Annotated in this window: 54 protein-coding genes and 1 pseudogene (1 of these 55 cut by a window edge); 47 read left to right on the forward strand and 8 right to left on the reverse strand. The window is 71.4% G+C overall.

Translation table 11 applies throughout. The features are described 5' to 3' along the window. The first annotated feature begins 138 nt into the window (after positions 1 to 138). Entirely contained in the window at positions 139 to 777 is a 639-nt protein-coding gene (locus tag AC6EH9_RS18310) for a hypothetical protein (RefSeq protein ID WP_498425113.1), read from the forward strand. A gap of 126 nt (positions 778 to 903) precedes the next feature. On the opposite strand, the gene AC6EH9_RS18315 is transcribed toward AC6EH9_RS18310, so the two are convergent. Both AC6EH9_RS18315 and AC6EH9_RS18320 read right to left on the reverse strand, forming a co-directional pair. After that, on the reverse strand, positions 904 to 1,485 hold the full coding sequence (locus AC6EH9_RS18315) for a site-specific integrase (RefSeq protein WP_498425189.1): 582 nt from the start codon (positions 1,483 to 1,485) through the stop codon (positions 904 to 906). A gap of 166 nt (positions 1,486 to 1,651) precedes the next feature. Beyond that, a pseudogene (locus AC6EH9_RS18320) lies at positions 1,652 to 1,873 on the reverse strand (hypothetical protein); the annotation flags it as partial. Positions 1,874 to 2,096: 223 nt separating this feature from the next. On the opposite strand from AC6EH9_RS18320, the gene AC6EH9_RS18325 reads away from it, so the two are divergent. From AC6EH9_RS18325 to AC6EH9_RS18340, 4 genes are all read left to right on the forward strand, one after another. Then, complete coding sequence (locus tag AC6EH9_RS18325; protein ID WP_498425114.1) at positions 2,097 to 2,543, forward strand: alpha/beta fold hydrolase; 447 nt, start codon at positions 2,097 to 2,099, stop codon at positions 2,541 to 2,543. Further along, positions 2,518 to 3,447, forward strand: a complete 930-nt coding sequence (locus tag AC6EH9_RS18330; protein ID WP_498425115.1) for a YihY/virulence factor BrkB family protein — start codon at positions 2,518 to 2,520, stop codon at positions 3,445 to 3,447. Before AC6EH9_RS18325 ends, AC6EH9_RS18330 begins: the two co-directional genes overlap by 26 nt. Before the next feature lie 223 nt (positions 3,448 to 3,670). After that, positions 3,671 to 5,458 (forward strand): alpha/beta hydrolase domain-containing protein, encoded by a 1,788-nt coding sequence (locus tag AC6EH9_RS18335; protein WP_498425116.1) that lies wholly within the window; start codon positions 3,671 to 3,673, stop codon positions 5,456 to 5,458. A 131-nt stretch (positions 5,459 to 5,589) separates the two neighbouring features. Further along, entirely contained in the window at positions 5,590 to 5,943 is a 354-nt protein-coding gene (locus AC6EH9_RS18340; RefSeq protein WP_498425117.1) for a VOC family protein, read from the forward strand. Here the strand turns inward: AC6EH9_RS18340 and AC6EH9_RS18345 are convergent. The 3 genes from AC6EH9_RS18345 to AC6EH9_RS18355 are packed head-to-tail and all read right to left on the reverse strand — an operon-like array spanning position 5,922 to position 9,172. Continuing rightward, entirely contained in the window at positions 5,922 to 6,752 is an 831-nt protein-coding gene (locus AC6EH9_RS18345; protein WP_498425118.1) for an enoyl-CoA hydratase/isomerase family protein, read from the reverse strand. The two genes, AC6EH9_RS18340 and AC6EH9_RS18345, sit on opposite strands and share 22 nt — an antisense overlap. After that, positions 6,749 to 7,897 (reverse strand): acyl-CoA dehydrogenase family protein, encoded by a 1,149-nt coding sequence (locus AC6EH9_RS18350; protein ID WP_498425119.1) that lies wholly within the window; start codon positions 7,895 to 7,897, stop codon positions 6,749 to 6,751. Before AC6EH9_RS18350 ends, AC6EH9_RS18345 begins: the two co-directional genes overlap by 4 nt. A 51-nt stretch (positions 7,898 to 7,948) precedes the next feature. Continuing rightward, positions 7,949 to 9,172, reverse strand: a complete 1,224-nt coding sequence (locus tag AC6EH9_RS18355; RefSeq protein WP_498425120.1) for a CaiB/BaiF CoA transferase family protein — start codon at positions 9,170 to 9,172, stop codon at positions 7,949 to 7,951. 95 nt (positions 9,173 to 9,267) lie between these two features. Between AC6EH9_RS18355 and AC6EH9_RS18360 the strand changes: the two genes are divergently transcribed. Next, complete coding sequence (locus AC6EH9_RS18360; RefSeq protein WP_498425121.1) at positions 9,268 to 10,182, forward strand: LysR substrate-binding domain-containing protein; 915 nt, start codon at positions 9,268 to 9,270, stop codon at positions 10,180 to 10,182. 6 nt (positions 10,183 to 10,188) lie between these two features. Here AC6EH9_RS18360 and AC6EH9_RS18365 read toward each other — a convergent pair whose 3' ends face one another. Continuing rightward, the gene (locus AC6EH9_RS18365; RefSeq protein ID WP_498425122.1) at positions 10,189 to 11,067 is read right to left on the reverse strand and encodes an acyl-CoA thioesterase; all 879 of its coding nucleotides are present in this window, start codon (positions 11,065 to 11,067) and stop codon (positions 10,189 to 10,191) included. A gap of 194 nt (positions 11,068 to 11,261) precedes the next feature. Here AC6EH9_RS18365 and AC6EH9_RS18370 point away from each other — a divergent pair, with 194 nt between their 5' ends. From AC6EH9_RS18370 to AC6EH9_RS18440, 15 genes are all read left to right on the forward strand, one after another. Continuing rightward, positions 11,262 to 12,380, forward strand: a complete 1,119-nt coding sequence (locus AC6EH9_RS18370) for a TAXI family TRAP transporter solute-binding subunit (RefSeq protein WP_498425123.1) — start codon at positions 11,262 to 11,264, stop codon at positions 12,378 to 12,380. Beyond that, a complete protein-coding gene (locus AC6EH9_RS18375) occupies positions 12,380 to 14,422 on the forward strand; it encodes a TRAP transporter permease (protein WP_498425124.1) in 2,043 nt (680 codons plus the stop codon). The genes AC6EH9_RS18370 and AC6EH9_RS18375 overlap by 1 nt, the downstream gene beginning before the upstream one ends. Continuing rightward, positions 14,419 to 15,342, forward strand: a complete 924-nt coding sequence (locus AC6EH9_RS18380; protein ID WP_498425125.1) for a CoA transferase subunit A — start codon at positions 14,419 to 14,421, stop codon at positions 15,340 to 15,342. Before AC6EH9_RS18375 ends, AC6EH9_RS18380 begins: the two co-directional genes overlap by 4 nt. Further along, positions 15,339 to 16,136, forward strand: a complete 798-nt coding sequence (locus tag AC6EH9_RS18385; protein ID WP_498425126.1) for a CoA-transferase subunit beta — start codon at positions 15,339 to 15,341, stop codon at positions 16,134 to 16,136. The genes AC6EH9_RS18380 and AC6EH9_RS18385 overlap by 4 nt, the downstream gene beginning before the upstream one ends. Continuing rightward, complete coding sequence (locus tag AC6EH9_RS18390; RefSeq protein ID WP_498425127.1) at positions 16,133 to 17,503, forward strand: MFS transporter; 1,371 nt, start codon at positions 16,133 to 16,135, stop codon at positions 17,501 to 17,503. Before AC6EH9_RS18385 ends, AC6EH9_RS18390 begins: the two co-directional genes overlap by 4 nt. Before the next feature lie 85 nt (positions 17,504 to 17,588). After that, positions 17,589 to 18,851, forward strand: a complete 1,263-nt coding sequence (locus AC6EH9_RS18395; protein ID WP_498425128.1) for a CoA transferase — start codon at positions 17,589 to 17,591, stop codon at positions 18,849 to 18,851. Next, positions 18,848 to 19,696, forward strand: a complete 849-nt coding sequence (locus tag AC6EH9_RS18400) for an HpcH/HpaI aldolase/citrate lyase family protein (RefSeq protein WP_498425129.1) — start codon at positions 18,848 to 18,850, stop codon at positions 19,694 to 19,696. The genes AC6EH9_RS18395 and AC6EH9_RS18400 overlap by 4 nt, the downstream gene beginning before the upstream one ends. After that, entirely contained in the window at positions 19,693 to 20,865 is a 1,173-nt protein-coding gene (locus AC6EH9_RS18405; protein WP_498425130.1) for an acyl-CoA dehydrogenase family protein, read from the forward strand. The genes AC6EH9_RS18400 and AC6EH9_RS18405 overlap by 4 nt, the downstream gene beginning before the upstream one ends. 2 nt (positions 20,866 to 20,867) lie before the next feature. Further along, the gene (fabG, locus tag AC6EH9_RS18410; protein WP_498425131.1) at positions 20,868 to 21,605 is read left to right on the forward strand and encodes a 3-oxoacyl-ACP reductase FabG; all 738 of its coding nucleotides are present in this window, start codon (positions 20,868 to 20,870) and stop codon (positions 21,603 to 21,605) included. A 2-nt stretch (positions 21,606 to 21,607) separates the two neighbouring features. Then, positions 21,608 to 22,552: an HTD2 family dehydratase gene (locus tag AC6EH9_RS18415; protein ID WP_498425132.1), complete on the forward strand. Its 945-nt coding sequence runs from the start codon at positions 21,608 to 21,610 to the stop codon at positions 22,550 to 22,552. Continuing rightward, positions 22,545 to 23,759, forward strand: a complete 1,215-nt coding sequence (locus AC6EH9_RS18420; RefSeq protein WP_498425133.1) for an acetyl-CoA C-acetyltransferase — start codon at positions 22,545 to 22,547, stop codon at positions 23,757 to 23,759. Before AC6EH9_RS18415 ends, AC6EH9_RS18420 begins: the two co-directional genes overlap by 8 nt. After that, on the forward strand, positions 23,760 to 24,212 hold the full coding sequence (locus tag AC6EH9_RS18425; protein WP_498425134.1) for a MaoC family dehydratase: 453 nt from the start codon (positions 23,760 to 23,762) through the stop codon (positions 24,210 to 24,212). A gap of 135 nt (positions 24,213 to 24,347) precedes the next feature. Continuing rightward, on the forward strand, positions 24,348 to 26,354 hold the full coding sequence (gene thrS / locus AC6EH9_RS18430; protein WP_498425135.1) for a threonine--tRNA ligase: 2,007 nt from the start codon (positions 24,348 to 24,350) through the stop codon (positions 26,352 to 26,354). Positions 26,355 to 26,358: 4 nt separating this feature from the next. Further along, positions 26,359 to 27,318, forward strand: coding sequence for a hypothetical protein (locus AC6EH9_RS18435; RefSeq protein ID WP_498425136.1), 960 nt, complete (start codon positions 26,359 to 26,361; stop codon positions 27,316 to 27,318). Positions 27,319 to 27,341: 23 nt separating this feature from the next. Continuing rightward, positions 27,342 to 27,887 carry an HIT family protein gene (locus tag AC6EH9_RS18440; RefSeq protein ID WP_498425137.1) on the forward strand — a complete coding sequence of 182 codons (546 nt, stop codon included), beginning with the start codon at positions 27,342 to 27,344 and terminating at the stop codon, positions 27,885 to 27,887. A gap of 23 nt (positions 27,888 to 27,910) precedes the next feature. Here AC6EH9_RS18440 and AC6EH9_RS18445 read toward each other — a convergent pair whose 3' ends face one another. After that, positions 27,911 to 28,045 carry a hypothetical protein gene (locus AC6EH9_RS18445; protein WP_498425138.1) on the reverse strand — a complete coding sequence of 45 codons (135 nt, stop codon included), beginning with the start codon at positions 28,043 to 28,045 and terminating at the stop codon, positions 27,911 to 27,913. Between the two features lie 94 nt (positions 28,046 to 28,139). Between AC6EH9_RS18445 and pgsA the strand changes: the two genes are divergently transcribed. The 9 genes from pgsA to AC6EH9_RS18490 all read left to right on the forward strand — a co-directional run bounded on the left by pgsA (position 28,140) and on the right by AC6EH9_RS18490 (position 35,926). Continuing rightward, positions 28,140 to 28,763, forward strand: coding sequence for a phosphatidylinositol phosphate synthase (gene pgsA / locus AC6EH9_RS18450; RefSeq protein WP_498425139.1), 624 nt, complete (start codon positions 28,140 to 28,142; stop codon positions 28,761 to 28,763). Between the two features lie 9 nt (positions 28,764 to 28,772). After that, positions 28,773 to 29,330: a DUF6891 domain-containing protein gene (locus tag AC6EH9_RS18455; protein WP_498425140.1), complete on the forward strand. Its 558-nt coding sequence runs from the start codon at positions 28,773 to 28,775 to the stop codon at positions 29,328 to 29,330. A 115-nt stretch (positions 29,331 to 29,445) separates the two neighbouring features. Then, positions 29,446 to 30,213, forward strand: coding sequence for a YebC/PmpR family DNA-binding transcriptional regulator (locus AC6EH9_RS18460; RefSeq protein WP_498425141.1), 768 nt, complete (start codon positions 29,446 to 29,448; stop codon positions 30,211 to 30,213). 82 nt (positions 30,214 to 30,295) lie between these two features. Next, positions 30,296 to 30,817, forward strand: a complete 522-nt coding sequence (gene ruvC / locus AC6EH9_RS18465; RefSeq protein WP_498425142.1) for a crossover junction endodeoxyribonuclease RuvC — start codon at positions 30,296 to 30,298, stop codon at positions 30,815 to 30,817. Continuing rightward, positions 30,814 to 31,413: a Holliday junction branch migration protein RuvA gene (gene ruvA / locus AC6EH9_RS18470; protein ID WP_498425143.1), complete on the forward strand. Its 600-nt coding sequence runs from the start codon at positions 30,814 to 30,816 to the stop codon at positions 31,411 to 31,413. Before ruvC ends, ruvA begins: the two co-directional genes overlap by 4 nt. A 1-nt stretch (position 31,414) precedes the next feature. Beyond that, positions 31,415 to 32,503: a Holliday junction branch migration DNA helicase RuvB gene (gene ruvB / locus AC6EH9_RS18475; RefSeq protein WP_498425144.1), complete on the forward strand. Its 1,089-nt coding sequence runs from the start codon at positions 31,415 to 31,417 to the stop codon at positions 32,501 to 32,503. Positions 32,504 to 32,648: 145 nt separating this feature from the next. Then, positions 32,649 to 33,002, forward strand: coding sequence for a preprotein translocase subunit YajC (gene yajC / locus AC6EH9_RS18480; protein WP_498425145.1), 354 nt, complete (start codon positions 32,649 to 32,651; stop codon positions 33,000 to 33,002). 46 nt (positions 33,003 to 33,048) lie between these two features. Further along, positions 33,049 to 33,567, forward strand: coding sequence for an adenine phosphoribosyltransferase (locus AC6EH9_RS18485; protein WP_498425186.1), 519 nt, complete (start codon positions 33,049 to 33,051; stop codon positions 33,565 to 33,567). Positions 33,568 to 33,694: 127 nt separating this feature from the next. Continuing rightward, positions 33,695 to 35,926 carry a RelA/SpoT family protein gene (locus tag AC6EH9_RS18490; RefSeq protein ID WP_498425187.1) on the forward strand — a complete coding sequence of 744 codons (2,232 nt, stop codon included), beginning with the start codon at positions 33,695 to 33,697 and terminating at the stop codon, positions 35,924 to 35,926. Positions 35,927 to 36,284: 358 nt separating this feature from the next. Here AC6EH9_RS18490 and AC6EH9_RS18495 read toward each other — a convergent pair whose 3' ends face one another. Continuing rightward, a complete protein-coding gene (locus AC6EH9_RS18495; protein ID WP_498425146.1) occupies positions 36,285 to 37,466 on the reverse strand; it encodes a DUF349 domain-containing protein in 1,182 nt (393 codons plus the stop codon). 184 nt (positions 37,467 to 37,650) lie between these two features. Between AC6EH9_RS18495 and AC6EH9_RS18500 the strand changes: the two genes are divergently transcribed. The 17 genes from AC6EH9_RS18500 to aroC all read left to right on the forward strand — a co-directional run. Beyond that, complete coding sequence (locus AC6EH9_RS18500; protein ID WP_498425147.1) at positions 37,651 to 38,385, forward strand: MBL fold metallo-hydrolase; 735 nt, start codon at positions 37,651 to 37,653, stop codon at positions 38,383 to 38,385. Between the two features lie 5 nt (positions 38,386 to 38,390). Next, a complete protein-coding gene (gene hisS / locus AC6EH9_RS18505) occupies positions 38,391 to 39,734 on the forward strand; it encodes a histidine--tRNA ligase (RefSeq protein ID WP_498425148.1) in 1,344 nt (447 codons plus the stop codon). After that, a complete protein-coding gene (gene aspS / locus AC6EH9_RS18510; RefSeq protein ID WP_498425149.1) occupies positions 39,731 to 41,527 on the forward strand; it encodes an aspartate--tRNA ligase in 1,797 nt (598 codons plus the stop codon). The genes hisS and aspS overlap by 4 nt, the downstream gene beginning before the upstream one ends. Positions 41,528 to 41,663: 136 nt before the next feature. Beyond that, entirely contained in the window at positions 41,664 to 43,307 is a 1,644-nt protein-coding gene (locus AC6EH9_RS18515; RefSeq protein WP_498425150.1) for a peptide ABC transporter substrate-binding protein, read from the forward strand. Between the two features lie 205 nt (positions 43,308 to 43,512). Next, a complete protein-coding gene (locus tag AC6EH9_RS18520) occupies positions 43,513 to 44,439 on the forward strand; it encodes an ABC transporter permease (RefSeq protein ID WP_498425151.1) in 927 nt (308 codons plus the stop codon). Beyond that, positions 44,432 to 45,388, forward strand: coding sequence for an ABC transporter permease (locus AC6EH9_RS18525; RefSeq protein ID WP_498425152.1), 957 nt, complete (start codon positions 44,432 to 44,434; stop codon positions 45,386 to 45,388). Before AC6EH9_RS18520 ends, AC6EH9_RS18525 begins: the two co-directional genes overlap by 8 nt. A 16-nt stretch (positions 45,389 to 45,404) precedes the next feature. Further along, positions 45,405 to 46,433: an ABC transporter ATP-binding protein gene (locus tag AC6EH9_RS18530; protein ID WP_498425153.1), complete on the forward strand. Its 1,029-nt coding sequence runs from the start codon at positions 45,405 to 45,407 to the stop codon at positions 46,431 to 46,433. Then, positions 46,426 to 47,442 carry an ABC transporter ATP-binding protein gene (locus tag AC6EH9_RS18535; protein ID WP_498425154.1) on the forward strand — a complete coding sequence of 339 codons (1,017 nt, stop codon included), beginning with the start codon at positions 46,426 to 46,428 and terminating at the stop codon, positions 47,440 to 47,442. The genes AC6EH9_RS18530 and AC6EH9_RS18535 overlap by 8 nt, the downstream gene beginning before the upstream one ends. Positions 47,443 to 47,547: 105 nt before the next feature. Continuing rightward, positions 47,548 to 48,924 carry a replication-associated recombination protein A gene (locus AC6EH9_RS18540; RefSeq protein WP_498425155.1) on the forward strand — a complete coding sequence of 459 codons (1,377 nt, stop codon included), beginning with the start codon at positions 47,548 to 47,550 and terminating at the stop codon, positions 48,922 to 48,924. Between the two features lie 24 nt (positions 48,925 to 48,948). Further along, positions 48,949 to 49,443: a hypothetical protein gene (locus AC6EH9_RS18545; protein WP_498425156.1), complete on the forward strand. Its 495-nt coding sequence runs from the start codon at positions 48,949 to 48,951 to the stop codon at positions 49,441 to 49,443. Continuing rightward, positions 49,440 to 49,754, forward strand: coding sequence for a DUF6167 family protein (locus AC6EH9_RS18550; protein WP_498425157.1), 315 nt, complete (start codon positions 49,440 to 49,442; stop codon positions 49,752 to 49,754). Before AC6EH9_RS18545 ends, AC6EH9_RS18550 begins: the two co-directional genes overlap by 4 nt. Continuing rightward, positions 49,754 to 52,456: an alanine--tRNA ligase gene (gene alaS / locus AC6EH9_RS18555; protein WP_498425158.1), complete on the forward strand. Its 2,703-nt coding sequence runs from the start codon at positions 49,754 to 49,756 to the stop codon at positions 52,454 to 52,456. The genes AC6EH9_RS18550 and alaS overlap by 1 nt, the downstream gene beginning before the upstream one ends. Position 52,457: 1 nt before the next feature. After that, positions 52,458 to 52,919: a Holliday junction resolvase RuvX gene (gene ruvX / locus AC6EH9_RS18560; protein ID WP_498425159.1), complete on the forward strand. Its 462-nt coding sequence runs from the start codon at positions 52,458 to 52,460 to the stop codon at positions 52,917 to 52,919. After that, a complete protein-coding gene (gene mltG, locus AC6EH9_RS18565) occupies positions 52,912 to 54,132 on the forward strand; it encodes an endolytic transglycosylase MltG (RefSeq protein WP_498425160.1) in 1,221 nt (406 codons plus the stop codon). Before ruvX ends, mltG begins: the two co-directional genes overlap by 8 nt. Next, the gene (locus AC6EH9_RS18570; RefSeq protein ID WP_498425161.1) at positions 54,132 to 54,935 is read left to right on the forward strand and encodes a shikimate dehydrogenase; all 804 of its coding nucleotides are present in this window, start codon (positions 54,132 to 54,134) and stop codon (positions 54,933 to 54,935) included. The genes mltG and AC6EH9_RS18570 overlap by 1 nt, the downstream gene beginning before the upstream one ends. Then, positions 54,935 to 55,732, forward strand: coding sequence for a prepilin peptidase (locus AC6EH9_RS18575; protein WP_498425162.1), 798 nt, complete (start codon positions 54,935 to 54,937; stop codon positions 55,730 to 55,732). Before AC6EH9_RS18570 ends, AC6EH9_RS18575 begins: the two co-directional genes overlap by 1 nt. Before the next feature lie 34 nt (positions 55,733 to 55,766). Next, positions 55,767 to 56,008, forward strand: partial view of a chorismate synthase gene (gene aroC, locus AC6EH9_RS18580; protein WP_498425163.1) — the start only. Its footprint extends 937 nt past the window's final position; only the first 242 of its 1,179 coding nucleotides appear in the window; it begins with the start codon at positions 55,767 to 55,769; its stop codon lies beyond the right edge, outside the window.

Here is a 56,008-nt window from a genome sequence, read left to right on the forward strand (position 1 = left end):
ACGAGCAAGCCCACTACGCTGCCCTCAACCGAGAGCCGCACCCCGTATAGGAACGGCCGAGAACCTGGGGCGCTTCAGAGTCTTGGCGCGCCCCCTGTTAACGATTGTGGATGCAGCGAGTAGCGATAACGTTCAGTTGTGCCGACATCGTTGTCTATACCCTGGATGCTCCTAGACGCTGCAGGGGACGCTGCGACAACGAGCACCGCCCCCTGGTGGTTCGTCGCACTGCTCGCTGGGTCCCTTTCGGTAGTAGCCACGCTTCTCGGCGCGTTGGTCGCGTTCCTCTCGACTCGGGCGAGCGACGCTCGACGGGACAAGCAAGACGTGGCAAGGCACGAGCGCGAAGTGCGGCACCAATGGCGCCAGGACGTCCGAAGCGCGGCGTCACGCTTCATCGTCGAGTCCCGCCAGTACGCGAAGGATTACCAAGCGAACTTCGTTATGGCTCGAGCGTCCGCAGACGCACCCGACGAGTTTCAGGTGGTCAACGACCCAAAGGCAAACGACATTCGTGCGACCTACGAGGCGTACTGGGAACTTGTGTTCATCTGTGACGAGGAGACAAGTCAAGCAGCGAGGAACTTGCTGAGACAGACGCGCAAGTTCGAGTTCGCGACGCGAGCCGACGGGCGATACGCCGTGATGCCACTCCAGAGGTTCCGCAACCAGTACGGAAGGCTCATCGAAACTCGACGCGAGCTGGTCCAGTGCGTTCTTAAGGTTGCTGTGCCGCCAGCGGCTAAGGCGGAGCACGGTGGCCCTTCTGCGGAGTGAGCCGGCGGGTTACGCCTCGGAGCAAATGTAGTTTCGACGTCGCGAGTCTAGGACGGTCAATTTGGTTCTCTGAGCCGTCCCTGGGTCGCCTGGGACGGCTACGGGCCGGGGACGTCTTTTCAGCGCCTATGAGCCAGTCTGCTCCGACAGGCGCCAGACGATCTCGGCGTCGCGGTCGGCAGCCGCATGCTGGTAGCGCATCGCCGCACCTGGGGTCGAGTGGCCGAGGCGACTCATGAGCTCAGTAAGCGTGGCACCGGTCTGCGCGGCCAGGACAGCACCCGTGTGGCGGAGGTCGTGCCACCGGAGATCCGGGCGGCCCGCCGCCTCACGGGCCAGGTAGTAGACCTTGTAGAGCGCCGGAGCCCCGTCAGCTCGCCGAAGCGCATGGCGCACCACGCGGCCAGGAGCGTCATGCTTGTAGCGGTCGGGCATCTCTCCGATGATCGTCTTGAGCTCCTTGAGGCTGGCGAGCTGGACGCGGTGTGCGCGCTTCGCGCTGCCGGCACCGCGTACCTGAGCAGGGTTGTAGGGCACGAGCGGGTGTGGGCGCTCCGCGGCGGCGCTGGCGAAGGCGGTGCGGAGCAAGCTGTAGGACTGGGCGCGGACGGTTTCGCGTCCGGGTGCCAGGGCGTCGTACCACTGGTTGACATCGTCGGCCGAGATCCGGTCGACGCGCTCGTCCCCGAAGGTCGGGTAGATGAACATGTTGAGGAGCATCCGGTGCTGCCGCCGGGTCGTGGGTCGTAGCGCGCGTCCCGGGGTCTTTCGCGTCTCGAGCCATGTCGGCGTAGGCCTGCGGCGTCGGTAGTGACCGGCTTGCCGCCCCGCGGGCCGCTACCTCCGGGGCCCAGACCTCCATCTCGATCTCGGCCCGCCGAGCCGATAGCCAGGCCCCCGCATCGTCTCGAGAAACGAAGGTAATCGGGGCTCGGTAAAGCCGACGGTCGGGTCCGGTGTAGGCCGCGCGGAAGCGTCCGTTGTCCCGCGCTTCGATCCGTCCGAACCCGCGCCGCGCCCTCTGCGTCGGCGAGATCTCTTGGCCCCCTGATCTGGATGAACCCCGGTCAGGGGCGCCTTCATTTCGGGCCTGCACCCACTTCCTGCGCGCCGCGCTCGGCGACGGCCTACTCCCGCCAGCCGCGGGGGAGCACCCCGTACTAGGGCGAGGGCCGCCCGGTGCTCCTCTCGCACGCCTGGCCGCTCAGCAGCGGCAGCGGGGAGGCCCAGATGCTCCCCCTCGCCGACTACCGCTACCGGGTCATCGCGCACGACCGCCGAGGCCACAACGCTCCAGCCAGAGCAGGTTTGGCAACGACATGGACACCTACGCCGACCACCTCACCTGCCTCGTCGACACCGTCGACCTGAACGACCTGACCCTGGTCGGCTTCTCCACCGGCGGCGGTGAGGCGGCCCGCTACATCGGCCGGCGCGGCACCGGTCGCGTTCTGGCGCCAGGGCAGGCCGGTCACCGCAACGCCTACGAGTGCATCGCCGCGTTCTCCGCCACCGACTTCCGCACCGACCTCGACGCCTTCGACGTCCCCACCCTGGTGATCCACGGCGACGACGACCAGGTCGTGCCGTTCGAGGTCGGCGGCCAGAGGTCCGCCGAACGGATAGCCGAGCGGAGCTGCGAGCAACGGGCTGTGCGGCAGAACTCCTCACCCACGAGGGATGACGCGCGACGGGGGAGGCGACAGGCTGAGACCAGCGGGGATCGGGAGGAGGGCGCCGATGGGCACGTCCCGCACGGACGCTGAGTTGCCGCCCGGGGCGCCGGCTCCCGGCTCGGCCGAGGCCGCGGCGTACGCGGCTCTCGAGCGCCTGCCGCAGCGGCTGCGGCGCCCGATCCTCCGGTTGCTGTCCCGCGGGCTCGGGGGGATCGGGTTCCGCAGTGTGGCGTCCTGCGTGCAGATCGAGATCTTCGACCGTTCGATGACGATCGCTGCCCAGTTCTTCACGTCGGTGTTCCCGATCCTGATCCTGCTCGCCACGTGGTTGGACGACGACCACACCGGCCGGGTCGCGGACGCGGTCCTTCTGCCCCAGGGGTCCCGCTCGGTGCTGGACGAGGCGGTCCACACCTCCGGGGGAACCGGCTTCGGCGTGGTGGGCGCCCTCATCGTGTTCGCATCGGCGACCAGCCTGTCGCGAGCGCTGACCCGTGCCTTCGCGGCGGTCTGGGAGCTGCCGCGGCCCAAGAGCAGCCTGCGGGTGGCCTGGCGATGGCTGGCGGTGGTGGTCACGATGGCGCTCTCGCTGGTCGTGGTGCGGGCCGTGAGTGGGTTCGCCGCCGCCGTCCCCCCGGGAGAGATCTGGCGGCGGGTGGTCGCCTTCGCCTGCGATCTGTTGCTGATGGTCTTCGTGCCCTGGCTGCTGCTCTCGGGGGCCGTCCAGCTGCGGCGCCTGGTGCCGGCGGGCCTCCTCTTCGCGGCGCTGATGCTGGTGGTGCGCCCGACGTCGGCCGTCTGGCTGCCGCACGCGCTCGAGGTCAGCGCCGATCGCTACGGCTCGATCGGGGTGGCGTTCACCTATCTGGCGTGGCTGTACGTCGTGGCGTTCTGCGTCCTGGTGGCGGCGGTCGTCGGGCGGGCGATCACCGACGATCCCGGTCGGGTCGGCGCCTGGGCCCGCGGCTCCGAGGGGCAGGGGGCGAGGTCCTGACACGTGGTGGCCCCGTCGATCGCGATGCTGGCCGCCACGCTGGGGGCCGGTTCGCTCGGCTCACCTGCCGCGGATGAACCGAGCCCGACGTCCGTGGTTCCGTCCAGCGGGAAGTGCCTGTGACCCGCGTCACGTGCCGCCTAGGGTGACCCTGCCGTGGAGACCCGCGGCGCATCAGCTGACCGCGGTGCCGCCGAGCAGCCGGTCGAGTCAGGAGCCCGCCTTGTTCGGTCATGTCCTCCGCTCCCTCGTGCTCCTCCTGGCCCTGGCCGGGCTGAGCCTCGGCCCCACGGTGCCGTCCGTCGCCGGCCCGGTGGCGAGCGAACCGATCGGCTGTGCGTCCCAGCAGCAGGCCCTCACCGGCGCCGAGAAGGCGCTGGTGAAGGCCCAGAAGGCGGTCGCCAAGCGCGCCGCCACCTGGACGCGCGCCGACCGAGCCGTCGACCGGGCCAGGAAGCGGTTCGCGGCCCACCCGACGCCGAGGAAGCGCGCGCGGCTGGCCGAGGCCAGGGGAGAGAGGAAGCGAGCCGGGACCCAGCTGCGGCAGGCGAAGGTCCGGCGCGCCGGTGCGAGGACGGTGCTGGTCGCCGCTCGCCGCGGGTTCCGGGACTGCCAGGCCGCGCAACCGCGGATCACCGGCCCGGTCACCGGCGGGGAGCACGGCTTCCCCGGGACCGCGACCACGCTGGATCTGGCCTCCCACGGCTACGCGGAGACCGAGTACTTCCTCAGCGGCACCGCCACGTCGTACCAGCGCGCCGGCGCCTGGACCTCGAACGGCGAGTGGGGAGTGCGCGCGCAGGACACCGCGGCGTACCGGACCCGGCTGCTGGTGCGCGCGCCCGAGGACGCCGCGGACTTCAACGGCACCGTGCTGGTCGAGTGGCTCAACGTCTCCGGCAACTCCGACGCCGACGTCGCCTTCCCCTACATGTACGACGAGCTGCTCCGCCAGGGCTACGCCTGGGTGGGCGTCTCCGCGCAGAGCGTCGGCGTGAACAGCCTCGGCGGCGCCAGCACCGTCGGCGAGAGCGTCCGGGGCCTGCGCGACTGGGACCCTGCGCGCTACGGCGACCTGGTGCACCCCGGCGACGCCTACTCCTACGACATCTTCAGCCAGGCCGGCCGGGCGCTGCGCTCGGCCGCCGGAGTCGACCCGCTGCCCGGGATGGAGGTCGAGCACCTGATCGCCGCCGGGCAGTCGCAGTCGGCGTTCCGGATGATCACCTACGCCAACGCCATCCAGCCGGTCGCCGACGTCTACGACGGCCTGATCATCCACGCCCGCTCCGGCGTCAACGCCCCGCTCGGCGAGCAGACCAAGGGCGCCGCCCCGCAGGGCCCGGCCGGTCCAGACGCACCCTCCCCGGTGCGGGTGCGCACCGACCTTGACGTGCCGGTGATGCAGCTGGTCTCCGAGACCGAGCTCTTCGAGACCGGCGGCGGCGCCCCCGACACGATGTTCAGCGCCGCCCGCCAGCCCGACACCGACCTGATCCGCACCTGGGAGCTGGCCGGCACGGCGCACTCCGACCGGTACCTGGTGGCGATCATGAACGCCATGTACCAGCGCCAGTTCGAGGGCGCCCGCGACCTCTCGCCGGTGCTCGGCCTGGTCAACGACGGACCCCAGCGCTACCTCGCCTCCGCCGCGCTGCGGGCGATGCGCACCTGGATCGTGGACGGCGTCGCGCCCGCCAGTGCCGAGCCGATCCGCACCGCCGACGGCGCGATCGTCCGCGACGCTAACGGCAACGCCCTGGGCGGGGTCCGCAGCCCGCAGGTCGACGTGCCGGTGGCCACCCTCTCCGGCGACACCAAGATGGTGCCGCTGAACGGGTTCACCACCCGCTTCGACGCCGCGCGGCTGCGCGAGCTCTACGGCAGCCACACCACGTACGTCGAGCGCTTCACGCAGGCGGCCCAGGCTGCGGTCGCCGGCGGCTTCCTGCTCCCCGAGGACGCCGCGACGCTGATCGCCAAGGCGAGCGCGTCCACCGTGGGGGACTGAGCCTCACGCGCAGCTGTCGCTGCCCCCGGCCGGGCGACCTCGAGCCGGGTCTAGGGTGAGGATCCGACCCGGCCCACGGGCTCATCCGGAGTTCCGCGCGGGCGCCCGGGCCTGACGCTGGAGGATGCCGCGTGAGCGACTACGACGTGCGGATGCTGATGCTGAGCACCGAGAACCTCGACGAATCGATCGAGTTCTACACCGAGAGCCTCGGCATGACGCTGAAGTTCCGCGACGGCGCCCACTTCGCCGCCCTCGACGGCGGATCGCTCACCCTGGCCCTGGCCACCGCCGTCGACCATCCTCTCCCGGGTCGGGTCGTTCCCGGCATCAAGACCGCGGACGTCGACGCGGCCGTCGTCGCGGTCGAGAAGGCCGGCGGCGCCGTGATCCGGACCGCCTACAACGACGCCCACGAACGACGCGCGGTCGTCTACGACAACCAGGGCAACGCCCTCGTCTTCTACTCGCCGCTGCCGCGCTGACTGGGCTGGGTGAAGGTCGCGGCCCGGCGCTGGAGGAAGGCCGCGCGTCCCTCCGCGAAGTCGGGCCCGGCCAGGAGCTCGACCTGGATCCGCGCCTCGGCCTCGAGGAGCTCGTCGAGGGTCCCGCCACACGCCGCGAGCAGCTGCTTGGTCGCGGCGGTGGCGGGGGCTGAGAAGGACGCGAGCCTTCCGGCCAGCTCCAAGGCGCGCTCGAGCGCCGTCCCGTCCTCGACCACCTCGTCGACCAGGCCGATCCGCTCGGCCTCGTGAGCCTCGACGGTCCGCGCGGTCAGGAGCATGACGCGCGCTCGGCCGGGCCCGACCCGGCGGGGGAGAGTCCACGAGAGGCCGGTGTCGGCGGCGAGCCCGATCCTGGCGAAGGAGGCCGAGAAGCGGGCGGAGGCACCGGTCACCACCAGATCCCCGGCACAGGCCAGCGCCAGGCCGAGCCCGAAGGCTCCGCCCTCCACCGCGCTGAGGACGGGGAGGTCGGTGTCGATCAGCTCGCGGGTGACCTCGTTGACCACGTCGAGGCGCTGGCGCGAGACCTCGGGGTCCGGCGACATCGAGTTGATGTCGCCCCCGGCGGAGAAGAAGGCTCCCGCGCCGGTCAGCACCAACGCCCGGCAGCCGGGCGCGGCGCTGGCGACGCGCAGGGCAGCCAGCAGCTCTCGGCGGTCCGGGAGGTCGAGGGCGTTGCGCCGCTCCGGGCGGTCCAGGGTGAGGACCCGGACGGCGCCGTGGTCCTCGACCCGGACCGCGGGCCGGTCACCGGGCGGGGCCTGGGCCGCCCTCGCCTGGGCCGTCATCGCGCCGCCCCGCGCAGCAGCTGCTTGGCGATGATGATCTTCTGCACCTCGCTGGTGCCCTCATAGAGCCGGAAGAGCCGGGCGTCGCGGTAGAACCGCTCCACCGGGACCGAGCGCATGTAACCCATGCCGCCGTGCACCTGGACCGCGCGGTCCGCGACCCGGCCGACCATCTCGGTGCAGAAGAGCTTGCTGCTCGACGGCGCGAGCCGTTGATCGCTGCCGTCGTCGTAGGCCCGGGCCGCCTCCAGCACCATCGCGTGGCCGGCATAGGCCTCAGCCTCGGACTCGGCGAGCAGCGCCTGAACCAGCTGGAACTCCCCGATCGGGGTGCCACCCTGGCGGTTGGACGCCGCGTAGTCGACGCTCTCCTTGATCAGGCGCCGGGCCATGCCCACGCAGAGGGCGGCGATGTGCAGCCGGCCCTTGGCCAGGGAGCGCATCGCGGCCCCGAACCCCTCGCCTTCGACCCCGCCGACCAGGTCGGCGGCGGGGACCCGGACGTCGGTGAAGGAGACCTCGCTGGTGGTGGCGCCGCGCTGGCCCATCTTGACGTCCTTGGGGCCGACCTCGATGCCCTCGGTTCTGGCGTCCACGGCGAAGACGGAGATGCCCTGGGTGCCGGAGGTGGAATCGTCGGTGCGGGCGAAGACCATGAAGAGGTCCGCGTCCGGGGCGTTGGTGATGAACCGCTTCTGGCCGTTGAGCACGTAACCGTCCTGGGCGCGCACGGCGCGGGTCCGGATCCCGCTGGGGTCGGAGCCGGCCTCGGGCTCGGTCAGGGCGAAGGAGGCAACGCTCTCGCCGGAGGCCAGTGCCGGCAGGAGCCGCTTCTTCTGCTCGTCGGTGCCGAAGTTGACCAGCACCTGGCCGGCGATGCCGTTGTTCGTGCCGAACATCGAGCGGAAGGCCGGAGTGGTCCAGCCGAGCTCGATCGCCAGCCGGACCTCCTCCGACATCGAGAAGCCCAGGCCGCCGTGCTCCTCGGGGATCGCATAGCCGAACAACCCCATGGCCGCCGCCTGCTCGCGAATCCGGTCGGGAATCCGGTCGGTCTCCTCGATCTCCTCCTCGGCCGGCACGACCTCGCGGCGCACGAACGTGCGGACCGCGTCGAGGACTGCGGCGAACTCTTCGGTCTCCATGGGGCTCCCTCTGCTGGATGGGTCGGTGCTTGGGACTCGGCTGTCGGTCGGTCAGCGCGCGGCGGCGGCGGGGGCAGCCACCTGCGCGGCGCCGGACTCGCGGAGCCGGGAGATGTGCGCGGCATCCAGGCCGAGCTCGCGCAGCACGTCCGCGGTGTGCTCGCCGAGGGCGGGGACCGCGCCCATGGGGAGCTCGACGTCGCGGAAGGTGGTGGGGGGGAGCAGGGCGCGCAACGGGCCGGCCGGGCTCTCGATCTCGCGCCAGCGGTCGCGGGCGGAGAGCTGCGGGTGGTCGATGAGGCCCTGCATGTCGTTGAGCTGGGCAGCCGGCACCCCGGCGGCGGCGAGCCGGCCGTCGAGCTCTGCGGTGGTCTGCCGGATCGTCAGCTCGGCGACCACCCGGTCGCACTCAGCGCGGTTGCGCACCCGCAGGACGTTCGTGGCCAGGCGGGGGTGGACCGCCAGATCGGGACGCTCGAGGACGTCGGCGAGCGCGCTCCACCCGCGGTCGTTCTGGACGCCGATCAGGATCTGGCCGTCGCTGGTGGGATAGGCGTCGTACGGCGCGATCGAGGCGTGGCTCAGCCCCATCCGGGGGATCTGGCGGCCGGCGTACATCTGCATGTACATCGGGTGGCCCAGCCACTCCGCCGTGGCGTCGAACATGGAGACGTCGACGACCGCGCCCTCGCCAGTGCGAGCCCGGCGCAGCAGCGCGGCCAGCACGGACTGGGCGGTGTAGAGGCCGGCGGCGATGTCCGAGCTCGGGACTCCCGTCTTGGTCGCGGTCTCAGGCGTGCCCGTGACCGAGATCAGCCCGGTCTCGGCCTGGATCAGCATGTCGTAGGCCTTGCGGTCCCGCCGGGGACCATCGGTGCCGTAGCCGGAGATGTTGACCACGACGAGGCCGGGGTTGTCGATCCGTAGCTGCTCACCTTCGAGACCGAGTCGTGTGGCGGCTCCGGGGGCGGAGTTCTGCACGAAGACGTCTGCGCCGGCGATCAGCTGCTTGCCGACGGCCAGGCCCTCGGGGTCTTTGAGGTCAAGCGCGACCGACTCCTTGCCCCGGTTGAGCCAGACGAAGTGCGAGGCGAGGCCGTGGACCGCGTGGTCGTAGTTGCGGGCGAAGTCGCCCTCGCCCACCCGTTCGATCTTGATCACCCGGGCACCGAGGTCCGCGAGGTGGCGGGTGGCCAGCGGTGCAGCCACGGCCTGCTCCAGCGCCACGACGGTGATGCCGGCGAGGGGGAGCGAGGAGTCAGCGGTGTGAGGCATGTCGCAACCATGGCCCGCTTGATTGGGCGGCGTCCAATACTTAATAGTGCGCCGATTGTGTTCCCAGTGATATCAGTGGGTGGTATCACTGGGGCATGGACCTCCATCAGCTCCGTGCCTTCCTCGCCGTCGCCGAGGAGCTGCACTTCGGTCGCGCCGCCGAGCGGATGCACATGGCCCAACCGCCACTGAGCCGCACGATCAAGCAACTGGAGAAGGATCTCGGCGCCCAGCTCTTCGAGCGCACCACCCGGAGCGTTCGGCTCACCACGGCGGGGCAGGCACTGATCCGTCCTGCCTCGGACGCCCTGGAGGCGGTCCGGGTGGCCAGGTCGGCGGTGCGCGCGGCCGGGATCGGGGAGACGGGCCGGGTCCGGGTCGGGTTCGCAGGCCCCTCCTCGCACGTGCTGATCAGCCAGTTGGCCCGTCTGGTCCGCCAGAGTCACCCGGGGATCGAGCTCAGCCTGCAGTCGGTCACCTACGCCTACGAGGGCCTGCGGCTGGTCGTCGACGGGGGAATGGACCTGGCGTTCGTGCGCTTCGCGGCACAGCCGGTGGGTGTCGTCTCCCGGGTGGTGGCCGCGGAGCGCTACGTGCTCGCCGTCCCGGCCGGGCACCGGCTGGCCGGCCGGGAGGAGGTGAGCATGGCCGATTGTCGTGACGAGCCGTTCGTCTCCCTGCCGGCCGACCCTGGATCCAGCGTGCGGGACGCCTTCATCAGGTCCTGCCACGAGGCCGGGTTCGCGCCGGACATCGTGCAGGCCGCTCCGGACTCGTGGACCGCGATCGCGCTAGTCGCCGCGGGTGTCGGGATCACCTTCACCGTCGACACCGCAGTCGCCAATGTGCCGGTCGACGGCGTCGCGGTGGTGCCGCTGGTCGAGGGGCGCGAGCCCGTCTACGCCCGATTGGCGTGGCGCGAGGGGGACGACAACCCGGCCCTGCGCGAGGTCCTGCGGGCCTCGGAGGTGGCCCTGCCTACGCCGCCAGGAGTTCCCACGGGGGTGTGACCCGGCTCAGCTGCCCAGCCTGACGAGGCCGACCTGGCCCGCGGTCACCACGTGGCGGCCGTCGCGGTCGAAGATCCTGCCCTCGCCGAGGGTGCGCCCGTGCGCGACGGCACGCACGTCGCTGTCGAACTGGTGCCACTGGCTCAGGTCGGGGTGGGCGTGCCAGGCGAGGGTGTGGGTCAGGCTCAGGATCCGGCTCCCGGGCGCGTGCCGCTGGGAGCCCAGGGCGCGGAACGCTCCCTCCAGGATGCTCATGTCGGTGACGTAGGCGACCAGCGCGGCGTGGACCACCGGGTCGTCGGGCAGGCGGCCCGTGGCGCGCACCCAGGCCGACTGATGGTCCTGGGTGGGGGTGGTCTCGACGTACGGCGGCGCCTCGGCGTGCCGGAAGTGCACCGGTCGCTCCGCGCGCCACCAGGTGGGAATCCGTTCGTCGTCGCCGAACCGCTCTGTCAGGCCCGGCAGTTCCTCGGGGTCGGGGACGTCGCGGTGGCGCGCTGGACGGTGGTCGGGGAGGTCCTCGCGGATCGTCCCCCAACGCGACAGCGCGGTGAAGCGCTCGGTGCCGTCGGGCGCGACCAGGGTGGTGCGGCGCGTGGTCAGACTGGCGGCCTCGGAGACGTGCTCCACCCGCCAGCGAAGCGGCTCATCGGTGGGGACGCCGGCGACGAAGTCGGCCTGCAGGGTGAAGGGCCGGTGGTGCACGGGCACCGAGCGCCCGGCGGCCACCACGGCCTGGGCGAGGAGCAGGCCGCCGAAGACTCGGTCCTCCGGGTGCGACTGGGGCCTCCCGACCAGGTCTCCGTCCGATGCAGTGAACTCGAGCCGATCGAGCAGTTCGTCCAGGGTGACGGCTGGGCTGACGGCGGTGCTGGCGCTCTTCACGAGAGTGGGCGTCCTTCCGGTGGGGTGATCTTCGCCACTCTATTGAGACACCAGAAACAACCGATAGGGGTTGCTTGATACCTGTCCGACATGAATCGGCGCTCCACAAAGTATTGGATATGTCAGCGATACCTAGGGAGAGTGACGCGTGACACAGGGTCCGCCGACGGGCTCACATGATGAAGGGAACTGCCATGAGGAAGCCTGTCATCGGCACCGCGCTGGCCGCGATCACCGCCCTCTCCCTGGCCGCCTGCGGTGGTACCGAGGTGACCGAGGGCATGCCGGACCAGATCGTCTGGAGCACCTACGGCACCGGGACCTCCACCTACGCCGACGTGGCCGCGGTGGCGGATGCGATCACCTCCAACGAGGGCACCGGCGTGCGGGTCATCACCTCCGACACCGCGGTGGGTCGGCTCACCCCGCTCCGTGAGGAGCAGGCATCGCTGGCGCGCACCGGTGACGAGTACATCTTCGGCTTCGAGGGCGACTACGACTTCGCCAACGAGGACTGGGGACCCCAGGACCTCCGCGTGGTCTGGGCGCCGGTCGCCCCGCACGGTCTGATGGTCAAGGACGACTCCGGCATCGAGACCTTCGAGGACCTCCGCGGTAAGAAGTTCCCGCGGATCACCGCCAACCCCTCGGTCAACAACAAGCTCGAGGCGTTCCTCGCCTACGGAGGCCTGACCTGGGACGACGTCGACGTCGTCGAGGTCGGCTACAGCGACCAGCCCGGCGCGCTGCAGAACGGCAAGATCGACGTGCTGTTCCAGCAGGTCTACGGCGCCTCGCTCTACGAGCTCGAGTCCGCCGTCGCGGTGCGCTGGCTGAGCATGGACGACACCTCCGAGGAGAAGGTCTCCACGGTGGCGGAGATCGCGCCTTCCACCGAGATCGGCGAGTTCACCGACGCCCCCGGTCTGGAGGACGGCGAGTCCGCGATGGGCCTGCTCTACACCGTGCCGGTGGTCGCCTACGCGGACGCCGATGAGGACGAGGTCCGCGCGATCGTCGAGGCACTCAACGAGAACTACGACTCCTACAAGGATGCCACCGCGACCACGGACGCCTGGAACCTGGATCAGGTCCAGGCCGGCCCGCGCGAGGTGCCGTTCCACCCGGGGCTCATCTCCTACCTGGAGGAGAACGACGCCTGGAGCGAGGAGGCGGCCGCGCAGCAGGAAGCGCTGCTGGGGCGCGCCGACCAGCTCGACGACGAGTGGGACGCCTTCCTGGAGGCCGAGGGCGGCGACGGCGACCTGCACGACGCCTGGGTCTCCTGGAAGAACGAGCACCTGGAGTCATGATGACCGAGACCAAGGTCCTCATCGAGGCGGACGAGGAGCACGGCTCCGTCGCGCGATGCCGGGGGATCTGGCGCTGGGTGGTGATCGCGCTGACGCTCGCCGGCATCGCCATCACCATCAGCCAGGTCTTCTACTGGAACCCGTTCGGCGGCGGCATGCTGCGCAGTACGTTCCTCTACTACGTGCTGGCCGCGTTCTTGCCCATCGTCTTCCTCGCGTTCCCGATGGGCAGCGGACAGCGCGGCACCGTGCCCTGGTATGACGTCGCGCTGGCCGTGGTCGCGCTGGCCGTCCCGGGGTGGTTCGGCCTGAACGCCGAGAACATCATCAACGAGGGCTGGGACTACGGCGGCCCGACCACGGCACTGGCCGCGTCGTACCTGCTGTGGGCCCTGGTGCTCGAGGCGCTGCGCCGCACCGCGGGGCTGGTGGTGACGATCATCGCCGGCGTCTTCTCGGTCTACCCGCTGTTCGCCTCACAGATGCCGATCGATTTCCTCACCGGCATCCAGTTCGACCTCGAGGGCACGGCCCGGATGCACGCGATGGGCGTCGACAGCATCCTCGGACTGCCGCTGCAGACCGCCGCCGGGATCCTGGTCGGCTTCCTGCTCTTCGGCGTCGTGCTGCAGTCGGTCGGCGGAGGAGCGTTCTTCCACGACCTCGCGCAGGCCATGCTCGGCACCCGCCGCGGCGGCTCGGCCAAGGTCGCGGTGGTCAGCTCGGCCTGCATGGGCATGATGAGCGGCAGCGCCGTCTCCAACGTGCTCACCACCGGGCCGCTGACCATCCCGGCGATGAAGCGCAGCGGCTTCACCGGCGAGTACGCCGCCGGTGTCGAGGCCACCGCCTCGTCCGGCGGCTCGATCACCCCGCCGATCATGGGCACCGCGGCGTTCCTGATGGTCTCCTTCGTGGGCGTGCCCTACAGCGAGATCGCCGTCGCGGCCGCCATCCCGGCGGTGCTCTATTACCTCGGCATCTTCACCCAGGTCGACGCGTACTCCGCCCGTCGCGGACTGCGCGGTCTCCGGCGCGCCGAGCTGCCCCGATTCCTGCCGACGCTGCTGCGGGGTTGGCCCTACGTCACGGCGTTGATCGCCCTGACGTTCCTGCTGGTGGTCTACCGCCGCGAGGCACAGGCACCCTTCCTCATCGCCGCCGCCCTGCTGGCCTACACGATGGTGCGCCCCAAGGACCGGATGGGAGCGCGCGGCCTGGCCGACGTGGTCTTCAAGGCCGGTCGCACGATCGCGGAGATCCTCGGCATCATCGCCGGCGTCGGCCTGATCATCGGCGGGCTGTCCATGTCCGGGGTCTCGCTGTCGCTGGCCCGTGAACTGGTCAGCGCCGTCGGCGGCAGCGTCGTGCTGATCCTGATCGCCGGTGCGGTCACCTCGTTCGTGCTCGGCATGGGCATGACGGTCTCCGCGGTCTACGTGCTGCTGGCGATCGTGATGGCCCCCGCCCTGGTCACCCTGGGGATCGACCCGATCGCCGCCCACCTGTTCGTCATCTACTGGGCGACCGTCTCCTACATCACCCCGCCGGTCGCCCTCGCTTCGTTCGCGGCTGCAGGCATCGCCGGGACCAGACCGATGAAGACCAGCCTGACCGCGATGCGCCTGGGCATGGTGAAGTACGTCATCCCGTTCTGCTTCGCGGCGAACCCGGCGCTCGTCGCCCAGGGGTCGGCAGGCGACATCGCCGTGACCGTGGTCCTGGCCGTCGTCGGCGTCTTCGTGATGGCCTGCGCCTTTGAGGGCTACGCCGTGGGGCTGGAGCGGCATCTGCATCCCGTCACCCGGATCATCGGCGTGCCGGCCGGCGCCCTCATCCTGGCGCCGGAGCTCATCAGCAGCCTGGTCGGTCTCGTGATCGTGGCCGCGCTGGGCGTGGCGACCTTCCTGCTGCCGGCGCGGACCGGTCCCGCCACCACCGAAGGGAAAGGGGCGGAGGCATCCGGCGACGGCGTCAAGGACGAGGTCGTGGAGCGTCCCGCCACCTTGAGCACTCCGGTGGAAGGGGGCACCTCGCCATGACCGAGGTGAAGACCCGCGGGCTCTCCGACGCGATCGCTGAGCACGTAGAGGACGGGATGACCGTGGCCCTGGAAGGCTTCGGGCACCTGATTCCCTTCGCGGCTGGTCACGAGATCATCCGCCAGGGACGCCGGGACCTGACCCTGTGCCGGATGACCCCGGACCTGATCGCGGACCAGATGATCGCCGCCGGGTGCGTCAGCAAGCTGATCGCCTCCTTCTTCGCCAGCGGCTCGGCGGGGTCGCTGCACGAGCTGCGGCGTCGCATCGAGCGCTCCGACCCTGAGCCGCTGGAGGTGGAGGAGTACAGCCACTACGGCATGTACGGCCGCTACCAAGCGGCGGCCGCGGGGCTGCCGTTCTTCCCGCTCAAGTCGTACGCGGGCAGCGACCTGCCGGTGCTGAATCCCCGGATCCGCAAGGTGGAGGACCCCTACGGCGGCCCCGACGTGCACGTCGTCCCGCCGCTGGCCCCCGACGTCACCGTGGTGCACGCCCAGCGCGCCGACCGCTTCGGCAACGTCCAGGTCTGGGGCATCGTCGGTGCGATCCAGGAGGTCGCCTACGCGGCGCGCAAGGTGATCGTCACCGTCGAGGAGATCGTCGACGACGCGGTGGTCCGCGCGGACCCGAACCGCACTCTGGTTCCGGCCCACGCGGTCGACGCGGTGGTGCACTGCCCCGGTGGCGCCCACCCGTCGTACGCACAGGGCCACTACGACCGCGACAACGCCTTCTACCGCGAGTGGACGGCGATCAGCAGGGACCCCCAGCGGCTGCGGTCGTGGCTGCAGGAGTGGGTCCACGACCTCCCCGACCGGGCCGCCTACCTGGAGCACCTCGGTGCGGGGCGGTGGCGGGGCAACGCGGTCGGCGAGCGGCTCTCCGGACAGGTCGACTACGGACGGAGGTCCTGGTGAGTACCACGCACGAGGCGGGCCCGGCGGGGATCACCGTCTCCAGCACCGAGTTCCTCGCCACCGTGGCGGCCCGCGAGCTCGCCGGCAAGCACCGGGTCTTCGCCGGGGTGGGGCTGCCCACTCTGGCCGTCGACCTGGCGATGCGCACGGTGAGCCCCGACATCGAGCTGGTCTACGAGTCCGGCGTCTGCGGGGCCCACCCCGAGGGGATGGCCGAGGGGATCGCGGACTCCGTACTGGTCTCGGGCGCCGAGGCGGTCGTCAACCTGCAGGCCCTTTTCGGCTACGTGCTGCAGGGCGGCCACGTGGACGTCGGATTCCTGGGAGCGGCCCAGGTGGACCGGTGGGGGAGCCTCAACACCAGTTTCATCGGCGACTGGCGGACCCCTACGGTGCGGCTTCCCGGCTCGGGTGGCGCCGTCGACATCATGCCCAATGCCAAGGAGTGCATCACGGTGCTGCGCAGGCACGACGCGGGCGCCTTTCCGGCCGAGCTCGACTTCTGCACCTCGCCGAGCCCGGTGCGAGTCCGGGACCTCGACCCGCGGGCGGTGCCGCCCGGGCACGGGGTGTCCACGGTGATCACTCCGCTGGGGGTGCTGCGCCGCCCGGACCGCTTCGGCGAGCTCGAGCTGGCCCAGGTGCACCCTGGCGTCACGGTCGAGCAGGTGCGATCGGCCACCGGCTGGGACCTCGCGGTCGCCGACGAGGTGCTCGAGACGCCCTGGCCCACGTCGGAGGACGTCCGGCTGCTACGCGAGGAGATCGACACAGTCCGGCTCTACCTGCGATGACCGACCAGCCGAACCGGGTCGCCTACGTCGTGCTGCTGGCCAGCACCACGCTGGGGACCCTGTCCAGCACGATCATCACCTCCCCGATCAACCGGATCGCCGACGGGCTGGGAGCGGACTCCCGCGAGGTCATCTTCGCGGTGGCCGCGTTCACGATCGCCATGGTGGTGTTCGCGCCCATGGCCGGCTGGCTCTGCGAGCGGCTGGGTCCTCGTCGGTTCCTCATCGCCTCCCTCGGCCTGATGGTGCTTGCGGGACTCGGGGCGGCGCTCAGCCCGAACCTCGGCGTCCTGGTCGGCATGCGGGCCCTCCAGGGGGTGGCCTGCTCGGCGATCCCTCCGGCGGTCCAGCAGACGTTGGGGCACTTCTGGGCCAGCAACCGCTCGCGGGTGATGGCCGCCTGGGCCTCCGCGATCGGGATCGGCCAAGCGCTCGGCCCACCACTCGGTGGAGTCGTGGCCGACCTGGTCGGCTGGCGTGGGGTCTTCGTGACCCACGCCCTGCTCGCGGGTCTGCTGGCCCTGCTGCTGTGGCGCAGCGTGCCGGGAGTCCCGGCCGGCCGCCCGCCGATGCACGTGACCGGAATGCTCACCCTGGTCGTCGGAGCCGGCGGCCTGGTCGCTGGCCTGACCGTCGTGGGCCAAGGGGGCCAGGTGCAGGCGAGCGTGGCGCTGGTGGCGGTGGGAGTTCTCGGCGTGCTGGGCCACCTGCTGCTCGCTCGGCGCAGCAGCCGGGCCCTGGTCGACCTGCGGCTGTTCGCGGAGCGCCGCTACTACCGGAGCACGGTCGCGGCAGGCGCGTCGATGGCGATCCTCGGCGTCTTCATCGTCGCGACGCCGTTGGAGTTGGGGCGCGACTTCGGACTCTCGCCGAGCCGGATCGGCGCCATCACCGTCGCCCTAGCCGCCTCGATGGCGCTCTTCGCCCCGGTCTCCTCCCTGATCGGGGAGCGGATCACGCCGCGCCGGGTCCTGCATGCCGGCCTCGCGGTGCTCGCGTGCAGCCCGCTCCTGCTCTCGGTCGCGCTCACCCTGGACGGCCCGGCTCTGCCCCTCGTCGTCTCCTTCGCCGTACTGGCCATCAGCGGATGCGCGATCGGATCGGTGCAGTCGGTCTCGGCGCTGGGGGTGATGCGCTCGCCGGCCGCCGGCAACGGCACCGCATTGGGCATCCACAACATGGTGCGCTTCTCGGGGCTGGCGGTGGGCTACGCCTGGGTGGCGCTCAGCTACCCCACCGGGAGCCTGTTGCTGGTCTTCGCAGGGCCCGCGGTGCTGGCCGCGGTCACCCTCGCCATCGTGCTGGTCGGGCCGCCTGCCGAGCCGCGGCACGAGCAGCTGGTGAACGCGTCGGCGGTGAGCGTGTGAGCGCCCGGGCCCGCCGTCGTCACCCCCGCACGGAGCCCGCCGTGACAGCGGCCGGCACCCCCCACCACAGAACTGAGGAGCACGCATGAGCCACTCCAGACCCCACCCGGGCACCGCGCAGGAGACGGCCCAGCCGGCCGGGCCCCTCGCGGGCCTACGGGTCGTCGAGCTGTCGAGCTTCGTCGCGACGCCGCTGGCCGGCCTGACCCTGGCGCAGCTGGGCGCCGACGTGATCCGGGTGGAGCCGCTGGGAGGGGGACCGGACCGAGGCCGCTGGCCGCTGGCCCCCTCGGGCACCAGCCTGTACTGGAGTGGACTGAACCGAGGCAAGCGCGCACTCGCGGTCGACCTCGCCGAGGAGGCGGGTCGCCGTCTGGTGGCCGACCTGGTCGTGGAGGGCGATGGCATCCTGGTGACCAACTCGGAGCGTTGGCCGGACCTGGGCCACGAGGCACTGAGCGCCCGGCGCGCGGACCTGGTCCACGTGACCCTGACCGGCCGGCGCGATGGCGGCACGGCCGTCGACTACACCGTCCAGGCCGGGACAGGCTTCCCCCTGATCACCGGCCCCGAGGGGCTCGCCACACCGGTCAACCACGTCCTGCCGGCCTGGGACGTCGCTGCCGGGCTCTACCTGGCCACCGGGCTGCTGGCCGCGGAGCGGCACCGAAGCCGGACCGGGCAGGGACGCGCGGTCCGGATCGCCCTGGAGGACGTCGCGCTGGCGCTCGCCGGCAACCTCGGCTACCTCGCGGAGGCGCAGCTCGGCGGTGTGCGCCAGCGCGAGGGCAATGCCATCCACGGCACGTTCGGCACCGACCTGACCACCTCGGACGGCGTCCGCTTCATGTTCGTCGCCCTGACCCCTCGACAGTGGAGCGACCTGCTGGCGATGACAGGGCTCGGAGATGTCGTGGCCGGCCTGGAGCAGGTCCTCGGCGCCGACTTCGCCGACGAGGGGGCGCGCTACCGGCACCGGGCCGCCCTCTTCGGCCTGCTCGGGTCCTGGGTCTCCACCCGCACGTGGGCGGAGGTCTCGGATGGCCTGTCCCGTACCCGGATCCTGTGGTCGCCGTACCGCAGCTTCGCCGACCTCGCCGCCGACGACGCCGCGCTCCTGCGCACCCACCCGCTCTTCGCCACCGTCGACCAGCCGGGCGTCGGCCCGCACCTGGCGCCTGGCTCACCCATCGAGGTGCAGGGGACGTCGGCCGGCAGCGCCCACGCGCCCGGGATCGGCGAGCACAGCACCGAGCTGCTGGCCGAGCGGCTGGGTCTCGAGCGCGTACGCATCGACGAGCTCGTCCGCGCCGGTGTTGTGGGCGACGGCAGCGGGGTGCCGGCATGACCGGGTCAAGTGCCACGGCGGTCACCTGGCTCTTCGTGCCCGGCGACCGGCCCGAGCGGTTCGACAAGGCCGCCGCGGCCGGGGCGGACGTGGTGGTACTCGACCTCGAGGACGCCGTGGCGCTGGCGGCCAAGGGGGCCGCGCGCGCCGCCGTGACCGCCTGGCTGCCGACCGCCACCGGACCCTGTGCGGTGCGGGTCAACGCCGACACCGCGGAGCGTGAGGCCGACGTCGAGGCGCTCGCCGGCCTGCCCACCGGCGTGACCGTGATGGTCGCCAAGGCCGAGGACCCCGAAGACCTCGCCGCCCTGCTCGCGCGGCTCCCCGAGGGCTCCGCCATCGTCGCCCTGATCGAGACCGCACGCGGGGTGCTGGCGGCCCCGGTGCTGGCGGCCGCACCCGGTGTCGTACGGCTCGCGATCGGCACCTTCGACCTCGCCGCCGAGCTCGGCGTCGATCCCGAGGACGACGAGGCGCTGGCCGCGGCTCGTGGAGGGCTGGTCCTGGCCTCGGCGGCCGCGGGGCTGGCCGGACCGGTGGACGGCGTCACCGCTGCCGTCGACGAACCCGACCTGCTGACCTTGGACAGCACCCGCTCCCGGCGCCGGGGCTTCGCCGGGAAGCTCTGCATCCACCCCCGCCAGCTGCCCGCGGTGCGCGCCGGGTTCGCCCCCTCGGCCGACGAGGTCCGATGGGCCGAGCGGGTGCTGGCCACCGTCGCCGATGGTGCCGTCGCTGTCGTCGACGGCCGGATGGTCGACAAGCCCGTGCTCGACCGGGCCCGGCGAATCGTCACCACCTTCCCCACCTCCCAGAACCCTTCCGAGCACGAGGAGAACCGATGAGCACCACGAACGCTCTGACCCCCGACGAGCAGGACATGGTCCGTCTGGTGGCCAACTTCGTCGACCAGCGCGTGCGGCCCAACGTGCGCACCTACGAGGCGGACGACGTCTATCCCGAAGAGCTCATCGAGGAGATGAAGAAGCTCGGTTTCTTCGGGCTCCTGATCCCCGCCGAGCACGGCGGCGTGGATGTCAGCACCGCGTGCTTCGCACGGGTCACCGAGGAGCTCGCCCGGGGCTGGATGAGCCTGGCCGGGGCGATCGGCGGGCACTCGGTGATCACGTACCTGATCCGTACCTTCGGAACCGCCGAGCAGCAGCGCCACTGGCTGCCCCGGATGGCCGACGGCAGCGTACGGGCGACCATGGCCCTCACCGAGCCCAGCGGAGGCAGCGATCTGCAGGCGATGCGCACCTACGCGGTCCGCGACGGAGACGACTTCGTGGTCCACGGCTCCAAGACCTGGATCTCCAACGCCCAGCACTCCGGGCTGATCGGCCTGCTGTGCAAGACCGACCGCGACGCCTCCCCTGCGCATGCGGGAATGAGCGTGCTGCTGGCCGAGCCCGGTGATGGCCTCTCTGTCTCCGGCAAGATCCCCAAGCTCGGCTACCGCGGCGTCGAGGCCTGCGAGCTGACGTTCGAGGGCCTGCGGGTGCCCGCGTCCTGCGTGCTCGGCGGGGAGCCGGGGTCTGGCTGGCAGCAGATGATGCGCGGCCTGGAGCTCGGCCGGATCCAGGTCGCAGCCCGTGCCGTGGGCGTCGCCCGGGCCGCGCTCAACGACGCGGTCACTTACGCCCAGCAGCGCGAGTCGTTCGGCAAGCCGATCTGGAAGCACCAGTCCGTGGGCAATCTGCTGGCCGACATGGCCACCCGGACGAAGGCGGCGGCCCTGATGACCGCCGACGCCGCCGAGCGTCTCGACTCCGGTCGCCGCGCGGACATGGAGGCGGGGATGGCCAAGCTCTTCGCCTCCGAGACTGCCATGCAGGTGGCCCTCGATGCCATGCGCGTCCACGGAGGCTACGGGTTCTCCAAGGAGTACGAGGTGGAGCGCTACTTCCGCGACGCCCCCCTGATGATCCTCGGCGAGGGCACCAACGAGGTGCAGCGCAACGTCATCGCCGCCCAGCTGATCGCTCGTGACCGCAGCAACGAAGGAGCCTGACCATGTCCCTGCTCAACAGCCGCACCGCCGTCGTCACCGGAGGCGCCCAGGGCATCGGCCTGGCCATCGCCCGCCGCTACGTGGAGGAGGGGGCCCGCGTCGTGATCGGCGATCTCGACGAGGCCGCCGCTCAGAAGGCCGCCGCCGAGCTCGGCTCCGAGCGCGCCCTCGGCGTGCGCTGCGACGTGGTCGACGCCGGCGAGGTCCAGGGACTGGTCGACTCTGCGGTCGCCGCCTTCGGCTCCCTCGACGTGTTCGTCAACAACGCCGGCATCACCCGCGACGCCACCATGCGCACCATGACCGAGGACGACTTCGACCTCGTCATCAGCGTCCACCTCAAGGGCACCTGGAACGGCACCCGGCTGGCAGCGGCCCGCATGCGGGAGCAGAAGGCCGGCTCGATCGTCAACATCTCCTCGCTCTCCGGCAAGGTCGGCATGGTCGGGCAGACCAATTACTCCGCCGGCAAGGCCGGCATCGTCGGCATGACCAAGGCCGCGGCCAAGGAGATGGCCCACCACGGGGTCCGGGTCAACGCCATCCAGCCCGGCCTGATCCGCTCGGCGATGACGGAGTCGATGCCCCAGAAGGCATGGGACCAGAAGATGGCCGAGATCCCGATGGGTCGCCCCGGAGAGCCCGAGGAGGTCGCCTCGGTCGCGCTCTTCTACGCCTGCGACCTCTCGTCCTACATGACCGGCACCGTCGCCGAGGTCACCGGTGGACGGTTCATGTGACAGTGCCTGCTCCCTTCGCCCCCTCACCGGGCGCGTCCTACGAGGGGCCCTCGTACGACGGGTGGGAACCGACGACCTCGGTCACCGTCGAGGTCGTCGGCCCCGTGCCCGTGCAGGCGTTGACTGCGCTGTTGGACGACGGCCGCCGAGTTGAGCTCGGCGATCCGCTCCCGCCGCTCTGGCACTGGGTGGCGCTGCCCCGCTGGAGCCCCTCGTCGGTGCTGGGCTCCGATGGCCACCCGCTGACGGGCTCCTTCCTGCCGCCCGTCGGGTTGCCCCGGCGGATGTTCGCCGGCGGCGAGGTCGCCTGGCACCGCGCTCCGGTGGTGGGGGAGCAGGTCCGCACAGAGTCCAGGGTCCTGTCGGCGTCCGACAAGACCGGTCGCTCCGGACCGCTCGTGCTCGTGGTGGTGGAGTCGAGGGTGCTCGGCGAGGACGGCCGGCTATGCCTGGTCGAGCGTCAGGACATCCTCTATCGCGAGGCGGGCGCCCGCTCCGGCTCCGCCCCGCTCCCGCCGACCGACCAGGAGCCGTCCGGCCCGCCGTTGCGACGCCGTACCGGCGACGAGACCGAGGTGGCCGGCTGGGACGTGGTCACCGACCCGACGGTCCTGATGCGCTTCAGCGCGGCCTCGGCCAACGCCCACCGGATCCACTACGACTGGCCCTATGCCACCGGTGTCGAGGGCTACCCCGGGCTGGTCGTGCACGGACCGCTGATGACGCTCCTGCTGGCCGAGTCCCTCTGGCAGGCGGGAGCGCTGGACGGGCCGGTCCGCCTGCAGCACCGCAACCGGGCTCCGCTGTTCTGCGCCGAGCCCGCCCGCATCACCCACGACGAGCACTCGTCCCGGGTCACAGCGCAGCTGTCGGGCCCCGACGGCGCGCCCCGCACCACCCTCGACGCACACCCTCTGAAGGAAGGCACTCCCCATGCCCATGCGTGAAGCAGTCATCTGCGAACCGATCCGGACCCCGATCGGCCGCTACGGCGGCATGTTCGCCAACCTCACCGCCGTCGACCTGGGAGTCGCGGCGCTCCGGGGCCTGATGGAGCGGACCGGCCTGCCGGGCGAGGAGGTCGACGACCTGATCCTCGGCCACTGCAACGGCAACAGCGAGGCGCCCGCCATCGGCCGCGTCGTGGCGCTCGACGCAGGGCTCCCGGTCAGCGTGCCGGGCCAGCATCTGGACCGGCGCTGCGGCTCCGGGCTGCAAGCCGTGCTCAACGCCGCGATGCAGGTGCAGACCGGCGTTATGGACCTGGTCGTGGCCGGCGGCACCGAGAGCATGAGCAACGCCTCGTTCTACTCCACCGACATGCGCTGGGGCGGTGCTCGCTCGGGGGTCACGATGCACGACAGCCTGGCCCGGGCCCGCTCCACCGCTGGCGGGCGCCACTACCCGGTGCCGGGCGGGATGCTCGAGACCGCCGAGAACCTGCGCCGGCTGTACGCGATCCCTCGCGACGAGCAGGACGCTCTGGCCGTGCAGTCGCACCAGCGCGCCGTCGCCGCCCAGGAGTCCGGCGTGCTGGCGGAGGAGATCGTCCCCGTGACGGTGCCCGGTCGCCGTGGCGAGTCCACGGTCGTCACCGTCGACGAGCACCCCCGCCCGGAGACCAGCATGGAGTCGCTGGCGAAGCTGAAGCCGATCCTCGCAGGCGTGGATCCCGAGGCGACTGTGACGGCCGGCAACGCCAGCGGTCAGAACGACGCCGCGTCGCTGTCGATCGTCACCACCCCGGAGAATGCCGAGCGGCTCGGCCTCACCCCGCTGGTGCGTGTGGTCAGCTGGGCGGTCGCGGGTGTCGAGCCCAAGATCATGGGCATCGGTCCCGTCCCGGCGACCCAGGCCGCGCTCGACCGGGCCGACCTGTCGCTGGACGAGATCGACCTGATCGAGCTCAACGAGGCGTTCGCCGCGCAGGCGCTGGCGGTGATGCGCGAGTGGAAGTTCACCGACGCCGACCACGAGCGCACCAACGTCCACGGCTCGGGGATCTCGTTGGGCCATCCCGTCGGAGCGACGGGAGGCCGGATGCTGGCGACGCTCGCCCGCGAGCTGCAGCGCCGGGAGGGACGCTACGCGCTGGAAACCATGTGCATCGGCGGCGGCCAGGGTCTCGCGGCGGTCTTCGAGCGGGTGATCTGAATGCGCGTCCTCTCCAGCATCGAGGAGATCGAGGCCTGCGTCGGCGAGCCGCTCGGCACCACCGACTGGGTCACCCTCGACCAGGCTGATGTCGACACCTTCGCCGACCTCACCGGCGACCACCAGTGGATACACGTCGACGCCGCGCGGGCCGCGGAGTCGCCCTTCGGCGGCACCATCGTGCACGGCCTGCTCACGCTCGGGATGCTGCCGGGATTCGGGCTGCGGCTCTTCCGGATCGAAGCGGGCAGCGCCCGGCTCAACTACGGCTCCGAGAAGGTGCGGTTCCCCGCACCACTGCGCACCGGCACCCGCATCCGGGGCTCGGCCACGTTCAGGTCGGTCACGTCGGTGTCGTCAGGGGCCCAGGTCCGCACCTCGTGGTCGGTCGAGGCCGAGGGCGGTGAGCGGCCGGTCTGCGTGGCCGAGACGATCACCCTCGTCGTCCCGTGACCCCGGCGACCCGCGGGTCCGGGGCAGCGGCCCGGGCCCGCGTGCGGGTGCGGTCCATGTGTGCGTCGTACGTCGTGTCGGCCAAGCCCGATACGATCACCGAGTCCGCACGACCCTCGTAGGAAAGGCCTCCACGTGTCCGAGATCAAGGTCACCGTCGTCAGCGCAGACGAGAGCTCTGGGCGAACGGTGACGCAGCGGACCCTCGAGGCGGGCACCAAGGCCTGGGAGCTCTTCGCCGAGGACCCGGCGATCATCGCGGCCCGCGTCGGCGGACAGCTCAAGGACCTCGCCTACGAGCTGGTCGAGGGCGACGAGGTCGAGGGCGTGGCCATCGACTCCGCCGACGGGCGCGACATCCTGCGCCACTCCACCGCGCACGTGATGGCCCAGGCCGTCCAGGAGATCTTCCCCGACGCCAAGCTCGGGATCGGCCCGCCGGTGGAGAACGGCTTCTACTACGACTTCGACGTCGAGACGCCGTTCGTGCCCGAGGACCTCGCCAAGATCGAGAGCCGGATGCGCAAGATCATCAAGGAGGGACAGAAGTTCTCCCGCCGGGTGGTCTCCGACGCCGACGCCCTCAACGAGCTCGTCGACGAGCCCTACAAGCTCGAGCTGATCGGGCTCAAGGGCGCCGGCAACTCCGCCGACGCCGCCGAGGGCGCCTCGGTCGAGGTCGGCGGCAGCGAGCTGACGATCTACGACAACCTCAACCGCAAGGGCGAGGTCGCGTGGAAGGACCTGTGCCGCGGCCCGCACCTGCCGACCACCAAGCGGATCCCCGCCTTCAAGCTGATGCGCTCGGCCGCGGCGTACTGGCGCGGCGACGAGAAGAACAAGCAGCTGCAGCGCATCTACGGCACCGCCTGGGAGTCCAAGGAGGCGCTGGACGCGCACCTGCACCGCATCGAGGAGGCCGAGCGCCGCGACCACCGCAAGCTCGGCCGCGAGCTGGACCTGTTCAGCTTCCCCGACGAGATCGGGTCCGGCCTTCCGGTCTTCCACCCCAAGGGCGGGGTGATCAAGCGGGCGATGGAGGACTACGTCCGCGAGCGCCACATCGCGGAGGGCTTCGACTACGTCGGCACCCCGCACCTCGCCAAGGAGGGGCTGTTCTACACCTCCGGTCACCTGCCCTACTACGGCGAGGGCATGTTCCCGGCCCTCGACGTGGACGGCATGGACTACCGCCTCAAGGCGATGAACTGCCCCATGCACAACCTGATCTACCGCTCGCGTCAGCGCTCCTACCGTGAGCTGCCGCTGCGGCTCTTCGAGTTCGGCCACGTCTACCGCCACGAGAAGTCCGGCGTGATCCACGGGCTGACCCGGGTGCGCGGCTTCGCCCAGGACGACTCGCACTCCTACGTCACCCCCGAGCAGGCACCGGCCGAGGTGGAGCACCTGCTCAACTTCATGCTCAGCCTGCTGCGCGACTTCGGCATCGACGACTTCTACCTCGAGCTGTCCACGCGCGACGCCGCCAAGGACAAGTTCATCGGCTCCGACGAGGACTGGGCGGTCGCCACCCAGGTCCTCGAGGACGTCGCGGTGGCCACCGGGCTCGAGCTCGTGCCCGACCCGGGCGGCGCGGCCTACTACGGCCCGAAGATCTCGGTGCAGGCGCGCGACGCCATCGGCCGGACCTGGCAGATGGGCACCGTGCAGTACGACTTCAACCAGCCCTCGGCCGACCGCTTCAACCTCGAGTACGTCGCCGCCGACGGCTCGCGCCAGCAGCCGGTGATGATCCACTCCGCGAAGTTCGGCTCCATCGAGCGGTTCATGGGTGTCCTGGTGGAGCACTACGCCGGCGCGTTCCCGCCCTGGCTGGCGCCGGTCCAGGTCGTCGGCATCCCGATCGCGGAGCGGCACAACGACTACCTCTACGAGGTGGCGGCGCGGCTGAAGAAGGCCGGGATCCGGGTCGAGATCGACGAGTCCGACGACCGGATGCAGAAGAAGATCCGCAACGCCCAGATGCAGAAGGTCCCGTTCATGCTGATCGCCGGCGACGCCGACGTGGAGGCAGGCGCGGTGTCGTTCCGCTACCGCAACGGCGACCAGGACAACGGCGTCGACATCGACGAGGCGGTACGTCGCGTGGTCGAGGCGGTCGAGAGCCGCGTCCAGGTCTGAGCGGGTGCGGCGGCGCGGCGCGGGCCTGATGCTCGCCGCCGCGCTGCTCGCCGGCTGCGCTCCGGCCCAGGAGACCCAGCCCGCGCTGCCCGACCCGTCGGCGCCGAGCGCCGGCCCCACCTCGGTGGTGAAGCCGGTCCAGGACGACCAGGCCGCCCGGCTGCAGGCGCTGGCCGAGCTCGCCGAGCAGGCCGCCGCCGACCTGCCGGAGCCGCGGAAGCCGAAGCCGCGGGCGTCGGGGGAGGCGGTGCTGGGCGCCGACATCAGCTGGCCGCAGTGCCCGCCCGGGCTCGGCATCCCCGAGCGGCGCACGCTCGGCATGCCGATGCCGATCGCGCAGGCCGAGTACGTGGTGATCGGGCTGACCAACGGCCCCGGCTTCACCGAGAACCCCTGCCTGCGCGACCAGGTCGCCTGGGTGCGCGACCGGGGCCTGATGGCCGCGGCGTACGCGGTGGCGAGCTGGCCGCAGCGCGCCGCGGTCGCCGAGCACGGCGCCAGCGGCCCCTACGACGGCGCCACCCGCCTCGGCGCGCTGGCCAACACCGGCTACCACCAGGCGCTCTACGCCGTCGCGGCGATGCGCCGCGCCGGGCTGAGCTCACCGCTGGTCTGGGTCGACGTCGAGCCCGTCAAGGACTTCGAGTGGAGCGCCGACCCGGTCGCGAACGCCGCCGTGGTCGAGGGCTCGGTCAAGGGCTACCGCGCGGCCGGCTACGCGGTCGGCGTCTACTCCACGCCGTACCTGTGGGCGCAGATCGTCGACGACCTCACCCTCGGGCTGCCCGAGTGGCGCGCCGCGGGGGAGACCTCCGCCGAGGAGGCGCTGCGCCGTTGCGGGGCGGGGGAGTCGATCCAGGGCGGCGACGCCGTGCTCGGCCAGTGGGTGCAGGACCGACGCGACCAGAACCTCACCTGCCCGGGCATCGAGTCGGACCTCGGACGCTGGTTCCACCAGTACTGAGCGCCCGCCCTAGGGTGATCCCCATGAGCCAGCCTGACGAAGCGGTGCACCAGGACGGCGTCGGCGAGCCCGACGACCTCGACCGGCTGTGGACGCCGCACCGGATGGCCTACATCCGCGGCGAGAACAAGCCCGCCGGCTCGTCGGCCGAACAGTGCCCGTTCTGCCGGATCCCGACGCTCGGCGACGAGGAGGGCCTGGTCGTCGTGCGCGGCGAGCTCGCCTACGTGGTGCTCAACCTCTACCCCTACGCGCCCGGGCACCTGATGGTCTGCCCCTACCGCCACATCGCCGACTACACCGAGACCACCGACGCCGAGGCGGCCGAGATCGCCGACCTCACCCGCCAGGCGATGCGCGTGGTCCGCACCGTCTCGGGGGCGCAGGGCTTCAACATCGGGATGAACCAGGGCGCGATCGCCGGCGCCGGCATCTCCGCCCACCTGCACCAGCACGTCGTGCCGCGCTGGGCAGGTGACCAGAACTTCATGCCGATCATCGGGCGCACCAAGACCCTGCCCGAGCTCCTCACCGAGACCCGGGCGCTGTTCGCCGCAGCCTGGAGGTGAGCGCCCGGGAGCCGGGCTGAGGGCTACTTCTTGCCCTTGAGCGCCGCCTTCTCCATGGCGCTGGCGCTCTCGGCCTTGTCGCGCTTGTCGGAGCGCTTCTCCTTGAGGGACTTGCTGGACTTCTTGGACATGCCCTGACGGGGCGACTTGTCGCTCATGAGGCCTCCTGGATAGGAAGCCTGGGTGGCTTCGTGTGTCGACCGTACGCCCCATCGCCCCACACCGCCGACGACCGGCTAGCCTGCTCCCGCCATGTTGGACAGATTCCGCGCCTTCTGGACGAAGGTCATCACGCCCATCGCCCGCCTGCTGACCAGGCTGGGCGTCAGTCCCGACGCCGTCACGCTGGTGGGCACCCTCGGTGTCTGCGCCGGCGCCCTGGCCTTCTTCCCGCGCGGCATGCTGCTCACCGGCGTGCTGGTGATCACCGCCTTCGTCTTCAGCGACCTGCTCGACGGCACGATGGCGCGGCTGTCGGGACGCTCCAGCAAGTTCGGCGCGTTCCTGGACTCGACGTTGGACCGGATCGGGGACGCCTCGATCTTCGGCGGGCTGGCGCTCTACTTCGCCGGCCCCGGTGACTCGCGCCTGTACCTGTGGCTCTCGCTGATCTGCCTGGCGATGGGGTCGGTCACCTCCTACGCCCGGGCCCGGGCCGAGTCCCTGGGCTTCCAGGCCAAGGTCGGCATCGCCGAGCGCGCCGACCGGCTGGTCGCGATCCTGGTGATGACCGGCCTCGGCGCGATCTTCGACCTCCCGGTGCTGATGTACGTCGCGCTGTGGGTGCTGGCCTTCGCCAGCACGATCACCGTGGCTCAGCGGATCTGGGTGGTGCGCCAGCAGTCGCTCGCCCACGACGCCGCCCCCGATGCCTGAGGGGCGCCGGTGAGCTCCCAGCAGGACCGCACCGAGCAGGAGCTGCGCGAGCACGTCCGGCTCCAGGTCCGCTCGGGCCTGCTGTCGTCCGAGGAGCTGCTGGCCGACGTGGTCGCGGTCGTCGACGCGGCGCTGCCGCACCTGGAGGCCTCGGTGCTGGCCCGGGCCTGGATCGCGGCCGAACGGCGTGCCCTGGCCGTCGACGCTGCCGGCTGGACCGCGCCGACCGGCCACGACCGGCTGAAGGCAGCGCTCGCCGAGTGCGAGCAGCACCGGGTCCGGGTGCTGGTGGGCGCCGGGGTGGCCGAGGCCCGCGCGGAGGCCGAGCGGATCGTCGCCGCCGGGGCGACGCTGCGCGGACTCCTGCGCTTCGGGGTCCTCGACGTGTGGCGTGCCGTCGACGAGCCCGTCCTGTGCGGCGAGCTGCGCCACCCCACCGGCCACCTGGCCGTCGAGGGCGACGCCCTGCTCGGCCCGGTCACCGCGTGCCTGCGCAACCACGGGCTCGCCTCGCACCTGCGCGACGGCGTCCTGGAGATCGCGGTGCGCTGGCAGCCCCGCCCGTGAGCGGCGCCACCCCAGGTAGGATCGACGAGGCCCGACAGGGGCCGTCGACGGTGTCGCCGCGCATCCGCAGGAGTGCGCGACGTCCGCGCACGCAGTCCGAGTAGAAGAGGGACCCATGTCTGGCCACTCCAAATGGGCGACGACCAAGCACAAGAAGGCCGTCGTCGACGCCAAGCGCGGCAAGATGTTCGCCAAGCTGATCAAGAACATCGAGGTCGCGGCCCGGATGGGCGGCGGTGACCCCTCCGGCAACCCGACCCTCTACGACGCCATCCAGAAGGCCAAGAAGTCGTCGGTCCCCAACGACAACATCGACCGCGCGGTCAAGCGCGGCTCGGGCGCCGAGGCGGGTGGCGCGGACTACTCCACGATCATGTACGAGGGCTACGGGCCCAGCGGCGTCGCGATGCTCATCGAGTGCCTCACCGACAACAAGAACCGCGCCGCGATGGAGGTCCGCACCGCGATGACCCGCAACGGCGGCTCGCTGGCCGACCCGGGGTCGGTGTCGTTCCTCTTCCACCGCAAGGGCGTCGTGGTGGTGCCCGCCGAGCAGGACGGCAAGACCGTCACCGAGGACGACCTCCTCGAGGCCACCCTGGACGCCGGCGCCGACACCATCAACGACCTGGGTGACGCCTTCGAGGTGATCTCCGAGGCCACCGACCTGGTCGCGGTGCGCACCGCCCTGCAGGCCGCCGGCATCGACTACGACTCCGCCGACGCCTCGTTCGTGCCCGACCTGCAGGTCGAGCTCGACAAGGACGCGGCGGCGAAGATGTTCCGCCTGGTCGACGTCCTGGAGGACCTCGACGACGTGCAGAACCTGTTCGCCAACCACTCGGTCTCCGACGAGGTGATGGCCGAGCTCGAGGAGGACTGACGCCCCGCGTGTCCTGCGCCGTAAGGCGGGGGGCCCGCGATAGCGTTCCTCCGAACAGGTGTTCGGACGGAAGGCTGGCTTGATGCGTGTCCTCGGGATCGATCCCGGACTCACCCGCTGCGGGATGGGAGTCGTCGACGGAGAGGTCGGCCGGCCGTTGACGATGATCGACGTCAACGTGCTGCGCACCTCGGCATCGGAGCCGGTGCCGATCCGGCTGGTGACGATCCTGAACGGCGTCGACGCCTGGCTCGACGAGTTCCAGCCCGACGCGGTCGCCATCGAGCGGGTCTTCGCCCGCTCCGACGTCAGCACCGTGATGGGCACCGCCCAGGCCAGCGGCATCGCGATGGTCTGCGCGGCCCGCAGGGGCCTGCCGGTCGCGCTGCACACCCCCAGCGAGGTCAAGGCGGCGGTGTCCGGCAGTGGACGCGCCGACAAGGCGCAGGTCGGTGCGATGGTGACCCGGATCCTGCGGCTCTCCGCGCCACCCAAGCCCGCCGACGCCGCCGACGCGCTGGCGCTGGCGATCACCCACATCTGGCGCGGAGGCGCCCAGGCCCGCATCGACGCAGCCGTGGCTGCGGCAGGGAGGAAGAGATGATCGCGTTCGTGCGCGGCGAGGTCGCCGCCGTCACGCTGAGCAGCGCCGTGGTGGAGGTCGGCGGCGTCGGCCTCGAGCTGATGTGCACGCCCGGCACGCTGGCCACCCTGCGCCCCGGCCAGCAGGCGACGCTGCCCACCAGCATGGTGGTGCGCGAGGACTCCCTGACGCTGTTCGGCTTCCTCGACTCCGACGAGAAGGCCGTCTTCGAGCTGGTGCAGACCGCCTCCGGCGTCGGCCCCAAGCTCGCCCAGGCGATGATCGCCGTGCTCAGCCCCGACGACCTGCGCCGCGCGGTGGCCGCCGAGGACGTCAAGACGCTCACCCGGGTCCCCGGCGTGGGCCAGAAGGGCGCCCAGCGGATCATCCTCGAGCTCAAGGACCGCATCGGCCCGCCCACCGGCTCCGGAGCCCGCCCCGGCGCCGCGGCCCCGGCCGCCGCCTGGCGCGAGCAGGTCCACCAGGGCCTGGTCGGACTGGGCTGGTCGGCCAAGGAGGCCGACAAGGCCGTCGAGTCGGTCGCCCCTGACGCCGGCGACGCCCCGGACGTCGGCGCCCTGCTGCGCGCCGCGCTGCGCACGCTGAGCAAGGCCTGAGATGGACTACTCCGACGAGGACGTCGACGAGCTGGCCGCCGCCGAGCAGGCGCACCTGCGCTCGCTGACGGCCGCCGAGGCAGAGGGCGACGAGCGCGCCGTCGAGGCCGCGCTGCGCCCGCGCAGCCTCGACGAGGTGGTCGGCCAGACCCGCGTGCGCGAGCAGCTCGGGCTGGTCCTGGAGGCGGCCCGCCAGCGTGGGCGCGCGCCCGACCACGTGCTGCTCTCCGGGCCGCCGGGACTGGGCAAGACCACGCTGGCGATGATCATCGCCGCCGAGATGAGCACGCCGCTGCGCTTGACCAGCGGCCCGGCGATCACCCACGCCGGCGACCTCGCCGCGATCCTGTCGGGCATGAACGAGGGCGACGTCCTCTTCGTCGACGAGATCCACCGGATGTCGCGCCCGGCCGAGGAGATGCTCTACATGGCGATGGAGGACTTCCGCGTCGACGTCGTCATCGGCAAGGGCCCCGGCGCCACCGCCATCCCGATCGAGATCCCGCCGTTCACGCTGGTCGGCGCCACCACCCGCGCCGGCCTGCTGCCCGGCCCCCTGCGCGACCGGTTCGGCTTCACCGCCCACCTGGAGTTCTACGAGCCCGCCGAGCTCGACCTGATCGTGCGCCGCTCCGCCGGCCTGCTCGGGGTGGAGCTGACCGACGAGGGCTCCGCCGAGATCGCGTCGCGCTCCCGGGGCACCCCGCGGATCGCCAACCGGCTGCTGCGCCGGGTGCGCGACTACGCGCAGGTCCGCGCCGACGGGGTGGTCAGCCTGCCGATCGCCCACGCCGCGCTGGATCTCTACGAGGTGGACCAGTGCGGCCTGGACCGGCTCGACCGGGGGGTGATCGACGTGCTGTGCCGCCGCTTCGGCGGTGGACCGGTCGGCGTCTCCACGCTGGCCGTGGCCGTCGGCGAGGAGCGCGAGACCGTCGAGGAGGTCGCCGAGCCGTTCCTGGTCCGGATGGGCTTCCTGGCCCGCACCCCGCGCGGGCGGGTGGCCACCCCGGCCGCCTGGCAGCACCTCGGGCTGACCGCGCCGCCGTCGGCGTACCCGGCAGGAGACGAGCCCCTCTTCGACGAGTGAGTCGGCCGCGGCCGCCGCCGGGAGCGGCGGCGCGGACGTCGCGCGGGTGCGGCTGTGGCCCGGCTCCCGGACTAGACTGGCTCATCGGAGCGTGGCGTCGCTGCCCTCCGTGCTCACCCGTTGTACATCCGAAAGGCCCCCTGTCGTGGAGTTCCTGCCCATCATCGCCATCGCGGTGATCTTCTGGCTGCTGATGATCCGTCCCGCCTCGCGTCGTCAGAAGCAGCTCAGCCAGATGCAGAGCGGGCTCGCCGCCGGCGACCGCGTGATGCTCTCCTCCGGCATCTTCGGGACCGTGCAGAGCACCGAGGCCGCCGACCGGCTGCACATCGAGGTCGCTCCGGGCACCGTGCTCGAGGTGGCCCGCGGGGCCATCGCCAACGTGCTGAGCGAGCCGGTCGCCGAGGCCGACGAGCTCGAGGCCCCGGCCGAGGTGGAGCACCCGGACGCCTCCGCCGAGCGCCCCGACCAGGGCCCCAACCTCCGCAAGGAGCCGTGAGCTCTCCGTGAGCCCCAGCGACGTGCTGCTGCGCGCCGGCGAGGCCATGTCGCGCTTCGTGCCCGACGTCCCCGACTTCCCCAAGCCGGGCGTCATCTTCAAGGACATCACTCCGCTGCTCGCCGACCACACGGCGTTCACCACCGTGATCGAGGCGCTGGCCGAGGCCGGGCGCGACGAGCAGGGCCACCCGGTCGTCGACAAGGTGCTCGGCATGGAGGCGCGTGGCTTCATTCTCGGCGCCCCGGTCGCGCTCGCCCTCGGCGTCGGGTTCGTGCCGGTGCGCAAGGTCGGCAAGCTGCCGCGCGAGACGCACGCGGTCTCCTACGACCTCGAGTACGGCCAGGCCACCCTGGAGATGCACCGCGACGCGATCGCCCCCGGCGAGCGCGTGCTGCTCGTCGACGACGTGCTCGCCACCGGCGGCACCCTCGCCGCCACCCAGGACCTCGTGCGGGCCTGCGGCGGCGAGGTCCACGCCATCGCGGTGCTGCTGGAGCTCACGTTCCTCTCTGGTCGTGACGCCCTGGGCGACACCGACCTGAGGGTCGTGACGGCCGTCTGAGCGAGCGCGCACCACACTTTCGACTCCCGCTGCGGCCGAGCCCTAGACTGTGCCAATGACCGAGGATCGCGACGTTCCGCCGTTGCGCGAACGTGCGCCCCAGCCGGCCGGCACGTCGACGCGCAGCATGCGAGCCCGGCTGGCCCGCATCGGCACGCGGGCCCAGAGCGGCAACCCGGTCCTGGAGCCGCTCTTCCGCTCCGTGCGCGCGAACCACCCCAAGGCCGACCTGGCGCTGCTCGAGCGCGCCTACCTGGTCGCGGAGAAGATGCACGGGACGCAGACCCGCAAGAGCGGCGACCCCTACATCACCCACCCGCTCGCGGTGACCACCATCCTCGCCGACATCGGGATGACCGAGCCCACGCTGGTGGCCGCGCTGCTGCACGACACGGTCGAGGACACGCCGTACACGCTCGACCAGCTGCGCGAGGAGTTCGGCGACGAGGTGGCCCGCCTGGTCGACGGCGTGACCAAGCTCGACAAGGTCAAGTACGGCGACTCCGCCCAGGCCGAGACGATCCGCAAGATGATCGTCGCGATGTCGCGCGACATCCGGGTGCTGGTGATCAAGCTCGCCGACCGCCTGCACAACATGCGCACGCTGCGCTACGTCAAGCAGGAGACGCAGGAGCGCAAGGCCCGCGAGACGCTCGACATCTATGCGCCGCTGGCCCACCGCCTCGGCATGAACACCCTCAAGTGGGAGCTCGAGGACCTCGCGTTCGCGACCCTGCACCCGAAGATCTACGACGAGATCGTCCGGATGGTCGCCGAGCGGGCGCCCTCGCGCGATCAGTTCCTGGCCGAGGTGATCGCCCAGGTGGAGGCCGATCTCAAGGAGGCCCGGGTCAAGGCCCGCGTCACCGGGCGGCCCAAGCACTACTACTCGATCTACCAGAAGATGATCGTCGGCGGACGCGAGTTCACCGACATCTACGACCTGGTCGGGATCCGGATCCTGGTCGAGGAGGACCGCGACTGCTACTCCGCGCTCGGCGTCCTGCACGCCCGGTGGAACCCGGTCCTCGGCCGGTTCAAGGACTACATCGCGCTGCCCAAGTTCAACATGTACCAGTCGCTGCACACGACCGTGATCGGTCCGCAGGGCAAGCCCGTCGAGCTGCAGATCCGCACCTTCGCGATGCACCGCCGCGCCGAGTACGGCGTCGCTGCGCACTGGAAGTACAAGGAGAACGGGCGCGCCGGCGTCGACACCGAGCGCCGCGGCGACGTCGACGACATGACCTGGGTGCGCCAGCTCCTCGACTGGCAGAGCGAGGTCGAGGATCCGGGCGAGTTCCTGGAGTCGCTGCGCTTCGAGATCAACCGCGCCGAGGTCTACGTCTTCACCCCGCGCGGCGACGTGATCGCGCTGCCCGTCGGCGCCACACCGGTCGACTTCGCCTACGCCGTACACACCGAGGTCGGGCACCGCACCATCGGCGCCCGGGTCAACGGCCGCCTGGTCCCGCTGGAGTCCACGCTCGAGAACGGCGACGTGGTCGAGGTCTTCACCTCCAAGTCCGACAGCGCCGCGCCCTCGCGCGACTGGCTGACGTTCGTGAAGTCGCCGCGGGCCCGCTCCAAGATCCGGCAGTGGTTCACCAAGGAGCGCCGCGACGAGGCCATCGAGCGCGGCAAGGACCAGATCGCCCGGCTGATGCGCAAGGAGGGGCTGCCCCTCAAGCGGCTGCTCTCGTACGAGACGCTCTCGGCGGCGGCGGCCCACTACAAGCTCGCCGACGTGACCGCGCTCTACGCCGCGGTGGGGGAGGGCAACCTCAGCGCCCAGGCCGTCGTACGCCACGTGCTCGAGGTGCACGGCGGGCCCGCCGGTGCCGCGGAGGACCTGGCCGAGGGCATCAACATCACCCACCGCCGGTCGCGGTCCAAGGCGACCACGCCCGGCGACACCGGCGTCATCGTCAAGGGCGTCGCCGACGTGTGGGTCAAGCTGGCCAAGTGCTGCACCCCGGTGCCGCCGGACCCGATCCTGGGCTTCGTCACCAAGGGCGGGGGAGTCTCGGTGCACCGTCGCGACTGCACCAACGCCACCGCGCTCACCAACCAGCCCGAGCGACTCCTCGACGTGGAGTGGGCGCCCACCGCGCTCTCGACGTTCCTGGTCAACATCCAGGTCGAGGCGCTCGACCGGGCCCGGCTGCTCTCCGACATCACGATGGCGCTCTCGGACGTCCACGTGAACATCCTCAGCGCCCAGCTGAGCACCACCCGCGACCGCGTCGCCAAGAGCCGCTTCACCTTTGAGATGGCCGACGCCAAGCACCTCGACTCGGTGCTGCGCGCCGTGCGCACGGTGCCGGGGGTGTTCGACGCGTACCGGGTGACGCAGTAGGGGTGGCGCTCGCCGCGGGATTCACGAGTTAACTCGTGAAACCCGCACTTCCCACATGTTGCAACACGTGGGAAGTGGGGGTTTCGTGTGGTCAGTTCGGCTGGGGTGAGGCGGGCGCTTTGTGTGGGGCGCAAGTGGCTTGAGTGGTAGCGCCGGGTGTGGCATTCACGAGTTAACTCGTGAAACCCGCACTTCCCACACGTTGCAACACGTGGGAAGTGCGGGTTTCACGTGCCCAGTACGGCGAGCGCCGGGCGCCGCGCCATCCGCCGGGCGCCGCGCCATCCGCCGGGCGCCGCGCCATCCGCCGAGCGCCGCGCGCCACCCGCCGGGCGCCGCGCCGCGCCCGCCCACAAACTCAGCCGCTGAACTCCTCGGCGGCCTTGCGGGCCATGTCCAGGAAGGCCTGGCGCGAGGCGAGGTTCTCCTCGAGGTCCTTGATCTTCTTCGCGTCGCCGCCGGCGCGGGCGGAGTCGAGCTGGGTCTCGACGTCGGCGATCGCCTTCTCCAGCTTGGTGACCATGTCGTCGGCGCGGGCGGACTTCTCCGGGTTCGAGCGCTTCCACTGCTCGTCCTCGACGGTGCGGATCGCCTGCTCGACCTTGCGCATCCGGGCCTCGAGGTCCTTGATCCGGTCGCGGGGGACCTTGCCGGCGGCGTCCCAGCGGTCCGCCAGGTCGCGGAAGGAGCGCTTGGCGGCCTCGACGTCGCCGACCGGGAGCAGCGCCTCGGCCTCGATCAGGAGCTTCTCCTTGACCTCGGCGTTGGCCGCGAACTCGCGGTCCAGCTCGGCGTTGGAGGCGTCGCGGGCGCCGAAGAAGGCGTCCTGGGCGCCGCGGAACCGCTTCCACAGGGCGTCGTCGATCTCGCGCTGGGCCGGCCCGGCGGCCTTCCAGTCGCGCATCAGGTCACGGAACCGGCCGGCGGTCGGACCCCACTCGGTGGACGTGGCCAGGGTCTCGGCCTCGGCCGCGAGCCGCTCCTTGATCGCCTTGGCCGCGTCGCGCTTCTCGTGCTGCTCGGCGAAGTGCGACTTGCGCCGGCGGGTGTAGGCGGTGCGGGCGGTGGAGAAGCGCCGCCACAGGGTGTCGTCGGAGGGGCGGTCGAGGCGGGGCAGCGCCTTCCACTCCTCGAGCAGCTCGCGCAGCCGGTTGGCGCCGTTGCGCCAGTCGTTGCCGGCGGCCAGCTTCTCGGCCTGCGCGACGATGCGCTCCTTCTCGACCCGCGACGCGGCGAGCTTCTCGGCCTTCTCCGCCTTCCGCGCCTCGCGCTGGGCCTCGATCACCTCCCCGAGCGCGTCCAGGCGGGTGGCGAGCCCCTCGAGGTCGCCGACGGCGTTGGCCCCGGTCACCTGGGCGCGCACCTTCGTCACCGACTCGGCGGCCTCCTCCGGCGTCATCACCCCCGAGACGATCCGCTTCTCCAGCAGCTCCACCTCGAAGGCGAGCGCGGCGTACCGCTCGGTGAAGAACTTCAGTGCTTCCTCAGGGGTGCCTTCGGGGTACTGCCCCACGGAGCGCTCGCCATCGGAGGTGCGCACGTAGACCGTGCCATCCTCGGCGACTCGACCCCACTCTTGACCCGTCACTGGTAATCCTCTTCACTCGGCCGAACGGTGGCAGGCGCCCATGCTAGCGATCGACCGCGCAACGTGCCCGCCCTCGCCCTGTCCGGTGCCCAGAACCGATGCGACGGAACGTTGTCGCGCTCGGTAGTCTGCCTGGGTGCTGATCGCTGGGTTTCCTGCCGGTCCCTGGGGGACGAACTGCTACGTCGTCGCGACCGGGGCGGGCAACGAGTGCGTCGTCATCGACCCCGGCAAGGACTCCGCCGCCGGCGTCGCGGAGGTGGTGCGCGAGCACCGGCTCAAGCCGGTCTCCGTCCTGGTCACCCACGGACACATCGACCACATGTGGTCGGTGGCCCCGGTGGCCGGCACCTACGACGCCACCGCGTGGATCCACCCCCGCGACCGGCACCTGCTCACCGACCCGATGGCCGGCATGTCGCGCGAGAGCACCCAGATGCTCCTGGGCGGCGACTACACCTGGGCCGAGCCCGACGACGTCCGCGAGCTCGGCGACGCCCAGAGCCTGGAGATCGCCGGGCTGACCTTCGTCGTGGACCACACCCCCGGCCACACCGAGGGGTCGGTCACCTTCCGCACGCCGTACGGCGCGGCGGCGGGCCAGCCGGAGATCTCCGAGCTGATGTTCTCCGGCGACCTGCTCTTCGCCGGCTCGATCGGGCGCACCGACCTGCCCGGCGGGGACCATCCCACGATGCTGCGCAGCCTGACCGACAAGGTGCTGCCGCTGTCCGACGACATCGTGGTGCTGCCCGGGCACGGCGAGCAGACGTCGATCGGTCGCGAGCGCGCCACCAACCCCTTCCTGCGTGAGCTCATCGAGTCCCCCGGCGAGACCGGGTCCGCAGGCCGAGTCACCCGAGGTCTGTGAATCACATGTTGCCCAAGCTCGCGGCACCCAAGGGCGTGCCCGAATACCTTCCCCCCGCCTCGGCGGCCTGGCTGGCGATCCAGGCGGCGCTCTCCGCGCCGGCCATCAACGCCGGCTACGGCTACATCGAGCTGCCGGTCTTCGAGGACACCGCGCTCTACGTGCGCGGGGTGGGGGAGTCCACCGACGTGGTCTCCAAGGAGATGTACACCTTCACCGACCGCGGCGGCCGCTCGCTGACGCTGCGCCCCGAGGGCACCGCCGGGGTGATGCGCAGCGTCATCGAGCACAGCCTGGACCGCGGCCAGCTGCCGGTGAAGCTCTGGTACGCCGGGCAGTTCTTCCGCGCCGAGCGCCCCCAGCACGGCCGCTACCGCCAGCTCCAGCAGTTCGGCATCGAGGCGATCGGCTCCGACGACCCGGCCCTGGACGCCGAGGTGATCGCGATCGCCGACGACGGCTACCGCTCCCTGGGGCTGACCGGCTACCGCACCGAGCTGACCTCGCTGGGCTGTCGCGAGTGCCGGCCCGGCTACCGCGAGCGGCTCACCGCCTTCCTCGCCGGCCTCGACCTCGACGAGGCGACCCGGGAGCGCTCGGTGCTCAACCCGCTGCGCGTCCTCGACGACAAGCGCCCCGAGGTGCAGGCCCAGCTCGGCGAGGCGCCGCTGATGCTCGACCACCTGTGCGCGGACTGCGCCGAGCACTTCGGCGAGGTGCGCGCGCTGCTCGACGCCGCCGGCACGCCGTACACGCTGAGCCCGCGGCTGGTCCGCGGCCTCGACTACTACACCCGCACCACCTTCGAGTTCGTCCACGACGGCCTCGGCGCCCAGTCCGGGATCGGCGGCGGCGGTCGCTACGACGGCCTGATGGCCGAGCTCGGCGGCCAGGAGCTGTCCGGGATCGGCTTCGGGCTGGGCCTCGACCGCACCTTCCTCGCCTGCCAGGCCGAGGGACTCGCGGTCGGACCGGCTCGCGCCCTCGACGCGTACGTCGTACCGCTGGGCGCCGCCCGCGGCCGGGCCGCCCTGCTCGCCACCGAGCTGCGCCGCGCTGGCGTCCGCACCGACCAGGCTTTCGGCGGGCGCGGGCTCAAGGGCGCGATGAAGGCCGCGGACAAGTCGGGGGCGGCCTACGTCGTCGTACTCGGCGAGCGCGACCTCGAGCAGGGCACCGCCCAGCTCAAGGAGATGGACACCGGCGAGCAGCGCAGCGTCGCCCTCGACGACCTCGTCGCGACCCTGCGCGACCTGGTCGCCCCCGGCTCGGCCCCCGCGCCGACCGCAGACACCCCGGACACCCCTGACACCGCAGTACCGACCCCCACCAAGGAGCAACTCTCGTGATCCGCACCCATGACGCCGGCGCCCTGCGCGCCGAGCACGTCGGCCAGACCGTCACCCTCGCCGGGTGGGTGGGCCGCAGGCGCGATCACGGTGGCGTCGCGTTCCTCGACCTGCGCGAGGCCAGCGGCGTGGTCCAGGTGGTGGTGCGTGACGAGGCCGTCGCGCACAGCCTGCGCAACGAGTACTGCCTGAAGATCACCGGCACGGTCTCGCTGCGCCCCGAGGGCAACGCCAACCCCAACCTGCCCAGCGGCGAGATCGAGGTCATCGCGGACGCGGACGGGGGAGTCGAGGTGCTCAGCACCTCCGCCCCGCTGCCGTTCCCGATCGACGACCACGTCGACGTGGGGGAGGAGGTGCGCCTCAAGCACCGCTACCTCGACCTGCGCCGCAGCGGGCCCAACCACGCCCTGCGCCTGCGCAGCAAGATCAACAAGGCCGCGCGCGACGTCCTCGAGGGCCACGAGTTCGTCGAGATCGAGACGCCCACGCTGACCCGCTCCACCCCCGAGGGCGCCCGCGACTTCCTGGTGCCGGCCCGACTGCACCCGGGCAGCTGGTACGCGCTGCCGCAGAGCCCGCAGCTGTTCAAGCAGCTGCTGATGGTGGCCGGCATGGAGCGCTACTACCAGATCGCGCGCTGCTACCGCGACGAGGACTTCCGCGCCGACCGGCAGCCCGAGTTCACCCAGCTCGACATCGAGATGAGCTTCATCGAGCAGGACGACGTCATCGAGCTGATGGAGGAGATCCTGGCCTCGATGTGGCGGCTCATCGACGTCGAGATCCCGCGGCCGATCCCGCGGATGACCTACGCCGACGCGATGGCGCGCTTCGGCTCCGACAAGCCCGACCTGCGGATGGGCCTGGAGCTCGTCGAGTGCACCGAGTACTTCAAGGACACCCCGTTCCGGGTGTTCTCCCCGGCCAACGCCGAGTACGTCGGCGCGGTGGTGATGCCCGGCGGCGCCAGCCAGCCGCGCAAGAAGCTCGACGCCTGGCAGGAGTGGGCCAAGCAGCGCGGCGCCAAGGGCCTGGCCTACGTGCTGGTCCAGGAGGACGGCTCGCTGACCGGCCCGGTGGCCAAGAACATCACCGACGAGGAGAAGGCCGGCCTGGCCGCCCACGTCGGCGCCGCGCCCGGCGACTGCATCTTCTTCGCTGCCGGCGCCACCAAGTCCAGCCGTGCGCTGCTCGGCGCCGCGCGCCTGGAGATCGGCCGCCGCGGCGGGCTGATCGACGAGAGCGCGTTCGCCTTCACCTGGGTCGTGGACGCGCCGCTGTTCGAGCCGAGCTCGGAGGCCGTGGCCAGCGGCGACGTGGCCGTCGGCGCAGGGTCCTGGACGGCCGTCCACCACGCGTTCACCAGCCCCAAGCCGGAGTTCGTCGACACCTTCGACCGCGACCCCGGCTCCGCGCTGGCCTACGCCTACGACATCGTCTGCAACGGCAGCGAGCTCGGGGGCGGCTCGATCCGGATCCACCGCGAGGACGTCCAGAAGCGGGTCTTCGCGGTGATGGGAATCACCGACGAGGAGGCGGACGAGAAGTTCGGGTTCCTGCTCGACGCCCTCAAGTACGGCGCCCCGCCGCACGGCGGCATCGCGATCGGGATGGACCGCATCGCCGCGATCCTCGCGGGGGCGGACTCGATCCGCGACGTCATCGCCTTCCCGAAGTCCGGCGGAGGCTACGATCCACTGACGTCGGCTCCTGCGCCGATCACGCCCGCACAGCGCAAAGAAGCCGGTGTGGACGCCAAGCCGGCGCAGGAAAACCCGTCCGAGGGCTGATCGGCCAAACCCCGATACCCGCACCCGTGTCCGGATCGTTACGCGCGAGTGATCGATCCGGCACGCCCGGGCACATAGAGTCCGGTCCAGCGCTCGGACATCGAGCACGTGATTTGCCATCAGAAGGAGGACATACATGCGACGCGTTTCCCGCTCCATGGCTGTCGTCGCCGTCTCTGCCTTGACGCTCGTTGCGTCGGCTTGTGGATCGGGCGATGACGACGACAAGAACAATGCCGAGGGCAGCAACGGGGGCTCGGGCGGTGAGATCGTCGTTCGCGGATGCAACCCGGAGAACCCGCTCGTCCCGCAGAACACGGCCGAGACCTGCGGTGGTGACGTCCTCGACGTGACCACCTCCAAGCTCGTCCACTACAACGTGGAGAACGCCGAGCCGGAGATGGACATCGCCGAGTCCATCGAGACCGACGACAACCAGACGTTCACGGTCACCATCAAGGACGACTACAACTTCTCCGACGGGACCCCCGTCACGGCGGCCAGCTTCGTCGACGCGTGGAACTACGCCGCCTACGGCCCCAACGGCTACCAGGCCAACTACTTCTTCGAGCCCTTCGAGGGCTACGCGGACATGCAGTGCGCCGACGAGGAGTGCAAGAAGGAGCCGGCCGCCAAGGAGCTCTCGGGCCTCAAGGTCGTCGACGACAAGACCTTCACGATCAAGACCACCGAGAAGGTCTCGAACCTCCCCGTGCGTCTGGGCTACACCGCCTTCGCCCCGCTTCCGGAGTCCTTCTTCGAGGACCCCGAGGCCTTCGGTGAGGCTCCCATCGGAGCCGGCCCCTACAAGGTCGACACCTGGGACAAGAACCAGCAGATCGTGGTGAGCAAGAACCCGGAGTACTCCGGTGACTTCGCCGGCAAGGTCGACCAGATCACGTTCCGGATCTACACCGACTCCAACGCGGCCTACAACGAGGTCGTCAGCGGCGAGCTGGACATCACCAACGAGATCCCCACCGACGTCCTCACCGGCGACCAGTGGCTGCAGGACCTCTCCGACCGCGGCACCACCCGTGAGGTCGGCGTGATCCAGCTGCTCGGCATCAACCCCGACGTGGACAAGAACCTGGCGAACCCCGAGGTCCGCAAGGCCATCTCGATGGCGATCAACCGCCAGGAGATCATCGACCAGATCTTCGCCGGCTCGCGTGAGCCCGCCACCGGCTGGGTCTCGCCCGTCGTCGACGGCTACAAGGCCGACCAGTGCGGCGACGCCTGTGTCTACGACCCGGAGAAGGCCAAGGAGACCCTCGAGGCCGCCGGTGGCTACAAGGGCGACGCGCTGACCATCACGGTCAACGGCGACGCGGACCACGGCCCCTGGGCCGAGGCTGCCTGCAACTCCATCAAGGGGGCGCTGGGCGTCGAGTGCACGGTCAAGAAGACGGTCGACTTCGCGACCTTCCTCACCGACCTGGACGAGCGCAAGACCAAGGGCATGTTCCGCTCGGGCTGGCAGATGGACTACCCGTCCATCGAGAACTTCCTCGTGCCGCTGTACGCCAAGGGCGCGGCGTCGAACTACTACGACTTCGACGACGCCGACTTCAACCGCCTGACCAAGGAGGGCGCTGCCGCCGAGTCCCTGGACGAGGCCAACGCCAAGTACCAGGAGGCCGAGCTTCGCCTGGCCGAGGACATGCGCGTCATCCCGCTGTGGTACTCCACGGCCAACGTGGGCTGGTCGGACAGCGTGAACGAGGTTGCCGTCAACTCGTTCGGTGTCCCGGACTACGCCAACGTCACCCTCAAGTGACAGTGGCTTGATCCAGCAATGACACTGGGTCGATCCAGCATTGACACTGGGTTGACCCAGCATTGATACGGGGGTGTGCTGGTCGCGGTAAGCGGCCAGCACACCCCCGGTCAGTGGGACATTGTTCCGCTGATGCAACAATTCCCCCCGACCGCGCGCGGCTTGGCCGCGCGCTTTGTGACGAGATCGAAACGACGGAGGCAAGATGGGCAACTACATCGCCCGCCGGCTCTTGCAGATGATCCCGGTCGTTCTCGGTGCGACGTTCCTCATCTACGCGATGGTGTTCGCCATGCCGGGCGACCCCACGGCCGGCAAGTGCGGCGAACGACCCTGTTCGGATGCCTACGTCGCGCAGTTCCGTGAGAAGTACAACCTCGACGACCCGCTGGTCGTCCAGTACGTGAAGTACCTCGGCAACGTCGTCCAGGGCGACTTCGGCGAGAACCGCTACGGCAACCCGGTCAGCGAGGAGCTCTCCGAGCGCTTCGCGGTCACCGCCAAGCTCGGCGCCATGGCCCTCGTGATCGAGGCCGTGATCGGAGTCCTGGCCGGCGTCCTCGCCGGGTTGCGAAAAGGCGGGTTCGTGGACGGCCTGGTGCTGGTCAGCACGCTGTTCGTGATCTCGATCCCGGTGTTCGTGATCGGCCGCGTCGCCCAGCTCTACCTCGGCGTGCGCGCGGGCTGGTTCCCGGTCACCGTCTCCATGGACGCCACGTTCTACGACCTGTTCCTCCCGGCCTTCGTGCTGGCCTCGACGTCGCTGGCCTACCTGGCCCGGTTGATGCGCACGAACCTCGCGGACAACATGAAGTCCGACTACATCCGTACCGCCACCGCCAAGGGCCTGAGCCGGGGCCGGGTGGTCGGCGTCCACGCGCTGCGCAACTCGATGATCCCGGTCGTCACCTTCCTGGGCTACGACTTCGGCGCCCTGCTCGGTGGCGCGATCATCACCGAGGGCATCTTCAACATCCCCGGTGTCGGCAACTACATCTTCCAGGGCATCCACCAGCGCGACGGGATCGCCGTCGTCGGTGCGGTCACGGCGCTGGTGCTGATCTACCTGCTCGCCAACCTCATCGTGGACCTGCTGTACGGCGTACTCGACCCGAGGATCAGCCATGACTGACATCAACGAGACTCTCGCGACGGGCGGCCACGCCGGCCCGCTCGTGGGGGGCCCCGACGAGGCCCCCGCGGCCCGCAGCACCGCCGGCGGCCAGTCCCTGCGGGGACAGGCCTGGGGCGAGCTGCGTCGCAAGCCGATGTTCTGGATCTCGGCGAGCATCATCGCCGTGTTCGTGGTGATGGCCATCTGGCCCTCGCTGTTCACCAACACCGGTCCCCGCGAGTTCATCCTGTCCGAGGCCCGCGCCACCCCGAGCGGTGACGCCTGGTTCGGGCGCGACACCCAGGGCTACGACATCTACGCCCGCTGCATCTACGGCGCCCGCGCCTCGATCCTGGTCGGCCTGTTCGCGACCATCGGCACCGCGGTGCTGGGCTCGTTCTTCGGCCTCGTCGGCGGCTACAACGGCGGCTGGATCGACGCGCTGATCAGCCGGTTCGCCGAGATCTTCTTCGCGATCCCGCTGCTGCTCGGCGCGATCATCCTGCTGTCGACGCTGCGCACCGACGACGCCGGCTACTTCACCATCGTCTTCCAGGTGGTGCTGGTGCTGGTGGTCCTCGGCTGGCCGAGCCTCTTCCGGCTGATGCGCTCGTCGGTGCTGCAGGTCAAGCCCAACGACTACGTCCAGGCCGCCCGCGCCCTGGGTGCTTCGCCGCTGCGGATCATCACCTCGCACATCCTGCCCAACGCGCTGGGGCCGGTGATCGTGGTCTCGACGATCAACCTCGGTGTCTTCATCTCGGCCGAGGCTGCGCTGTCCTTCCTGGGCATCGGCCTGGAGCCGCCCACCGTCTCCTGGGGCGTGATGATCTCCGAGGCGACCAACGCGATGCGCTCCGCGCCGCACGTCCTGCTGTTCCCCGCCATGTTCCTCAGCCTCGCCGTCCTCGGGTTCATCATGCTCGGCGACGCGGTGCGAGACGCGTTCGACCCCAAGTCGCGGTGAACCGGAAAGTGATTCGATGACAGCCGAAACCATGGGACGTCCCTCCAAGTCCAACGGGTCCTACGAGGGCTCGCTGCTGGAGGTCGAGGACCTCCACGTGGAGTTCCACACCCGCGAGGGGGTGGCCCGCGCGATCAACGGCGTGGACCTGTACCTCCAGGAGGGCGAGACCCTCGCCGTGCTCGGTGAGTCGGGCTCGGGCAAGTCCGTGACGGCGCAGGCCATCATGGGCATCCTCGACATGCCCCCGGCCCACATCCCCCGCGGCAAGATCCGCTACCGCGGCCAGGACCTGCTGAAGATGAGCGACAAGGACCGGCGCCGGGTGCGCGGCCCGGAGATCTCGATGATCTTCCAGGACGCGCTCTCCGCGCTGAACCCCGTCTTCCCGGTGGGCTGGCAGATCGCGGAGATGTTCCGCGTCCACGAGGGCATGAACAAGTCCGACTCCCTGGAGCGGGCCGTCCGGCTGATGGAGCGGGTGCAGATCCCGGCCGCCAAGGAGCGGGTGAAGGCCTACCCGCACCAGTTCTCCGGCGGCATGCGCCAGCGGATCATGATCGCGATGGCGATCGCGCTCGACCCGGCGGTGCTGATCGCCGACGAGCCGACCACCGCCCTGGACGTCACCGTCCAGGCGCAGATCATGGCGCTGCTGCAGGAGCTGCGCGAGGAGCGCCGGATGGGGCTCATGCTGATCACCCACGACCTGGGCGTCGTGGCCGACGTGGCCGACCGCATCTCGGTGATGTACGCCGGGCAGATCATGGAGCGCGCCGACGTCGGGCCGCTCTACGCGAACCCCGGTCACCCCTACACCGAGGGGCTGATCGCCTCCATCCCGCGCCTGGACCAGAAGGGCAAGGAGCTCTTCGCGATCAAGGGCCTCCCGCCGAACCTGCTCGCGATGCCGAGCGGCTGTCCCTTCCACCCCCGCTGCCACCGCGCCCAGGACGTCTGCCGCGTCGAGCACCCCGCGCTGCGCGAGGTGGTGCCCGGTAGGCGTAGTCGCTGCCACTTCGCCGAGGAGGTTCTCGATGTCTGAGGTGATCCTCAGAGCCGTCGGGCTCAAGAAGCACTACCCGCTCAAGGACGGCCTGCTGCGCCGTACCGTCGGCCACGTCAAGGCCGTCGACGGCGTCGACTTCGAGCTGCGCGCGGGGGAGACCCTCGGGGTCGTCGGCGAGTCCGGCTGTGGGAAGTCCACGCTGGGGCGGCTGCTGATGCGCCTGGAGGAGCCCACCGAGGGCACCTTGGAGTTCAACGGCGTCGACATGTACTCCCAGAGCCGGCGCGAGATGCGCCGGTTGCGCCGCGACATCCAGATCGTGTTCCAGGACCCCTACACCTCGCTGAACCCGCGGATGACCGTCGGCGACATCATCGGGGAGCCGCTGGACATCCACCCGGACGTGACCCCGAAGGCCGGGCGCAAGGCCCGGGTGCAGGAGCTGATGGAGATGGTCGGGCTGAGCCCCGAGCACATCACCCGCTACCCGCACCAGTTCTCCGGCGGCCAGCGTCAGCGCATCGGCATCGCCCGCGGCATCGCCCTGAACCCCAAGGTGCTGATCTGCGACGAGCCGGTCTCCGCGCTCGACGTGTCGGTGCAGGCGCAGGTCATCAACGTGATGGAGAACCTCAAGCGCGAGCTGGGGCTCGCCTACGTGTTCATCGCCCACGACCTGTCGGTGGTGCGCCACATCTCCGACCGGGTCGCGGTGATGTACCTGGGCAAGATCGCCGAGCTGGGCACCGAGGACGAGATCTACGAGCGGCCCACGCACCCCTACACCCAGGCCCTGCTCTCGGCCGTGCCGGTGCCCGACCCGGCCCTGCGCGGGACGCGCCAGCAGATCCGGCTCTCCGGCGACGTGCCCTCGCCGGCGAACCCGCCCACGGGCTGCCGGTTCCACACCCGCTGCTGGATGGCCAAGGAGATCTGCTCCCAGGAGGAGCCGCAGCTCATCGCGCGCCCCGACCTGGGCGGGTCGCACCCGTCCGCGTGCCACTTCGCCGAAGAGGCGATGGTCGCCTCCGCGTCGCGACGCTGAGCCACGGCCCAGCTCGAGCCCGGTCCGGCGGCAACGCCGGGCCGGGCTCGAGTCGCGCTGAGCCCGGCGCACGGTGCCGGCCGGCGGGTCGCCTAGGCTGACGGCGTGGAGGGTCTGTTCGAGGTGTCGCAGGGCGGTGCCCGCACCCCGGCAGCGGGCGGGGGCGGTGCCCTTGCCGGCAACACCCACGCCTCGGCGCCGCTGGCGGTGCGGATGCGTCCGCGCACCCTCGACGAGCTCGTCGGGCAGGCGCAGCTGCGCGCGGACGGCTCCCCGCTGCGCCGGCTGATCGAAGGCGACCAGTCGATGTCGTTGCTGCTGTGGGGCCCTCCGGGGACCGGCAAGACCACGATCGCCTCGATCGTCAGCCAGCAGACCGACCGTCGCTTCGTGGAGGTCTCCGCGGTCGCGGCCGGCGTCAAGGAGGTCCGCGCAGCCATCGACGCGGCGCGTTCCGAGCTGGTGCGCGGCGGACGCGAGACCGTGCTCTTCGTCGACGAGGTGCACCGCTTCAGCAAGGCCCAGCAGGACGCGCTGCTGCCCGGGGTGGAGAACCGCTGGGTGACGCTGGTGGCGGCCACCACCGAGAACCCGTTCTTCTCGGTGATCTCGCCGCTGCTCTCGCGCAGCCTGCTGCTGCGTCTGCAGTCGCTGACCGACGACGACATCCGGGCGGTGATCGCCCAGGCGCTCGCCGACGAGCGCGGGCTGGCCGGCGCGGTGGAGCTCGACGAGGACGCCCGCGAGCACCTCGTCCGGCTGGCCGGCGGGGACGCGCGCCGCTCGCTCACCTATCTGGAGGCCGCCGCCGGTGCCGCCCGCTCGAAGGGCTCGTCGGTCGTCGACCTGGCCACCGCCGAGACGGCCGTGGACCAGGCCGCGGTGCGCTACGACCGCCAGGGCGACCAGCACTACGACGTGACCAGCGCCTTCATCAAGTCGGTGCGCGGCTCCGACGCCGACGCCGCGCTGCACTACCTGGCCCGGATGATGGAGGCCGGCGAGGACCCCCGCTTCATCGCCCGGCGGCTGATCATCCTCGCCAGCGAGGACATCGGCCTGGCCGACCCCACCGCGCTCACCACCGCCGTGGCCGCCGCTCAGGCGGTGCAGCTGATCGGGATGCCCGAGGCCCGGCTCAACCTGGCGCAGGCCACCATCGCCCTGGCGGTGGCGCCCAAGTCCAACGCGGTGATCACCGCGATCGACGCCGCGAGCGCCGACGTACGGGCGGGGAAGATCGGTCCGGTGCCCAGCCACCTGCGCGACGCCCACTACTCGGGGGCCAAGAAGCTCGGCCACGGGGCCACCTACCGCTACAGCCACGACGAGCCGTTCGGCATCGCCGAGCAGCAGTACGCCCCCGATGTGATCCTCGACGCGCAGTACTACCGGCCCACCTCGCTGGGGGCCGAGGCGGGGATCAAGGAGCGCTGGGAGCGGGTTCGACGTCTGGTCCGGGGCGTGAAGTCCCGGCGCTAGCGGCGGGCGATAGGGTCTGGCACTGTGATGGAGCTATTGGCCGTGCTCGCGGTGGCGGTGCCAGCGGTCCTCGCGCTGGTGCTGGGCTGGCTCCTGCTGCGCCTGCGCAACCGGACCCGCCGCGACCTCGAGGCCGCGCGCGCCGAGACCGCGGCACTGCGTGAGTCCCTCGCCGCCATCGAGCGGCGCCTGGCCGGCCCGCCCGAGCCGGTGGCCAGCGACGACCGCGAGTACGTGATCACCCGCCTCGGCGAGCAGCGGCCCGAGGACGCGCTGCCGGCCGGCGTCAGCGTCGGCGGGCGCATCGACGGTCGGCTGTTCGCCGACCTGGTGGCGCGCGAGTCGGCGGTCAAGGCCGCCGGCCTGCTGTACGGCGTGCGCCGGGCGTTGGCCCCCGAGACCCGCAACCGGATCCGCTTCGAGATGGGCCGCGAGGTCAAGCGCGCCCGCCGCCAGCGCCGCGCCGAGATCAAGCAGGCCCGCCGCGACCTGCACGCCGAGCAGCGGAGGATCGCATGAGTCGCGCCCTGTGGTTCGCCGCCGGGGCCGGTGCCGGCGCCTACGCCCTGACCCGGGCCCGTCGGGCCGCCGAGGCGCTGAGCGTGGACGGGCTGCGCGACCGGCTCGGTGCCCTCGCCGTCGGCGCCCGGATGTTCCGCGAGGAGGTCCACACCGCCCAGGTGGAGAAGGAGGACGAGCTGCGCGATCGGTTCGGACTCGTCACCGGCGGCCCTGCGATCCTCGGCCCCTCCTCGACCACCCCGGCTGCCCCCGAGCAGCCCTCGCCCACCTCCCTGAACCCACCCCGCCACAAGAAGGAAATCCACTGATGGACACCGCGGAGATCCGCCGTCGGTTCGTTGCCCACTTCGAGCGCAACGGACACCAGGTGGTGCCCTCGGCCTCCCTGCTGCTCGACGACCCCACGCTGCTGTTCGTCAACGCCGGCATGGTGCCGTTCAAGCCCTACTTCCTGGGCCAGGAGACGGCTCCCTACCAGCGCGCGACGAGCGTGCAGAAGTGCGTGCGGACCCTCGACATCGAGGAGGTCGGCAAGACCACCCGGCACGGCACGTTCTTCCAGATGTGCGGCAACTTCTCGTTCGGCGACTACTTCAAGCAGGGCGCCATCGAGCTGGCCTGGCAGCTCATCACCGGTGCGCAGAGCGAGGGCGGCTACGGCTTCGACCCCGAGCGGATCTGGGTCACGGTGCTGGAGAACGACGACGAGAGCATCGACATCTGGCGCAACGTCGCCGGGCTTCCGCTGGAGCGTATCCAGCGCCGCGGGCTGCTCGACAACTACTGGAACATGGGCGTCCCGGGACCGGGCGGGCCGTGCAGCGAGATCTACTACGACCGCGGTCCCGAGCACGGCCGCGAGGGCGGGCCGATCGTCGACGAGGACCGCTACCTGGAGATCTGGAACCTGGTCTTCATGCAGGAGTCCCTGCACACCGTGCGCGCCAAGGACGACTTCGACGTCGAGGGCCCGCTGCCGGCGAAGAACATCGACACCGGCCTCGGCCTGGAGCGGGTCGCGTACCTGCTCCAGGGCAAGGACAACATGTACGAGATCGACGAGATGTTCCCGGTGATCGAGCGGGCCGCGGAGCTGTCGGGACGCCGCTACGGCGCCGACCCGGTCGACGACGTCCGCTTCCGGGTGGTCGCCGACCACGTCCGCTCCGCGATGATGCTGATCAGCGACGGCGTCACCCCCGGCAACGAGGCCCGCGGCTACGTGCTGCGCCGGCTGCTGCGCCGCGCCGTCCGCTCGATGCGGCTGCTGGGCTACGAGGACCGCGCGCTGCCCGAGCTGATGCCGGTCAGCATGGAGAGGATGAAGCTCGGCTACCCCGAGCTGGAGACCGGCTGGGACCGCATCGCGCAGGTCGCGTACGCCGAGGAGGACGCCTTCCGCAAGACGCTGCAGGCGGGCACCCAGATCTTCGACCAGGCGGCCGCCGAGGTCCGGCAGGGCGGCGGGACCAGCCTGTCCGGTGCCAAGGCGTTCGCGCTGCACGACACCTACGGCTTCCCGATCGACCTCACCTTGGAGATGGCCGCCGAGGCCGGGCTGAGCGTGGACGAGGCGGGCTTCCGCAGCCTGATGAGCGAGCAGCGCGAACGGGCCAAGGCCGACGCGAAGTCGAAGAAGGGCCAGCACGCCGACACCTCGGTCTACCGCGGCATCCTCGACGCCAGCGGCCCCACCGACTGGCTGGCCTACGAGACCCTGGAGACCGAGTCCACCCCGCTGGCGCTGCTCAGCGGGGGACGGCCGGTGAGCAGCCTGGCGAACGGCGAGGTCGGTGAGCTGGTCCTGGACCGGACGCCGTTCTACGCCGAGTCCGGCGGCCAGGCCGCCGACGCGGGCATCATCGAGTTCGACGGCGGCCGGCTCGAGGTGCTCGACGTGCAGCGCCCCGTGCGCGGGCTGGTCGTGCACCAGGTCCGCGTCGTCGACGGCGAGCTCGCGCTCGGCTCGGCCGCCGCCGGCCAGGTCCACGCCCAGGTCGACCGCGAGTGGCGCACCGGCGCCCGGCAGGCGCACTCCGGCACGCACGTGGTGCACGCCGCCCTGCGCGAGGTGCTCGGCCCGACCGCCCTGCAGTCCGGCTCCTACAACCGTCCCGGCTACCTGCGCCTCGACTTCGGCTGGACCTCCGGGCTCAGCGCCCAGCAGATCGCGGACGTGGAGCACGTCTCCAACGCCGCGCTGCGCTCGGACCTGCCGGTGGCCGCCCAGTACATGACGCTGGCCGAGGCCCGCGAGTGGGGCGCGCTCGCCCTGTTCGGGGAGACCTACGACGACCAGAAGGTCCGCGTCGTGGAGATCGGCGGCCCCTGGTCGCGCGAGCTGTGCGGCGGTACCCACGTCGAGCACTCCTCCCAGGTCGGCACCATCGTGGTGACCTCCGAGTCGTCCGTCGGGTCGGGCAACCGGCGCGTCGAGGCGCTGACCGGGCTGGAGGGCTTCGCCTACCTGGCCAAGGAGCGGGACGTGGTCGGCCAGCTCACCGGCCTGCTCAAGACGCAGCCCGACGACGTCGTGGCCCGGGTCGCCGACATGGTCGAGCGGCTGCGCACGGCGGAGAAGGAGCTCGAGAAGGCCCGCGTCGCCCAGGTCCTGGCCGGGGCCGGCGCGCTCGCCGACGCGGCCGTCGACGTCGGGGGCGCAGCCGTGGTGGCGCAGCGCGTCGACGGCGCCGGCGGCGGCGACGTACGCACCCTGGCCCTCGACGTACGCGGGCGGCTGGCTCCGGCACGTCCCGGCGTCGTGGTGGTGCTCGGGGTCAACGACGGCAAGGTCGCCGTGGTGGCCGCGGTCAACGAGGAGGGCCGCCGGGCCGGGCTCAGCGCCAACGCGCTGGTGCGGGCCGTGGGCCCCTTCGTCGGCGGCAAGGGCGGCGGCAAGGACGACGTCGCCCAGGGCGGCGGCGCCGACACCACCCAGCTCGACCAGGCGCTGGCCGCCGTCGGCGCCGAGGTCGCCCGCACGCTCGGCACCTCAAGCGGGCAGGGCTGAGGTGCGCCACGGCGTCCGACTCGGCATCGACCCCGGCGACGCCCGGATCGGGGTCGCGCGCAGCGACCCGACGGGCTTCCTGGCCACGCCGGTGGAGACCGTGCGCCGGGGCAGGGGAGACCTGCAGCGGATCGCGGCCATCCTCGCCGAGGAGGGCGCCGTGGAGATCGTGATGGGGCTGCCCCGCTCGCTGTCCGGCGGCGAGGGGCCGGCCGCCGCGAAGGTCCGCGAGTTCGCGGCTCGCCTGGCGCGTCGGGTTGCACCGGTGCCGGTGAGGTTGTGTGATGAACGCTTGACTACTGTCTCGGCTGAGTCCATGCTCCGCGGGCAGGGGCGCTCGGGCGCCAAGCGCCGGGCGGTGGTGGACCAGGCAGCAGCGGTGCTGATCCTTCAGCACGCGCTGGACACGGAGCGCGCTACGGGGAGCGCGCCGGGCGAGATCGTCGAGGAGACTCATGAGTGACGCAGGGCCCATCCCCTTCGGGCAGTCCGACCCCGAGCCCGAGCCCGGCCACTACTCCGACCACGGGGCGGTCAGCGTGCTGCCGGTCGGCGAGCACGAGCCCGAGCAGCACCCCCGCGGTGGACAGCGGCGCAAGAAGAAGCGCGGCGGCGCCGTCGGCTGCCTGGTGTTCCTGGCGATCGTGGCGCTCCTGGTCGCCGGCCTCTTCGTCGGGGTGAGCAAGGGCATCGACGCCCTCGAGGGCAAGTTCGGAGACCCCGAGGACTATGCCGGCCCCGGGGAGGGCGCGGTCACCGTCGAGGTCCAGGAGGGCGACACCGGCGGCGACATCGGTCGCAGCCTGGAGGACGCCGGAGTGGTGGCCTCGGCCGAGGCGTTCACCGACGCCTGCTCCGCGGATCCCGAGTGCAGCACCATCCAGGTGGGCTACTACGAGCTGCGCGAGAAGATGGCGGCCAGCGAGGCGCTCGCCGGGCTGCTGAACCCCAAGAACATGGTGCGCAACTTCGTCACGGTCCCCGAGGGGCTGCGCCTCGACGACATCCTCGACCTGCTGGCCGAGAAGACCGAGTTCAAGCGCGGCGCCTACGAGAAGGTGCTGGCCAAGCCCGGTTCGATCGGGCTGCCGGACTACGCCGGCGGGGAAGCCGAGGGCTACCTGTTCCCCGCGACGTACGACTTCGGGCCGAAGGCCACCCCGCGCTCGATCCTGACCGCGATGGTCGACCGGTGGCGCCAGGCGGCCGACGAGGCCGGCCTCGAGGCCGCGGCCCAGCGTCTGGGCTACACCCCGGCGGAGCTGATGATCGTGGCCAGCCTGGTGGAGGCCGAGGGCCGCGGGGACGACATGCCCAAGATCGCCCGGGTCATCTACAACCGCCTCGAGGGCGAGGAGACCAACGGGCTGCTGCAGATCGACGCCTCGGTCAACTACGGCCTCCAGCGCGATCTCGGGGTCGGGCTGAGCTCCGACGACCTGGAGACCCCCACGCCGTACAACACCTACCTGAACCGCGGGCTGCCGCCGACGCCGATCGAGGCTCCCGGCGACGCGGCCATCGACGCGGCCGCGAACCCGGTGTCGGGGGACTGGTTCTACTACGTGACGGTCGACCTGAAGACGGGCGAGACGAAGTTCGCCGAGGACTACGACGAGTTCCTGACCTACAAGGCGGAGTTCAAGAAGTACTGCGAAACCTCCGACGCCTGCTGATGGTCACGCGCTGCGCCGTGCTGGGCGACCCGATCGCCCACTCGCTCTCACCCGCGCTGCACCGGGCCGGCTACGCCGCGCTCGGCCTCGACTGGGAGTACGACGCCTGCCGGGTCCCCGGTGGCGGGCTGCGCGCGTTCGTGGCCGGGCTCGACGCCGGGTGGCGGGGGCTGTCGCTGACGATGCCGCTCAAGCGGGAGGCGCTCGGCCTGGCCGACGAGCTCACCGCGCGGGCGCAGCTGGCGGGCGCGGCCAACACGCTGGTGCTCGGCGAGCGCGTGGTCGGGGACAACACCGACATCCCGGGTGCCGCGGCGGCGGTGCGTGAGCGTTGGGCCGGCGAGGTGCACACCGCGACCGTCCTCGGCGGTGGCGCGACCGCGACCTCGACCGCGCTGGCGATGTGCGACCTGGGTGCGCGGCGGATCCGGCTGCTGGTGCGCTCGCCCGAACGGGCCGCCGAGACGGTGGCGGCGGTCTCCGCGCACCCGTCGGCGCCCGTCGTGGAGGTCGGCGACCTGGCCGGCGACCCGGTGCTTGGCGAGGTGGTGGTCTCGACCATCCCCGCCGAGGCGCAGGGCGCGGACCTCCTCGCCCGCTGCGCCGAGGTGCCGGTGGTCTTCGAGGTCCTCTACCACCCCTGGCCGACACCGTTGGCCGCCTCCGCGCGTGGGCGCACCCTGGTGGGCGGGCTCGACCTGCTCGTCCATCAGGCGGCCGGGCAGTTCGAGCTGTTCACCGGCCGCCCGGCGCCGCTGGAGCAGATGCGCGCGGCGGGTCTGGCCGGATTGGCCGCACGCTGATGGACCCTGCCCTGTCCGCCGCGCTGGCAGCGGCCGTCGTCGCCGGCGCCGGCGGGTGGGCGGTGCCCCGGCTGATCGCCGCGATCCCCGAGCCCGCCCCGGCACGCGACGTACCGGCTGGTGTGGTGGGGGCCGCGGCCGAGGTCGACTCGTCACTGGCGCCGGGACACGCCGACGAGAAGGTCGAGGCAGTGACGGGTGGCAAGGAGACCTATGCCGCGATCGGGGGACTGCCGGGGCTGGGCTGGAAGTCGGCGCTGGCGTCGGCCGTCGCCGGGGCACTGGTCGGCGGTGCGGTGGGCTGGGCGTGGGCGCTGGTGCCGCTGCTGGTCCTGGTGCCGGTCGGGGTCGCCCTCGCGGTCGTCGACTGGCGCACCCGGCTGCTGCCCACCCGGGTGATCGCCCCGTCGTACGCCGTGGTGGCCGGGCTGGTGCTGCTGGCCTGGGCGGTGACCGGCGAGCACGACGCCGTGGTCCGGGCCGCCTGGGGCTGGCTCGGCGCCGGGGGCACGTTCTTCCTGCTCTGGTTCCTCTACCCGCGCGGGATGGGCTACGGCGACGTCCGGCTCTCCGGGGTGCTGGGCATCGCGCTGGGCCAGCTCGGCTGGGGTCCGCTGGTGGTCGGCATCTACGCCGGGTTCCTGCTGGGCGGCGTCGGCGGGGGACTGCTGGCGATGTCGGGCCGGGCGTCGCGGCGGCGCCACATCCCCTTCGGGCCGTACATGCTGGCCGGGGCGCTGCTGGGGGTGCTGGTCGGCGAGCCGCTGTGGGACGGTCTCGTCGCGGGGGCGGGCTGATCGCGCGCCCGGCCGGGCGTGACACACTGCGCGCATGCTTCGTTGGCTCACCGCGGGCGAGTCCCACGGCCCGTCCCTGGTCGCAATCCTCGAGGGTCTGCCGGCCCATGTCCGGATCACCTCCGACGACATCGCCGACTCCCTGGCCCGGCGCCGTCTCGGCTACGGCCGCGGCGCCCGGATGAAGTTCGAGCAGGACCAGGTCACCTTCACCGGCGGCGTCCGGCACGGGGAGACCCAGGGTGGCCCGGTCGCGATCATCGTCGGCAACACCGA

The organism is Nocardioides sp. Z21_20 (genome assembly GCF_059766585.1).

Bases quoted from the DNA above. Each gene is read 5' to 3' on its own strand.
- AC6EH9_RS18315 (WP_498425189.1), bottom strand. From the start codon at position 1,485: ATGTTCATCTACCCGACCTTCGGGGACGAGCGCGTCGACCGGATCTCG.
- AC6EH9_RS18325 (WP_498425114.1), top strand. From the start codon at position 2,097: ATGGACACCTACGCCGACCACCTCACCTGCCTCGTCGACACCGTCGAC.
- AC6EH9_RS18330 (WP_498425115.1), top strand. From the start codon at position 2,518: ATGGGCACGTCCCGCACGGACGCTGAGTTGCCGCCCGGGGCGCCGGCT.
- AC6EH9_RS18345 (WP_498425118.1), bottom strand. From the start codon at position 6,752: ATGACGGCCCAGGCGAGGGCGGCCCAGGCCCCGCCCGGTGACCGGCCC.
- AC6EH9_RS18350 (WP_498425119.1), bottom strand. From the start codon at position 7,897: ATGGAGACCGAAGAGTTCGCCGCAGTCCTCGACGCGGTCCGCACGTTC.
- AC6EH9_RS18355 (WP_498425120.1), bottom strand. From the start codon at position 9,172: ATGCCTCACACCGCTGACTCCTCGCTCCCCCTCGCCGGCATCACCGTC.
- AC6EH9_RS18360 (WP_498425121.1), top strand. From the start codon at position 9,268: ATGGACCTCCATCAGCTCCGTGCCTTCCTCGCCGTCGCCGAGGAGCTG.
- AC6EH9_RS18370 (WP_498425123.1), top strand. From the start codon at position 11,262: ATGAGGAAGCCTGTCATCGGCACCGCGCTGGCCGCGATCACCGCCCTC.
- AC6EH9_RS18375 (WP_498425124.1), top strand. From the start codon at position 12,380: ATGACCGAGACCAAGGTCCTCATCGAGGCGGACGAGGAGCACGGCTCC.
- AC6EH9_RS18380 (WP_498425125.1), top strand. From the start codon at position 14,419: ATGACCGAGGTGAAGACCCGCGGGCTCTCCGACGCGATCGCTGAGCAC.
- AC6EH9_RS18390 (WP_498425127.1), top strand. From the start codon at position 16,133: ATGACCGACCAGCCGAACCGGGTCGCCTACGTCGTGCTGCTGGCCAGC.
- AC6EH9_RS18395 (WP_498425128.1), top strand. From the start codon at position 17,589: ATGAGCCACTCCAGACCCCACCCGGGCACCGCGCAGGAGACGGCCCAG.
- AC6EH9_RS18400 (WP_498425129.1), top strand. From the start codon at position 18,848: ATGACCGGGTCAAGTGCCACGGCGGTCACCTGGCTCTTCGTGCCCGGC.
- AC6EH9_RS18405 (WP_498425130.1), top strand. From the start codon at position 19,693: ATGAGCACCACGAACGCTCTGACCCCCGACGAGCAGGACATGGTCCGT.
- fabG (WP_498425131.1), top strand. From the start codon at position 20,868: ATGTCCCTGCTCAACAGCCGCACCGCCGTCGTCACCGGAGGCGCCCAG.
- AC6EH9_RS18420 (WP_498425133.1), top strand. From the start codon at position 22,545: ATGCGTGAAGCAGTCATCTGCGAACCGATCCGGACCCCGATCGGCCGC.
- AC6EH9_RS18425 (WP_498425134.1), top strand. From the start codon at position 23,760: ATGCGCGTCCTCTCCAGCATCGAGGAGATCGAGGCCTGCGTCGGCGAG.
- AC6EH9_RS18440 (WP_498425137.1), top strand. From the start codon at position 27,342: ATGAGCCAGCCTGACGAAGCGGTGCACCAGGACGGCGTCGGCGAGCCC.
- AC6EH9_RS18445 (WP_498425138.1), bottom strand. From the start codon at position 28,045: ATGAGCGACAAGTCGCCCCGTCAGGGCATGTCCAAGAAGTCCAGCAAG.
- pgsA (WP_498425139.1), top strand. From the start codon at position 28,140: ATGTTGGACAGATTCCGCGCCTTCTGGACGAAGGTCATCACGCCCATC.
- AC6EH9_RS18460 (WP_498425141.1), top strand. From the start codon at position 29,446: ATGTCTGGCCACTCCAAATGGGCGACGACCAAGCACAAGAAGGCCGTC.
- ruvC (WP_498425142.1), top strand. From the start codon at position 30,296: ATGCGTGTCCTCGGGATCGATCCCGGACTCACCCGCTGCGGGATGGGA.
- ruvA (WP_498425143.1), top strand. From the start codon at position 30,814: ATGATCGCGTTCGTGCGCGGCGAGGTCGCCGCCGTCACGCTGAGCAGC.
- ruvB (WP_498425144.1), top strand. From the start codon at position 31,415: ATGGACTACTCCGACGAGGACGTCGACGAGCTGGCCGCCGCCGAGCAG.
- AC6EH9_RS18485 (WP_498425186.1), top strand. From the start codon at position 33,049: ATGTCGCGCTTCGTGCCCGACGTCCCCGACTTCCCCAAGCCGGGCGTC.
- AC6EH9_RS18490 (WP_498425187.1), top strand. From the start codon at position 33,695: ATGCGAGCCCGGCTGGCCCGCATCGGCACGCGGGCCCAGAGCGGCAAC.
- hisS (WP_498425148.1), top strand. From the start codon at position 38,391: ATGTTGCCCAAGCTCGCGGCACCCAAGGGCGTGCCCGAATACCTTCCC.
- AC6EH9_RS18515 (WP_498425150.1), top strand. From the start codon at position 41,664: ATGCGACGCGTTTCCCGCTCCATGGCTGTCGTCGCCGTCTCTGCCTTG.
- AC6EH9_RS18520 (WP_498425151.1), top strand. From the start codon at position 43,513: ATGGGCAACTACATCGCCCGCCGGCTCTTGCAGATGATCCCGGTCGTT.
- AC6EH9_RS18525 (WP_498425152.1), top strand. From the start codon at position 44,432: ATGACTGACATCAACGAGACTCTCGCGACGGGCGGCCACGCCGGCCCG.
- AC6EH9_RS18530 (WP_498425153.1), top strand. From the start codon at position 45,405: ATGACAGCCGAAACCATGGGACGTCCCTCCAAGTCCAACGGGTCCTAC.
- AC6EH9_RS18535 (WP_498425154.1), top strand. From the start codon at position 46,426: ATGTCTGAGGTGATCCTCAGAGCCGTCGGGCTCAAGAAGCACTACCCG.
- AC6EH9_RS18550 (WP_498425157.1), top strand. From the start codon at position 49,440: ATGAGTCGCGCCCTGTGGTTCGCCGCCGGGGCCGGTGCCGGCGCCTAC.
- alaS (WP_498425158.1), top strand. From the start codon at position 49,754: ATGGACACCGCGGAGATCCGCCGTCGGTTCGTTGCCCACTTCGAGCGC.
- mltG (WP_498425160.1), top strand. From the start codon at position 52,912: ATGAGTGACGCAGGGCCCATCCCCTTCGGGCAGTCCGACCCCGAGCCC.
- AC6EH9_RS18570 (WP_498425161.1), top strand. From the start codon at position 54,132: ATGGTCACGCGCTGCGCCGTGCTGGGCGACCCGATCGCCCACTCGCTC.
- AC6EH9_RS18575 (WP_498425162.1), top strand. From the start codon at position 54,935: ATGGACCCTGCCCTGTCCGCCGCGCTGGCAGCGGCCGTCGTCGCCGGC.